50 protein-coding genes and 4 pseudogenes are annotated in these 57,024 nt (G+C 68.8%); 37 read left to right on the plus strand and 17 right to left on the minus strand.

Translation table 11 applies throughout. The features are described 5' to 3' along the window. On the plus strand, positions 1 to 412 hold a 412-nt coding region (locus tag DIZ27_RS32170), incomplete at its 5' end, for a transposase (RefSeq protein ID WP_181383782.1). Between the two features lie 109 nt (positions 413 to 521). Here the strand turns inward: DIZ27_RS32170 and DIZ27_RS32175 are convergent. Continuing rightward, positions 522 to 839 (minus strand): LLM class flavin-dependent oxidoreductase, encoded by a 318-nt coding sequence (locus DIZ27_RS32175; protein WP_109381949.1) that lies wholly within the window; start codon positions 837 to 839, stop codon positions 522 to 524. A gap of 220 nt (positions 840 to 1,059) precedes the next feature. Between DIZ27_RS32175 and DIZ27_RS32180 the strand changes: the two genes are divergently transcribed. Next, positions 1,060 to 1,248 (plus strand): ferredoxin, encoded by a 189-nt coding sequence (locus DIZ27_RS32180; protein WP_109381950.1) that lies wholly within the window; start codon positions 1,060 to 1,062, stop codon positions 1,246 to 1,248. A gap of 171 nt (positions 1,249 to 1,419) precedes the next feature. On the opposite strand, the gene DIZ27_RS32185 is transcribed toward DIZ27_RS32180, so the two are convergent. Then, on the minus strand, positions 1,420 to 2,601 hold the full coding sequence (locus tag DIZ27_RS32185) for a sulfotransferase (RefSeq protein WP_109381951.1): 1,182 nt from the start codon (positions 2,599 to 2,601) through the stop codon (positions 1,420 to 1,422). 1,092 nt (positions 2,602 to 3,693) lie between these two features. Between DIZ27_RS32185 and cysD the strand changes: the two genes are divergently transcribed. The 14 genes from cysD (at position 3,694) to DIZ27_RS48885 (ending at position 20,211) form a co-directional block, all read left to right on the plus strand. Further along, a complete protein-coding gene (gene cysD, locus DIZ27_RS32190) occupies positions 3,694 to 4,644 on the plus strand; it encodes a sulfate adenylyltransferase subunit CysD (protein WP_109381952.1) in 951 nt (316 codons plus the stop codon). After that, positions 4,644 to 6,497, plus strand: a complete 1,854-nt coding sequence (gene cysC / locus DIZ27_RS32195) for an adenylyl-sulfate kinase (RefSeq protein WP_109381953.1) — start codon at positions 4,644 to 4,646, stop codon at positions 6,495 to 6,497. The genes cysD and cysC overlap by 1 nt, the downstream gene beginning before the upstream one ends. Continuing rightward, the gene (locus DIZ27_RS32200) at positions 6,494 to 7,225 is read left to right on the plus strand and encodes a 3'(2'),5'-bisphosphate nucleotidase CysQ (protein ID WP_109381954.1); all 732 of its coding nucleotides are present in this window, start codon (positions 6,494 to 6,496) and stop codon (positions 7,223 to 7,225) included. The genes cysC and DIZ27_RS32200 overlap by 4 nt, the downstream gene beginning before the upstream one ends. Positions 7,226 to 7,264: 39 nt before the next feature. After that, positions 7,265 to 7,468, plus strand: coding sequence for a hypothetical protein (locus DIZ27_RS32205; protein ID WP_109381955.1), 204 nt, complete (start codon positions 7,265 to 7,267; stop codon positions 7,466 to 7,468). Between the two features lie 42 nt (positions 7,469 to 7,510). Continuing rightward, positions 7,511 to 8,830, plus strand: coding sequence for a cytochrome P450 (locus DIZ27_RS32210; protein ID WP_109381956.1), 1,320 nt, complete (start codon positions 7,511 to 7,513; stop codon positions 8,828 to 8,830). Next, on the plus strand, positions 8,827 to 10,014 hold the full coding sequence (locus tag DIZ27_RS32215) for a cytochrome P450 (RefSeq protein ID WP_109381957.1): 1,188 nt from the start codon (positions 8,827 to 8,829) through the stop codon (positions 10,012 to 10,014). The genes DIZ27_RS32210 and DIZ27_RS32215 overlap by 4 nt, the downstream gene beginning before the upstream one ends. Before the next feature lie 53 nt (positions 10,015 to 10,067). Next, positions 10,068 to 10,499 carry a nuclear transport factor 2 family protein gene (locus tag DIZ27_RS32220; protein ID WP_109381958.1) on the plus strand — a complete coding sequence of 144 codons (432 nt, stop codon included), beginning with the start codon at positions 10,068 to 10,070 and terminating at the stop codon, positions 10,497 to 10,499. A gap of 502 nt (positions 10,500 to 11,001) precedes the next feature. Then, positions 11,002 to 12,654, plus strand: a complete 1,653-nt coding sequence (locus DIZ27_RS48525) for a PEP-utilizing enzyme (protein WP_309074935.1) — start codon at positions 11,002 to 11,004, stop codon at positions 12,652 to 12,654. A gap of 82 nt (positions 12,655 to 12,736) precedes the next feature. Next, entirely contained in the window at positions 12,737 to 14,377 is a 1,641-nt protein-coding gene (locus tag DIZ27_RS32230) for an FAD-dependent oxidoreductase (RefSeq protein ID WP_181383783.1), read from the plus strand. Between the two features lie 119 nt (positions 14,378 to 14,496). After that, the gene (locus DIZ27_RS32235) at positions 14,497 to 15,585 is read left to right on the plus strand and encodes a zinc-binding dehydrogenase (protein ID WP_109381961.1); all 1,089 of its coding nucleotides are present in this window, start codon (positions 14,497 to 14,499) and stop codon (positions 15,583 to 15,585) included. 67 nt (positions 15,586 to 15,652) lie between these two features. After that, the gene (locus DIZ27_RS32240; RefSeq protein WP_109381962.1) at positions 15,653 to 16,681 is read left to right on the plus strand and encodes an LLM class flavin-dependent oxidoreductase; all 1,029 of its coding nucleotides are present in this window, start codon (positions 15,653 to 15,655) and stop codon (positions 16,679 to 16,681) included. Positions 16,682 to 16,811: 130 nt separating this feature from the next. Then, entirely contained in the window at positions 16,812 to 18,032 is a 1,221-nt protein-coding gene (locus DIZ27_RS32245; RefSeq protein WP_219933671.1) for an MFS transporter, read from the plus strand. A 55-nt stretch (positions 18,033 to 18,087) separates the two neighbouring features. Next, positions 18,088 to 19,299 carry a DUF1214 domain-containing protein gene (locus DIZ27_RS32250; protein ID WP_109381964.1) on the plus strand — a complete coding sequence of 404 codons (1,212 nt, stop codon included), beginning with the start codon at positions 18,088 to 18,090 and terminating at the stop codon, positions 19,297 to 19,299. Positions 19,300 to 19,794: 495 nt separating this feature from the next. Continuing rightward, the gene (locus tag DIZ27_RS48885; protein WP_375232026.1) at positions 19,795 to 20,211 is read left to right on the plus strand and encodes a transposase; all 417 of its coding nucleotides are present in this window, start codon (positions 19,795 to 19,797) and stop codon (positions 20,209 to 20,211) included. Here DIZ27_RS48885 and DIZ27_RS32260 read toward each other — a convergent pair. Then, positions 20,114 to 20,932: a DeoR/GlpR family DNA-binding transcription regulator gene (locus DIZ27_RS32260; RefSeq protein ID WP_109381966.1), complete on the minus strand. Its 819-nt coding sequence runs from the start codon at positions 20,930 to 20,932 to the stop codon at positions 20,114 to 20,116. The genes DIZ27_RS48885 and DIZ27_RS32260 overlap by 98 nt on opposite strands. Before the next feature lie 287 nt (positions 20,933 to 21,219). On the opposite strand from DIZ27_RS32260, the gene DIZ27_RS32265 reads away from it, so the two are divergent. From DIZ27_RS32265 to DIZ27_RS32305, 9 genes are all read left to right on the plus strand, one after another. After that, the gene (locus tag DIZ27_RS32265) at positions 21,220 to 22,278 is read left to right on the plus strand and encodes a sugar ABC transporter substrate-binding protein (RefSeq protein ID WP_109381991.1); all 1,059 of its coding nucleotides are present in this window, start codon (positions 21,220 to 21,222) and stop codon (positions 22,276 to 22,278) included. A gap of 113 nt (positions 22,279 to 22,391) precedes the next feature. Next, positions 22,392 to 23,153 (plus strand): ATP-binding cassette domain-containing protein, encoded by a 762-nt coding sequence (locus DIZ27_RS32270; protein ID WP_258308638.1) that lies wholly within the window; start codon positions 22,392 to 22,394, stop codon positions 23,151 to 23,153. Then, positions 23,150 to 24,400, plus strand: a complete 1,251-nt coding sequence (locus tag DIZ27_RS32275) for a sugar ABC transporter permease (protein WP_109381968.1) — start codon at positions 23,150 to 23,152, stop codon at positions 24,398 to 24,400. Before DIZ27_RS32270 ends, DIZ27_RS32275 begins: the two co-directional genes overlap by 4 nt. 4 nt (positions 24,401 to 24,404) lie before the next feature. Beyond that, positions 24,405 to 25,916, plus strand: a complete 1,512-nt coding sequence (locus tag DIZ27_RS32280; RefSeq protein ID WP_109381969.1) for an FGGY-family carbohydrate kinase — start codon at positions 24,405 to 24,407, stop codon at positions 25,914 to 25,916. Beyond that, positions 25,913 to 27,409 carry an FGGY-family carbohydrate kinase gene (locus tag DIZ27_RS32285; RefSeq protein ID WP_109381970.1) on the plus strand — a complete coding sequence of 499 codons (1,497 nt, stop codon included), beginning with the start codon at positions 25,913 to 25,915 and terminating at the stop codon, positions 27,407 to 27,409. The genes DIZ27_RS32280 and DIZ27_RS32285 overlap by 4 nt, the downstream gene beginning before the upstream one ends. Continuing rightward, the gene (locus DIZ27_RS32290; RefSeq protein ID WP_109381971.1) at positions 27,406 to 28,029 is read left to right on the plus strand and encodes a histidine phosphatase family protein; all 624 of its coding nucleotides are present in this window, start codon (positions 27,406 to 27,408) and stop codon (positions 28,027 to 28,029) included. The genes DIZ27_RS32285 and DIZ27_RS32290 overlap by 4 nt, the downstream gene beginning before the upstream one ends. Beyond that, positions 28,026 to 29,060, plus strand: a complete 1,035-nt coding sequence (locus DIZ27_RS32295) for a 2-hydroxyacid dehydrogenase (RefSeq protein ID WP_109381972.1) — start codon at positions 28,026 to 28,028, stop codon at positions 29,058 to 29,060. Before DIZ27_RS32290 ends, DIZ27_RS32295 begins: the two co-directional genes overlap by 4 nt. 124 nt (positions 29,061 to 29,184) lie before the next feature. Continuing rightward, positions 29,185 to 30,354, plus strand: a complete 1,170-nt coding sequence (locus DIZ27_RS32300) for a hypothetical protein (protein WP_109381973.1) — start codon at positions 29,185 to 29,187, stop codon at positions 30,352 to 30,354. 419 nt (positions 30,355 to 30,773) lie between these two features. Further along, complete coding sequence (locus tag DIZ27_RS32305) at positions 30,774 to 31,577, plus strand: helix-turn-helix domain-containing protein (RefSeq protein WP_109381974.1); 804 nt, start codon at positions 30,774 to 30,776, stop codon at positions 31,575 to 31,577. Here DIZ27_RS32305 and DIZ27_RS32310 read toward each other — a convergent pair. The 4 genes and pseudogenes from DIZ27_RS32310 to DIZ27_RS32325 all read right to left on the minus strand — a co-directional run. Continuing rightward, positions 31,567 to 31,986, minus strand: a complete 420-nt coding sequence (locus DIZ27_RS32310; protein ID WP_109381975.1) for a hypothetical protein — start codon at positions 31,984 to 31,986, stop codon at positions 31,567 to 31,569. The two genes, DIZ27_RS32305 and DIZ27_RS32310, sit on opposite strands and share 11 nt — an antisense overlap. A 593-nt stretch (positions 31,987 to 32,579) precedes the next feature. Continuing rightward, positions 32,580 to 33,578 carry an IS110 family transposase gene (locus DIZ27_RS32315; protein WP_109381976.1) on the minus strand — a complete coding sequence of 333 codons (999 nt, stop codon included), beginning with the start codon at positions 33,576 to 33,578 and terminating at the stop codon, positions 32,580 to 32,582. A 327-nt stretch (positions 33,579 to 33,905) separates the two neighbouring features. After that, positions 33,906 to 34,747, minus strand: a protein-coding gene (locus DIZ27_RS32320; protein ID WP_109381977.1) for an IS5 family transposase whose coding sequence is annotated in 2 segments (ribosomal slippage) — positions 33,906 to 34,363 and positions 34,363 to 34,747 — 843 coding nt in all. Because the reading frame shifts where the segments join, the coding sequence is not laid out codon by codon here. A gap of 809 nt (positions 34,748 to 35,556) precedes the next feature. After that, positions 35,557 to 35,721: pseudogene (locus DIZ27_RS32325) on the minus strand (pirin family protein); the annotation flags it as partial. A 340-nt stretch (positions 35,722 to 36,061) separates the two neighbouring features. Here DIZ27_RS32325 and DIZ27_RS46050 point away from each other — a divergent pair. The 3 genes and pseudogenes from DIZ27_RS46050 to DIZ27_RS32335 form a co-directional block, all read left to right on the plus strand. Continuing rightward, complete coding sequence (locus DIZ27_RS46050) at positions 36,062 to 36,235, plus strand: hypothetical protein (protein WP_181383785.1); 174 nt, start codon at positions 36,062 to 36,064, stop codon at positions 36,233 to 36,235. 110 nt (positions 36,236 to 36,345) lie between these two features. Further along, the gene (locus DIZ27_RS32330) at positions 36,346 to 37,875 is read left to right on the plus strand and encodes an FAD-dependent monooxygenase (RefSeq protein WP_109381978.1); all 1,530 of its coding nucleotides are present in this window, start codon (positions 36,346 to 36,348) and stop codon (positions 37,873 to 37,875) included. Positions 37,876 to 38,097: 222 nt separating this feature from the next. Then, positions 38,098 to 38,343 (plus strand): annotated as a pseudogene (locus DIZ27_RS32335) (IS110 family transposase); the annotation flags it as partial. 2 nt (positions 38,344 to 38,345) lie between these two features. Here DIZ27_RS32335 and DIZ27_RS32340 read toward each other — a convergent pair. From DIZ27_RS32340 to DIZ27_RS47630, 7 genes and pseudogenes are all read right to left on the minus strand, one after another. Next, positions 38,346 to 38,868: pseudogene (locus DIZ27_RS32340) on the minus strand (IS6 family transposase); the annotation flags it as partial. 33 nt (positions 38,869 to 38,901) lie between these two features. Continuing rightward, the gene (locus DIZ27_RS32345) at positions 38,902 to 39,348 is read right to left on the minus strand and encodes an ATP-binding protein (protein ID WP_109381979.1); all 447 of its coding nucleotides are present in this window, start codon (positions 39,346 to 39,348) and stop codon (positions 38,902 to 38,904) included. A 148-nt stretch (positions 39,349 to 39,496) separates the two neighbouring features. Further along, on the minus strand, positions 39,497 to 40,072 hold the full coding sequence (locus DIZ27_RS32355) for an XRE family transcriptional regulator (RefSeq protein ID WP_258308639.1): 576 nt from the start codon (positions 40,070 to 40,072) through the stop codon (positions 39,497 to 39,499). A gap of 402 nt (positions 40,073 to 40,474) precedes the next feature. Further along, positions 40,475 to 40,675 carry a hypothetical protein gene (locus DIZ27_RS32360; protein WP_181383786.1) on the minus strand — a complete coding sequence of 67 codons (201 nt, stop codon included), beginning with the start codon at positions 40,673 to 40,675 and terminating at the stop codon, positions 40,475 to 40,477. Positions 40,676 to 41,061: 386 nt separating this feature from the next. Further along, positions 41,062 to 42,618: a GMC family oxidoreductase gene (locus tag DIZ27_RS32365; protein WP_109381980.1), complete on the minus strand. Its 1,557-nt coding sequence runs from the start codon at positions 42,616 to 42,618 to the stop codon at positions 41,062 to 41,064. A 237-nt stretch (positions 42,619 to 42,855) separates the two neighbouring features. Next, a complete protein-coding gene (locus DIZ27_RS32370; protein WP_109381981.1) occupies positions 42,856 to 43,086 on the minus strand; it encodes a hypothetical protein in 231 nt (76 codons plus the stop codon). 121 nt (positions 43,087 to 43,207) lie between these two features. Continuing rightward, positions 43,208 to 43,339, minus strand: coding sequence for a hypothetical protein (locus tag DIZ27_RS47630; RefSeq protein WP_258308640.1), 132 nt, complete (start codon positions 43,337 to 43,339; stop codon positions 43,208 to 43,210). A 196-nt stretch (positions 43,340 to 43,535) separates the two neighbouring features. Between DIZ27_RS47630 and DIZ27_RS48890 the strand changes: the two genes are divergently transcribed. The 5 genes from DIZ27_RS48890 to DIZ27_RS32395 all read left to right on the plus strand — a co-directional run bounded on the left by DIZ27_RS48890 (position 43,536) and on the right by DIZ27_RS32395 (position 49,239). Further along, positions 43,536 to 44,159: a transposase gene (locus DIZ27_RS48890; RefSeq protein ID WP_375232027.1), complete on the plus strand. Its 624-nt coding sequence runs from the start codon at positions 43,536 to 43,538 to the stop codon at positions 44,157 to 44,159. 429 nt (positions 44,160 to 44,588) lie between these two features. Beyond that, positions 44,589 to 45,086 (plus strand): transposase, encoded by a 498-nt coding sequence (locus DIZ27_RS48895; RefSeq protein WP_258308641.1) that lies wholly within the window; start codon positions 44,589 to 44,591, stop codon positions 45,084 to 45,086. Positions 45,087 to 45,119: 33 nt separating this feature from the next. Continuing rightward, on the plus strand, positions 45,120 to 45,365 hold the full coding sequence (locus DIZ27_RS48900) for a DUF2889 domain-containing protein (protein WP_375232028.1): 246 nt from the start codon (positions 45,120 to 45,122) through the stop codon (positions 45,363 to 45,365). A gap of 308 nt (positions 45,366 to 45,673) precedes the next feature. Then, on the plus strand, positions 45,674 to 46,840 hold the full coding sequence (locus DIZ27_RS32390) for an aromatic ring-hydroxylating dioxygenase subunit alpha (protein ID WP_181383787.1): 1,167 nt from the start codon (positions 45,674 to 45,676) through the stop codon (positions 46,838 to 46,840). Then, a complete protein-coding gene (locus DIZ27_RS32395; protein ID WP_109381984.1) occupies positions 46,837 to 49,239 on the plus strand; it encodes a CaiB/BaiF CoA-transferase family protein in 2,403 nt (800 codons plus the stop codon). The genes DIZ27_RS32390 and DIZ27_RS32395 overlap by 4 nt, the downstream gene beginning before the upstream one ends. A gap of 88 nt (positions 49,240 to 49,327) precedes the next feature. Here the strand turns inward: DIZ27_RS32395 and DIZ27_RS32400 are convergent. Further along, positions 49,328 to 49,624, minus strand: a pseudogene (locus DIZ27_RS32400) (transposase); the annotation flags it as partial. Positions 49,625 to 49,712: 88 nt separating this feature from the next. On the opposite strand from DIZ27_RS32400, the gene DIZ27_RS32405 reads away from it, so the two are divergent. From DIZ27_RS32405 to DIZ27_RS32415, 3 genes are all read left to right on the plus strand, one after another. Next, on the plus strand, positions 49,713 to 50,432 hold the full coding sequence (locus DIZ27_RS32405; protein ID WP_109381985.1) for an IS6 family transposase: 720 nt from the start codon (positions 49,713 to 49,715) through the stop codon (positions 50,430 to 50,432). A gap of 295 nt (positions 50,433 to 50,727) precedes the next feature. Further along, positions 50,728 to 51,837 carry an IS110 family transposase gene (locus DIZ27_RS32410; protein ID WP_109381986.1) on the plus strand — a complete coding sequence of 370 codons (1,110 nt, stop codon included), beginning with the start codon at positions 50,728 to 50,730 and terminating at the stop codon, positions 51,835 to 51,837. 56 nt (positions 51,838 to 51,893) lie between these two features. Continuing rightward, positions 51,894 to 52,634 carry a transposase family protein gene (locus DIZ27_RS32415; RefSeq protein WP_258308642.1) on the plus strand — a complete coding sequence of 247 codons (741 nt, stop codon included), beginning with the start codon at positions 51,894 to 51,896 and terminating at the stop codon, positions 52,632 to 52,634. A 177-nt stretch (positions 52,635 to 52,811) separates the two neighbouring features. Here the strand turns inward: DIZ27_RS32415 and DIZ27_RS32420 are convergent, their stop codons facing one another. Then, on the minus strand, positions 52,812 to 54,353 hold the full coding sequence (locus DIZ27_RS32420) for a class I adenylate-forming enzyme family protein (protein WP_109381988.1): 1,542 nt from the start codon (positions 54,351 to 54,353) through the stop codon (positions 52,812 to 52,814). Between the two features lie 197 nt (positions 54,354 to 54,550). Continuing rightward, a complete protein-coding gene (locus DIZ27_RS32425; protein WP_109381989.1) occupies positions 54,551 to 55,810 on the minus strand; it encodes a CaiB/BaiF CoA-transferase family protein in 1,260 nt (419 codons plus the stop codon). 501 nt (positions 55,811 to 56,311) lie between these two features. On the opposite strand from DIZ27_RS32425, the gene DIZ27_RS32430 reads away from it, so the two are divergent. Beyond that, positions 56,312 to 57,024 (plus strand): IS6 family transposase (locus tag DIZ27_RS32430; RefSeq protein WP_109381990.1); only part of this gene is annotated, 713 nt, incomplete at its 3' end.

The raw sequence follows: 57,024 nt of genomic DNA on the forward strand, positions 1-57,024 counted from the left end.
GCAGGGCGAGCTGTTTCCCGTCTGSCGCTACCACCCCTTCTTCACCGACCAGCCCGCCGCAACCCTGCAGGCCGAGCGGGAACACCGCCATCACGCCGTGGTCGAGCAGGTCATCGCGGACAGCAAGGCCGGGGCCCTGGCCCATCTGCCGTCCGGGCACTTCCACGCCAACGCGGCCTGGCTGACCCTGTGGGCGATGGCCTACAACCTGCTGCGGGCCGCAGGTTCCCTGGCCTCCGCGTTCCACGCCAAGGCCACCACGGCCACCCTCCGGGCCCACCTGGTCCAGGTCCCGGCCCGGATCGCGCGATCCGCACGACGCATCACCCTGCACCTGCCCTGCAACTGGCCCTGGGAGCAAGCCTGGACACACCTCTTCGACACCGTCCACGACCCACCCGCACTGGCCTGATCCCCCTGCCCACCCCGCCCGCCAGGGCTCGACCGGAACCGCACCGTGGAAAAGCTGGGCAGACCAGCAGAAACAACCTGCCCATCCACGATCACCGACCGAAACCAGCTCACAAAACGATCAAGAGATCACCTTCAGAGCACGTCGGTGGATCGAGGCTAAGGCCCAGTTGATAGATGAACGTGCCCAACCGGAGAGTCGTGGTGCCGGCGGCGATGGCAGCCAAGTACACCATCACGTCGAAGAGCGGAGTGCCCGGCCGGATGGGCAGCTTGCCGTCCGGGTAGTTCGACGGGTCCATGTCGATGGGCAGCACCAGGTGCTCCGACATCCACACGGACTCAAAACCCAACCGCTCCGCCTCCTGCGCCACTTCGATCCACTGACGAGGGGCGACGCGGAGCAGGGAGATTCCGAACGTGGTCACGATGTCGCTCCAGTCGTCGTCGTTGCACCCTTGACCGGCAGCGGACCGACTGCCGGTCCGCCCGGCCAGGTCGGCGCATCACAAGCCGCCGAACGGCGTGGACCCCCACCGGCGGCCGAGCCGTCCAGGGCGCCAACAGGTTAAAAAGTCTATCCATAGGCTATCTAGTGCGCGACTTGACAGCTAGGCTCGGGCAGCCACGAGGGCGAGGAGGCCGCCTGTGCGCGTCATCGTCAAAGACATCTGCGAAGGCTGTGGCCTTTGCGAGGCCAACGTTCCCGAGGTGTTCCGGATGGAGGGCGACGGGACCGTCCTGGTCATGGTCGACACGGTTCCGGAGCGACTTGAGCAGGACGTACGGGATGCCGTTGACGACTGCCCGACCGAGTCGATCGAAGTGGTCGATTAGCCTCCTCCCTTCACGGATCCGGACGGCAGCGACCGCCTCACCTCGCCGCGGTGGCTGTGCGGTTGCCCGCGCGCGAGTTGAGCAAGACCGACCTCGGAGCTCCGGAGCAACGAGTGGGGCGGTTCACCAGGACGACACCGGTGCCACGGTGCCATCCCGGCGGACCACGTCTCACACTTCGTCGGGAACCTGGAAGTACTCCTGATAACGCTTGAACGCAGCGCGTTCTCGGCTCACAAGCTCCTCCGAACCGAACTCGTACCGGTGGGCCGGCCGGTTGGACCGAACGTTCTCGCTGACATGCGTCTGCATCGCCTGCCGACCAGCCGGGGTCAGCTCGATGTCGAACGCACGGTAGATCTGCTCTGCGGTGCCGATCGGGTCCCTGACGAAGTCCTGGTACTGGATGTTGAACAGCTGTGATCGTGGCAGCGATCCGTTCTCCAGCCACTCGATCGGCAGGCCCAGCATCCCCGCCGAGAGCTCCGCATTGGTGAGCTGAGTCAGGGAGTCGGCGGTGAACGGGTGGTCGGTACGCATCCAGTAGAACGTTCCGATCAGATTCACCACGGAGGCGAGCGACCGGACGGGGTCGCGGTGCGTCCATATGAAGCATGCGTCCGGATAGACGCGCAGAACGTCGGGCATCTGCGTGAGGGTGTACGGGCTCTTGAGGACCCACTGCCTGCGGGGGTTCTTCCACTGCAGCAGCTTCAGAACCCGCTTCTCGTACTCGTAGGGCAGCGCGGCATCCTGCGTACGCATGTACTGGACGTAGCTCGGGATCTGGCCGAGCAGGGTCAGCCAGCCCGGCGACCGGAACGCGAGGCAGTGCAGGTGGATGTTCTCGGTCGGCAGGGGGCCCGCGAACTCGTGCATCGACTCGATCTCCGGGGTCACCCGGTTCCATTGCGTGATCAGGCGGTCGGCCTTCTGGATCCTGGGATCACCCTGGTACGTCGTCTTCTCGGGCGGCGGGCAGGGGAACATCACCTCCCAGTTCGTGATCGTGCCGTTGTTCGGATCTGCGGCGAGCATGTTCTGCAGGAAGGTGGTTCCGCTGCGCCCCTGCCCGACGATGATCAGGGGCTTCTCGATCTGCTCGTCCTCGATCTCCGGGTTTCGCTTGTACGTCTCCTCGAGGTTCAACCGGGCCTCAAGGAACAGCAGTAGGTCCGAACGGGTCATCAACCGACCCATGAGGTTGAGTTGCGCCTCCTCGTTCAGCGCCCGGACCAGGACCTTGAACGGCTCGTACCATGAGTCGTCTCCGAAGTCGTCCAGGCCCGTGTTGGCCTTGGCCGTGTTGATCAGCGAATGCTCATCAAGCGGCACAAGGCCCTTGATGTCCATGAAGGAGCCTTCTTCGTTGATCCGGCGGACCCACTCGGGTCTGGGCGGGGGGTTCCAAGCAGCACGGCGGTCTTGGGATCCGGGGGATGGCACGGTTGAACCTCCTCGATTACGTATCGCCTCAGGGGGAGGGGGCGAAAGACGGTTCCCTCCGTCTGCGTTGCCGACGCATCGCTCGGCAGCTCCGTCAGAAACCAGACACGGGAACGCCGCCAACCGATTTTTCGGTCGACGCGCTCGGGCGACGCAGATGAAGCTCACCACGGGAAGAGTCACGGAACTGCCCGGGGACCGGTCGCCACTCCGGGTTTTCGTCCTGCAAGGTGCCGGCGAACCCGCCTTCCACTCCGTCCAACGCCGTGATCCACCTATCCCTGTCTCCGATGACGGACTGGCGAACCGCTGCCCTAGCGGGGGCAAGGTGGGCTTACCTTAGCTATAGACAATAGGGAGGGCAATAGTCTTGACAGCGATCTCTTAGGGCAGCGCCAGCGCGGGACCTCAGGCACACCAGCGCTTCCGCGCGACCCAACCGCCATCCCCTAGCCCGGCAATCGCGAACAGCCAGGTCAACCCAATGTTGATCTTATGGAAGAGGTCTAGCGACACACAGAAGAGGTGCCGCAACACCCACACCGGCCCCCCAGAGCAGAACACCTTTTGCTCAAGGTCTTGCCTCAACTACTCTAACCTCCTACAGTCTGCCGCTAGATAAATGGCCTCTCATGGCCCAGCACCTGGGCACCGCATCGCCGCCGGCCGAGGAGGTTGTTCCCATGCCGCAAATCCGGGGCTGCCACAACGTCATTCACTTGGCACCCGCCGGTTCACATCTCCATGAGATGCCGCCACCCTCCGAAATTCCCTCAGAACTTGGGACAAGCGCCCCGCCTCGAAACCTTGACAAGGGGCTGCCTCGATGGCTCGCGCCACCTACATGGCCGTGCTCCGCCGAGCGGTGTAGGTGACCAACGAGAAAAGGGCCAGGTCGCACACTCGATATTCTGCGCGATTTTTACAGGAATTCTCACCCTTTGGGAGCCTTATGAACGTCGCATGGAAATTCTGCCTATGGGCATCGGGAGGCGGGAAATGACCTCAACCGGCGTATTCACCGGACTCGGGCGTTCTGACGAAGGGTCTGCCGCCCGCTACGAACTCAGTCACCTACGGGCCCTGGAGGCCGAGGCGATCCACATCATCCGCGAGGTCGCGGCCGAATTCGAACGTCCGGTGCTGCTGTTTTCCGGCGGCAAGGACTCCATCGTCATGCTTCATCTGGCGATCAAAGCGTTCCGGCCCAGCCGGCTGCCCTTCCCCGTGATGCATGTGGACACCGGGCACAACTTCGACGAGGTCATCGAGTTCCGCGACCGCCTGGTTGCCCAGGTCGGGGTCCGCCTGGCGGTCGCCTCGGTACAGGACGACATCGACGCCGGCCGCCTGGTGGAGACCGGACCCTCACGCAATCCCCTGCAGACGGTGACCCTGCTGCGCGGCATCCGGGAGAACCAGTTCGACGCGGCCTTCGGCGGCGGACGACGCGACGAAGAAAAGGCCCGGGCCAAGGAACGTGTGTTCAGCTTCCGTGACGAGTTCGGCCAGTGGAATCCCAAGAACCAGCGCCCAGAGTTGTGGGCGCTGTACAACGGGCGGCACCGCAAGGGTGAGCACATTCGGGTGTTTCCACTGTCGAACTGGACCGAGCTCGACATCTGGTCCTACATCGCGGATGAGGGAATCGAGCTGCCCTCGCTCTACTACGCGCACACGCGGCCGGTGTTCCGCCGCGACGGGATGTTGCTGGCGGTGCACCGGCACATGCAGCCGGCCCCTGATGAGGAGGTCTTCGAGGCGACGGTCCGCTTCCGCACCATCGGTGACGTCACGTGCACCGGGTGCGTGGAGTCCACCGCCGACTCCGTCGATGAGGTGATCAGGGAGACCGCGGCGACCCGGCTGACCGAACGGGGCGCCACCCGCGCGGACGATCGCATCTCCGAGGCCGGCATGGAAGACCGCAAGCGGGAGGGCTACTTCTGATGGCAACGTTTTTGCGCCTGGCGACCGCCGGCTCAGTGGACGACGGCAAGTCGACCCTGATCGGCCGGCTGCTGTATGACTCCAAGGGCGTGCTGGAAGATCAGTGGGCCTCAGTGGAACGCACCTCCGCCGAACGCGGTCACGACTACGTCGATCTCGCCCTGCTCACCGACGGGCTGCGCGCCGAGCGAGAACAGGGCATAACGATCGATGTGGCCTATCGCTACTTCGCCACCCCCAAGCGCAAGTTCATCATCGCCGACACCCCGGGACACGCCGAGTACACCCGCAACATGGTGACCGGCGCCTCTACTGCCCACCTGGCCATCGTGCTGGTCGACGCCCGCAACGGGCTGCTGGAGCAGTCCCGCCGGCACGCCTTCCTGTCGTCACTGCTGGGCATCCGCCACATCGTGCTCGCCATCAACAAGATGGACCTGATCGGCTGGGATCAGCAGCGATTCGAACAGATCCGCGCCGAGTTCCACGCCTTCGCCGCCCGGCTGAACCTTCCCGACGTGGCCACGATCCCGATCTCGGCGTTGCATGGCGACCACGTCGTCACGCGCTCTGACAATATGCCCTGGTATGACGGGCCCACGCTGCTGTCGCACCTGGAGGAGGTGTACATCGACAGCGATCGCAATCTGACCGACGTCCGCTTCCCGGTGCAGTACGTGATCCGGCCGTACACCGCCGAGCACCATGACCATCGCAGTTACGCCGGCACCGTGGCCAGCGGCGTCTTGCGTCCGGGTGATGAGCTCGTGGCCCTGCCGTCGGGCAAGCCCACCCGTATCACCGCCATTCATGGTCCCTCAAGGCCGGTGGAGGAGGCCTTTCCCCCGATGTCCGTGTCGATCAGCCTCGCTGACGACATCGACCTGTCCCGCGGCGACATGCTGGCCCGCCCAGGCAACAAGCCGCGCCTCACGCAGGACGTTGAAGCCATGGTCTGCTGGATGGCCGACGCCGCCACCCTGCGCGAGGGCGAGCAGTACCTGATCAAACACACCACGCGTACCACCCGCGCGCACATCAGCACGCTGGAGTATCGGCTCGACATCAACACCCTCCACCGCGAGCCCGGCGTGACCGCGCTGGAACTCAACGAGATCGGCCGCATCCGGTTGCGCACCCAGACACCGCTGCTGGTCGACGAATACCACCGCAACCCCACCACCGGCTCGTTCATCCTGATCGACCCGGTCACCAACAACACGGTCGCCGCCGGGATGGTGTTGCCGGAAACACCCGACCACGATCCTGTGGCCAAGACGGCCAGCCCCAACACTGTCCGCTCCCCCTCCCTGGTCAGCGCCCGGGACCGCCTCACCCGTGGGGCGGCCGTCTGGCTCACCGGCCTGTCCGGCTCGGGCAAGTCCACCATCTCGGTGCACGCCGAGCGCAAGCTGCTGGCCGACGGCCGGCCCGCCTACGTACTCGACGGTGACAACCTGCGCCACGGCCTGAACGCTGACCTGGGGTTCGATATGGCCGACCGGACGGAGAACATCCGCCGCCTCGCGCACGCCTCGGTGCTACTGGCGGACGCCGGGATCGTCGTGCTGGTTCCGGCGATCAGCCCGTTGCGGGAGCACCGCGAGCTGGCGCGGCGGGTGCACGCCGAGGCTGGGCTGGAGTTCTACGAGGTATTCGTCGACACCCCACTGACCACCTGCGAGGAACGCGACCCCAAGGGTCTGTACGCAAGAGCGCGGGCCGGCGAGATCGTCGGGTTCACCGGCGTCGACAGTCCTTACGAGGCGCCGCAGGATCCCGAACTGCGCCTGGTGCCCGGCTCCGGGCCCGAGGCCATGGCCGACCAGGTGATCGGGCTGGTGAGCCGATGACGAACGATCAGCATCTGGCCGCGGACCTCGCCACCCAGGCCGGGCATCTGCTGCTTGAGATCCGCCGTGAGCTGGCCGAGGCCACGGCGAACGAGCGGCGTGCCGCCGGCGACAAGCGTTCTCATGAGTTCCTCTTGTCGGCGCTGACGACGCATCGGCCTGGCGATGCGGTGCTCTCGGAGGAGGGCGTGGACGACCCGGCGCGGCTGGCGGCCGAGCGGGTGTGGATCGTCGACCCGCTCGACGGCACCCGGGAGTTCGCCGAGCCCGACCGCACCGACTGGGCGGTGCACGTGGCGCTGTGGCAGGCCGGCGAGCTCGTCGCCGGCGCGGTGGCGCTGCCCGCCCAAGGCCTCACGCCGGCCACCCCGTCGGTGTCCGCGCCGCCCCCCGCACCGCGTGCGCCCAGGGTGGTCGTGTCCCGCACGCGGCCACCCGCGATTGCCGTGAACGTCTGTGACCACCTCGGCGGCACCCTTATGGAGATGGGTTCAGCAGGTGCCAAAGCGATGGCGGTGGTGCAAGGACTTGCGGACGTGTACGTGCACGCGGGCGGACAGTACGAGTGGGATTCCGCCGCCCCCGTGGCGGTGGCGCGCGCCGCCGGCCTGCACACGTCACGCATCGATGGTTCACCGCTGAGCTACAACCGGCCCGATCCGCTCCTGCCCGACCTGCTCATCTGCCGCCCCGAACACGCCGACGCGGTCCTTGCCCTCACCCGCTGAGACATCGCCCGGCATCTGCGGACAGCAAGCTGTTCGCAGATGCCGCCGCAGCCCGGCGTCTTCGACACCCACATGCCGGGCGCCACGCCCGAGCTGATGGACCGTGCCCCCGTGGGTGAGAGCACCGCCGCACCCCCATACGTACCGCAGCCCGAGGGCGACACGCCCGAACACACCAAGCGCATCAGTAACGGCACGCTGATCACCGTCGGCGGCACCGCCGGGACCGTCACCGTCCACTGAGTCCGAACTCATCCGTGAGTTCACAAGACAGGGATCTCCCCTATGAAACAGGTAGCACAGCACGACGACATCTCCCCCGAGTCGCGGTTCGGCAGACTCCTGGCGATTGAACCCGACAGCGTCCGATGCCCGTTCGCAGCCTATTCCGACCTGCGCTCGGAACATCCAGTGACCTGGAGCAGCCGACTGAACGCATGGGTGGTCAGCCGGTACGCGGACATACGCGAGGTACTCCGCGATCCCGCCACCTTCTCCAGCAAGGCCGCCAGTGGCCCGAGTTCGGTCACCTCGCTGGCCAGACACATCGCAGAAAGCTCTGAGTTCCCCGAAAGGACCCGGCGGCAGGCCGAGCGGCGCCTGCGGCTCAGCCAGTCGCCAGTGCTGCTCAACAGCGACCCGCCGGCGCACAAGCGACAGCGGGGGCTGGTCAGCACCGCCTTCGCCCCCCGCCGGGTGGCCCAGATGGAGCCGCAGATCCAGCAGGTCACCGACGACCTCATCGACGCATTCGTGGCCGAGGGACAGGTGGAGTTCATCGGCGACTTCGCCCTGCCGCTGCCCATGACCGTCATCGCCACCATTCTGGGCGTTCCTCCGAGCCTGATGCACACCTTCAAGCGCTGGTCAGGCGCCTTCACCCAAGGCGTGGGGGCACTGAACCTGTCCAGGCAGGAGATCATCGATCTGTTCCAGTCGGTCGATGAGTTCTACGACTACTTCTCGGAGCAGTTGGACCGGCGGCGTGCCGAGCCGGCCGACGACCTGCTGACCCACCTGCTGGAGGCGCGCCTGGAAGGGGAACAGCCGCTCACCCAGGACGAGTTGCTGCAAATGCTCGTGCAGTTCCTGGTCGGGGGCAACGAGACAACGACCAACCTGATCGGCAGCACGATGCTCCACCTGCTTCGCGACCGGGAGCTCACGGCGCGTGCCAAGGCCGACCCGTCCCTGATCCCCACGCTCGTCGAGGAGTGCCTGCGGCTGGAGGCCCCGACCCAGGGCATGTTCCGCACCGCCACGGTCGACTGCAAGGTCGGTGGCCAGGCGATCCCTGCCGACAGCATGCTCTATCTGGTCTACGGGTCCGGCAACCATGATGCCTCGGTCTTCCCGGACCCGGAAAGGATCGAGCTGGACGACTCGCGTGGACACCACCTGGCGTTCGGCCGAGGGGAGCACGTCTGCCTGGGCGCCAACCTCGCACGCAAGGAAGCGAACATCGCGATCAGGACCCTGCTGAAGCGCCTGGACGACATCGCCTTGGCGACGGAGCCGGAAAACGTGTCCTACCACAACAGCTTCATCCTCCGCGGTCCGCGGTCCCTTCCCATGACCTTCCGGCCCGGGCAGGCGCGAAAGTGAAGGACACCAACGAGGACCTGGCCCAGCTGCTCCAGCACTTCGACATCTTCAACGACGAGCACTTCAGCAGAAGGTGGGAGGTGATGGAGTACGCCCGCGACAAATGCCCCGTGGCGCACAGCTCCGCCGATGGCGGCCTCCACCTCGTCACACGCTATGAACACGTCAAGAAGGTGCTCTCGGACCCGGACACCTTCTCGTCGGTGGAGTCGTCCCCGCGGCCGAGCCCGGTTCCGCTGCCTCCGCTGGATGTGGATCCCCCGCTTCACGGCCACTTCCGGAAGCTGCTGAATCGCTACTTCACACGCCCCTACCTGCGTAAGCACGAACCCGTGATGCGGGAGATCGCGCGCGAGGCGATAGCGGCCTTCGCAGACAGGGGCCGATGCGAATTCATCAGCGAGTTCGCCATCCCGTTCACCTCGGCGACCGCGGCGAAGATCGTGTTCGACGAGGACGACAAGGAGCGGATGGCGCGGGCGGTCGCCGCGGTGGAGAAGGTGGCCAGGGAGAACAGCCCGGAGGCGTACCAGGCCGTCGCGGCGCTCGCCGCCGAGTACATGACCGAACGGCAGGACCCGGCCGACGACCGCGACGACCTGATCTCCGCGATCGCGCGGGGTGAAGTGGACGGCCGTCCCCTGACGGTCGAGGAGCGCATCGGGGTGGTCACCGTGCTGTTCATCGGGGGCCTGGACACCACCCGCGGCGCGATCTCCAACATCGCCGCGAACGTGGCCCGGCATCCCGAGCTGGAAGGCAGGCTGCGCAACCCCGACTGGATCCGCAGTGACCTTGACGAGTTCCTGCGGTTCGAGTCCCCGGTGCTGGCGCTGCGGCGCCAGGTCACCAAGGACTGCACCTTGGGGGGAGCCTCCCTGAAGGCCGGGGACATCGTGATGCTGCTGTACGCCTCCGCCAACCGGGACAAGAGCAGGTTCCCGGACGCCGACCGGCTCGACTTCACTGGGAACGGGGGCGGACACCTGGCCTTCGGCTTCGGCATCCACCGTTGCGTCGGCGCCACGCTGGCCCGCATCCAGATCGAGATCGCCTTCGACGAACTGTTCAAGCACATCACCAATCTGCGTTGGGAAGGCCCCGACGCCGGTCCCGCGTACGAGGCCGGAGCAGTGCTCACCCCAACCAGGCTGGTGCTCGGATTCGACCCGGTCGCCGGGTAGGCCGGGCGGTTGTCGCGGGCTGGCCCACCGTCGAACAGGAAAGAGGCAGGAACATGAGCTCAAAGGACGCGGACATCATCAAGGCCAATCTGGGCCTGCTGGCCGATGAGGGCATGAAGGGAGAACTGGCAGACATGGGGCCGACCGAGCGGCCGGACATGTTCCAGGAGGACATCGTCGTCCGTGAGGCCGGCAGCCTGCCCTACGGCGGCGACTGGAACGGCAAGGAGGGACTGCGGCTGCTGATGGACACCATCGGCTCGATCACCGAGCTCTCCCCCAGTGACATCGAGGTGTTCGACGGCGGCAATGGCTACGTCCTCAGCAGGCAAACGGCCAACTTCACGTTGAAGTCGACCGGTGCGACCCTGAGCGTCCCGATGGTCGAGGTCTACCGGCTGGTGGACGGGAAGATCACGGAAATCGACGTCTACTACAAGGACACCAAGGCGATGGTGGACTTCTTCTCGACCGCCTCCGAGTGACCCCTTCCCACGCGACCGGGACCGGTTCGAGGCGGCGCCGGCCCCGGCCACAGCGCAGTGGTACGCCGTTCTCGCCATGAGGTCAGGAGAAGTTTACTCGCCGAGTTGACTATATCCATGACATCCATTCGATGGCGCGGTCCCACATCCCAACACCCGAACGGCACCCGCTATCAGCAGGGCTTTCACCGGTAAACGGGCTAACTGCACGCTCCCCTTCGCCCACCCTCGCCAGCGCATTGCTTCCGAGGAGCCGCCCAGCCACTGCGCTTCGAGCCCCAAATGCTCTATTGACAAATAATCGCGTCTAAAAATACATTGCGACCTGCGATACAGAGCGGCTTACCGGTTCGGCGCCCGCTCCTACAGCGCGGAAGCGTCGGCAGGTCGGCAAGGAAGAGGCCGGAAAATGGTTGATATCCGCCGTCCGTGGGTGGTCGACAACGGACTGAGCCCGCGTTTCCCGGTGTACACCCGCGGAAACGCGGGAGAGGTTGCCGGCATGGTTGCCTCACCGTTGCAGCAGACCGCCATCAGCGGCTGGCGATCGGAGATCGCGTGGCGCAAGGCATTGGTCGACTTCGGCGCCTTCGACGAGAGCGAGTTCCGTTCGGACGACCTCGACATCCTGGGCATCGTGCACGGGTACATCTACATGAATCTGTCGATCCAGCGGGTTTTCGGCGCACGGATGCCTGGCGCCAGCCCAGAGCTGATGGACCGGACGTACGTCGGCGACAGCAAGGGGGCGCCGCCCTACGAGGCGCAGCCCGGGGACGACGCGCCGCAGTACACCGAGCGCATTGTGAAAAGCATCGAGCGCGTCTTCAGCACGCAGTCGCGCCCTGACCTCGACGAGGATGCCGAGTCGACAACCGCGCTGCGGGCCCGGCGTCCGGACTACTCGGCGCTGAGCAACTCCGAACTGCTGGCGTACTCCTCGAAAGTCTGGGACGAGCACGCTGCGGAGCTACTGCGCAAGCACATGCTGATGATGTACGAGTCCTCCATGGTCACGGGCCTCCTGGAGGAGGCGCTCGCTCCCTTTGAGGACCCCACCCTGGCGGTGCGACTGATGGGCGGTTGGGGCGGGGTCGCATCGGCTGCCCCCGCGGTGGGCCTGTGGGAGCTCGGCCGGATCGTGGCGGGCTCTCCCGAGCTGACGGCAGATTTCGACAGCGGCGTGAACGGCCTCCATGAGCGGCTGCACGACAGGACGGACGAGGTTTCACAGCGGTTCGTCAAGGCGTTTGAGGACTTCCTGCTGGAGTTCGGTTCGCGTTCCACACAGGAGTGGGACGTGTTCCCGCCCACGTGGGAGACCCATCCGGAGATCGCGCTCGGTTTGACCGACCGGCTGCGCCTGCTACCGGAGGACAAGGACCCGCGGCGGACGGCCCCGCGGGTGCGTGAGGAGCGGGAGGCTCTCACCGCCCAGCTCCGCGAGCGTCTGGCCGACCGGCCTGAGCAACTCGAGAAACTCGAAGTCGCGCTGCGGACGATGTCGGTGTGGATGCCCGCACGCGAGCTGAGCAAGACCAACTTCATCCGCGCCCTGCACGAGTGCCGACTGCCGCTGCGGGAGCTCGGCCGCAGATTCACCGATTCGGGTCACCTGGAGTCGATCGAGGACCTGTCCCTGCTCCGCCTCGGCGAGGTCGAGGAGATGCTCGGCGACCCCGATGCCGTGATCAAGCGCATCCCTGAGCGTAAGGAGTGGATGAAGCAGCTGGAGAGCCTCGAGCCGCCCTTCGTGGTGGTCACCGATCAGGTCCCGCCGGCCGCCGAGTGGCCGCGTCGGTCGGCGCCCTCGGCGCTGCCGCCGGTGCAGCCGGGCGAGATCCTGACCGGCCTGGGGGCCTGCTCGGGGTCCGCGACGGGCATCGCGCGGGTGATCGACGATCCCTCGGAGGCAACCGAACTGGAACCGGGCGAGATCCTGGTCGCCCCCGAGACCGACCCCGGCTGGACCCCGCTGTTCACCTCCTGCTCGGCCGTCGTGGTCAACGTCGGCTCGCCGCTCAGCCACGCTGCGATCATCAGCCGCGAGCTGGGCATCCCCGCCGTGCTGGCCGTCGAGCAGGCCACCAAGCGGATCAAGACCGGAACCGTGATCACCGTGGACGGCACCGCCGGCACCGTGACGGTGCACTGAAGCCTTCCCTCAGGGACCGAGCACGGCTCGGCCAAAAGGCAGCCGAAGGCCACCGTGGGTTCGGCCAGAGAAAGGAATCGCTGTGCAATCCAGTGAGTCGGCGAAGTTGCACCCCTCGTTCGATCTCATCGCCGTCGGTTCGGGGGCCGGCGGGCTGACCGCCGCCATCACGGTCGCCGAACACGGGGGACGCGCCCTGGTGATCGAGAAGGACAGCTGCCTCGGCGGCGTCACGGCGCTGTCGCAAGGCCAGGTCTGGCTGGGCGCGACCCGGCTGGAGCAGGAGGCCGGGATCGACGACAGTATCGAGGACACCATCGCCTACCTGGGTTTCCTGTCGTCCGGGCTCGCGGACGAAAAACTGCAGCGCTCCTACGCCGAGCGGGGCAACGAGGTCATCGAGTTCCTCCGCGAGAAGGCCGGCGTCGAGTTCATGGTGGTGCGGAACTACCCCGACTACTTCTTCCCCAAGGCCCCGGGTTCCAAGGCGGAAGGCCGTTATGTGGAGGTCGCGCCCTTCAGGGCGTCCAGGTTGGGAGAGCTGCGCGAGCGTTTCGTGGGCCCTTCGCCGTTCGGTATGGACAGGGTGGGCACACCTGACCTCGTCGCGGCGGCCGGCGACCCCGCCAAGATCGCTGCCGCGGCGGAGGGGCGCATCGCCCGTGACGAGCTGTGCGCGGGAGCGGCGCTGTCTGCCAGCCTGGTGCTCGCGGCGGCCGAGCGCGGCATCGAGATGCGTACGCGGACCCGGGCCGTGCGATTGATCCGGGAGAACGGGCGGATCGCGGGCGTGGAGGTCGAGACCGCGGAAGGCACTCAGGTGCTGCGTACGCGGGCGGTGCTGCTGGCCACCGGCGGCTACGACTGGAACTTGGAATTCGTGCGCTCCTTCGAGCACCTTCCGCGCCTGGAGAGCATGGCGCCCACCACCGTCGAGGGCGATCACATCACGATGGCCACCGAAGTGGGGGCCATGGTTGCCTCGGCGCGGCCGGAGTCCACTCCGCTGAACCTGGGCTTCGCCATTCCCGGCCAGGAGCACAACGGGCTTCCCATGTTCCAGGGGCTTGCCGGTGCCAAGCCGGGCGGCATCATCGTCAACTCCGCGGGTCAGCGCTTCGCCGACGAGTCGTTCTACCACGACGTCAACGGGGCCTTCGCCCATTATGACGGCGTCGAGCAGCGCAGGCCGAACCAGCCGGCCTGGCTGGTGTTCGACAGCACCTACCTGCCCACCTATGGGCTGCAGACCCTGCCACCCGGTGAGCCTCTGCCAGAGGGGCTCGCCACGGTGGCCGACGACTTGGCGTCGCTCGCGAAGGCCGCCGGTATCGACTCCGACGGCCTGATGGCCACGGTCGAGAGATTCAACGGCTTCTGCGCGCGCGGGCGGGACGAGGACTTCGGGCGCGGTGAGCTGCCCTGGAGTCGGCGTTTCGTCGGCGACTCCCGTATTCAGCCCAACCCCTGCCTCGGCCCGTTGGCCAAGCCGCCTTTCTGGGCCATTCCCCTCACCCCGGTCGGCACGTCACTGGCCACCGCAGGCCTGAAGGTCGACGCCGGAGGGCGGGTGCAGAGCGCGCGGGGCGAGGCGATCCCGCGCCTCTACGCCGCCGGCAACGCCGCGGCCCGGACGGACGTCACCGGTTATCAGAGCGGTATCGGCAACGCCCGCGGGCTCCTGCTCGGTTATCTGGCAGCCCTCGACGTCATGGCGGCCTGAGGCACCCAGGGATCGGGGGCCGTGGAAGGCGCCTGGCGCACGTGGCAGGGAACGCCGGGAGGCTGACGTCGGAGGGCGGAGCGGCGGCGTTTCCCGCCGCAGGAACGAATGGAGGCAACATGTTCGACGACCATGATCCCGGGCAGGCGCCCACGGCCGCAGAAGGCGACGTCGTGCGGGCCGGGCTGGTTACGGGGCCTGGAGAATTCGAGCTGGTCGACTTCGAGGTCCGCGACCCGGGGCCACGGCAGGTCCGTGTCGACATCAGCCTGTGCGGCCTCTGTGTCGCCGAGGTCAAGGGATATCGCTCCGGCGGGGGACACGGGCCGAGCCTGTGCGGGCACGAGTGGGTGGGCCTCGTCTCGGCGGTGGGCGGCGAGACCCAGGGCCTGGTGCCCGGCCAGAAGGTCGTCATCGCCGTTCCCGAGCCCTGCGGGGATTGCGCGGCGTGTCGGGCCGGGCGGGCGCATTTCTGCGAGGCGGTCATGACGGTGGCCAGAGGCCGTGATCGGCTTGCGCCGCCGTACGGGGGCTTCGCCCGCTCCATCACCGTCGCGGACTACCGGGTGCTGCCGGTCCCGCCGGGTCTTTCGGACGTCGCGGCCGCGATGGTCGAGCCTGCGGCAGTCGCCCTGCACGGTGTCTCACGCGGTGGGGTCTCCCTTGGTGACACGGTGGTGGTGCTGGGCGCCGGCCCGATCGGGCTGTTCACGCTCCAGTGGGCTCGGGTGGCGGGGGCCGCCAGGACCATCGTGGTGGAACCGTTGGAAGAACGCCGCGCCATGGCGGAGAAGCTGCACGCGGACCTCGTCGCGGCCCCGGACGACTCGGACTTCCTCCGCGTCATCGACCAAGGCGGGGCCGACGTCGTGTTCGACTGCGTGGGCGAGGGCACCGCGGTCCAGCGAGCCGTCGACCTCATACGACCGGGCGGCACCGTCGTGATTCTCGGCGATGCGCCGGCGGCGACGATCGCCCCCAGGCTCTGGCTCGCCAAGGAAGTCTCGGTCGTCGCGGCGGCCGGTTACGCGCGCAGCGACATCGAGCGCACCGCGGAGTACATGGCGGCCGGTCGGCTGCTCGCCGAGCCCCTGCACACGCGCACGATCGCGCTCGACCAGCTGGGCGAGGTGTTGCAGGAGATGGTGGACGGCACGGCGCGCGACATCAAGGTGCTGGTCGATCCTCGTCTGCCCCCGCGGTCTTGACCGCGGTGTCCGCTCCCGCGTTCAACAAACGCGTATGCGTCATCAACCCAAGGAGGTTTGCCATCACATGAAAATCGGGCTGCGTTATGACATGCGTGCTCCGGATCTGGGACCCTCGTCCGCATCGCCCGGCGCCCTTTACGCGGCGGCGGTGGAGCAGTGCAGGTGGGCCGACGAGCGGGGCATCGAGACCGTCTACCTGGCCGAGCATCACGGCGCCGAGGACAACTACTGCCCCTCCCCCGTCGTTCTGGCGTCGGCGATCGCCGGCTGCACCAAGAACATCCAGCTGCATTTCTCGGCTCTGTGCATCACGATGCATCACCCGCTGCGGCTCGCAGAGGACTTGGCGGTGCTGGAGCTGATCGCCGGCCCAGGACGCATCCTGATCACAGCCGGCATCGGCTACCGACCCCATGAGTTCGAGATGTTCGGGGTGGACTACCCCAAGCGCGCCGAGGTCTTCGAAATGCACCTGGAGGTGCTGCGCCAGGCTTGGACGGGTGAGGAGTTCGAGTACGAGGGCAGGGCCGTCCGGGTGACGCCCAAGCCCGCCACCCCAGGCGGCCCGACCATCTACATCGGGGGCAACGCCAAGCCCTCGGCACGACGCGCCGCCCGGCTCGGCCTGGGATACCGGCCGGCCACCGAAGAGCTCTACCGCTACTTCGAGGGCGAGTGCGAGCGGCTCGGCCGCCCGGCTCCCGAGCGCTTCCCGCAGCACGGGCCCGCCTTTGTCCACATCACTGAAGACCCGGAGCGGTCCTGGGCTCAGCTGGCCCCCCACCTCATGCACGCGAGCAACCTCTACGCGCAGTGGGGCCGCGAGCGGGGCAACGTCCAGGTGAACGGCTACTGGCAGTCGATGGAGAGCATCGACGACCTCAAGGCCGACCCGAACATGTGGGTGATCACACCGGAGGAGTGCCTCAGGCGCTGCCGAGACCTGGATCCGGACTACGAGCTGCGGCTCCACCCACTGCTGGGCGGGCTGCCGCCGGAGCTTTCCTGGCAGAGCCTCGAACTCCTTGCCGACCGCGTCCTGCCGCAGGTGGAGGCGGAAGGCCTACGCAGACGGTTGGCCGTGACCGCGTGAGGTCGGTCGGCGAAACCTCCGCCTCATCGAAGGGATATGTGCAGTGTCCGTGAGCGATACGGCGATCCCCGGAACCCGGCAAGCGAAGGAATCGCGTGCCACGGCCTGGGGCTTCACAGGACTGCTGGTGGTGCTGACGATCGTCAACTGGGCGGACAAGGCCATCCTTGGCATCGTCGCCCAGCCCTTGTCCGAGGAATTCGGTCTGTCAGCGTCCCAGATCGGCATGGCCGGCAGCCTGTTCTTCCTGGCCTTCGCCATCGCCAGTTGGTTCTCCGGTTTTCTGAACAAGTGGCTGTCCCTGCGGTGGGGGCTCGGGCTGCTGGCCCTGTGCTGGGCCGTGTCCATGGTGCCCATGCTGGTCGTGCCCACGTTCGGCGTGTTGCTGGTGAGCCGTGTCCTGCTCGGGCTCTCCGAAGGACCGACTGGGGCGCTGGTCTTCAGCGCCCTCTACTCCTGGCACCCGCCCGAAAAGCGCGGGCTTCCGAGCGCCTCGCTCAACGTCGGCACTACGGTGGCCCAGGTCTCGGTGGCACCCGTGATGGTGCTCATGGTGGCAGCGTGGGGATGGCGCGCCGCGTTCCTCCTGCTGGCCGTCGTTGGCCTGGCATGGAGCATCCTGTGGCTGCTGGTGTGGCGCGGCGGGCCGTACTACAGGGAGAACCGGCCGGAGGCGGCCTCGGACCAGGCTGCGGACGCCGTCCCCACCGACAAGGCGACCTGGATCAAGATCTTCACCTCACGCACGTTCCTGGGTGCCACGGCGGCCGTCATCGCGATGTACGTCCTGCTGTCCGTCATCGTCACCTGGCTGCCGTCGTACTTCGAGGTCGGACTGGGCTATACGCGTAAGCAGGCCGGACTGATGATCGGCCTGCCGAGCCTGGCCAGCCTCATCTTCGCGCTTCTTTCGACGTTCGCAGGCGACCGCATGCTCGGTCGCGGTACCTCTTCACGTGTGGCCCGTGGCGTGATGCCCGGTGCGGGCCTGCTCGTAGCCGGGCTCGCCTTTGCCGTGCTGCCCTATGTCGGCGCGCCCGCGCTCGCGGTGGCCGTCGTCTCCATGGGGTACGGCCTGGCATCAATCGTGCTGCCGAACTACCTGGCGGCAATGTCCCAGCTGTGTCCCCCGCAGTACCTGGCGGGTGCCCTGGGGTGCTTCATGGGGGCCATGTACTTGGGCGGCCTCGTCGGGCCGCTCTTGACCGGGGCCATCGTCGACAGCTTCGGCGATCCCGCGGCCGGATACGCCTTCGCCTTCCAGATCTTCGGGGTGATGGCGCTGGTCGCGAGCATCGCCGCGCTGCTCATGGTGAACCCGGAACGGGACGCGGCGCACGTCACAGGCTGACAGAGAACCGATAGTCACTTCATCGCCCAACAATTTGAGATCCGAGGAGTTTGGTATGGGTACTGCTTCGCTGGCCGCCGCATGGGGGAAATGGCACGCCACGGCCGAGGAGATGAGAAAGGCGATAGAGGCCACCGAACGTTTCCGGTCCTGCCCCAAGTACCGGCCCGGCGCCTACACGAGCCTGCTCGAGGCTCAGGCGATGGCCTACAACTTCGCGGTCGCGCCGAGGCACCACATCGGGTCCCCGAGGTTCTTCTCGCACACCACGTGGCACGACCACGTCTTCGCCCTGGGCCAGCCGATCCAGGACTTCAAGTACGGCGGCTTCTGCCTGGACGGCCGGCAGACCTACCGTCTGCGGGGCGACGTCGGCCAGACCAAGCTGTTCCTGCTGCAGGTCCACAATCGGCTGCTGGGGACCCCGGACTCGGAGGAGATAGGCAACTACGACTTCCAGCAGCAGTTCGAACTCGGCGCCGACGGGTCGTTCGAGGTGACGATCAGCGCGCAAGAGCACCCGGGCAACTGGATCAGGCTGGACGGGGATTCGCCGTCCAACTTCCTGCTGGTGCGCCGGATCGTGGGCGACTGGAACGACGACCTGGGCGACCTGTCGATCGAGGCGGTGGGTCCGCACATCGAAGACGACGATCCCGAGCAACGGGCCGCCGAGTCCATCGTGGACGCCGCGAGCTATCTGAAATACCTGGTGCTGGTCTTCACCATCGGCCTGTACGACCTCTACATCCAGCGCGCGGACGGCAAGAAGAACGCCGCGGCCTCCATGCCGGGGGCCGAGGTGGCCACCTCACTGATCGGCAGCCGCTCGACGACCTATGTGCCCGGGGTGTACGAGATCGCCCCCGATGAGGCGCTGATCGTGGAGTGGGAAGTCCCGGACTCCTCCTATTGGTCGTTCCAGCTGGGCGACGTGTGGTCCCGCCCCCTGGACTACATCAACCGGCAGGTCGACCTCAACATGACCCGGGCGGCCGTCGACTCCGACGGCAAGGTCCGGGCGGTGGTCGCGCTGGAGGACCCCGGCCTGGCCAACTGGCTGGACCCTCAGGGCAACACCGAGGGGACCATCGTGACCCGCAACTACCGCAGCAAGAACGCCACCAAGCCGCCGGTGATGAAGCGGGTGAAGGTGTCCGAGCTCATGGACCACCTGCCCAAGGACACCACGGTGGTCACCCCGGAGGATCGCCGCAAGGCGCTGGAGTACCGCCGCGCCGCCACAAACTCGATCATCCTGCGCTGACATGACGCCGCAGGCCGACCGCTGAAAGCCTGAACGCCGCCCCAGTTGCGCCTCATTGGGGCGGCGTTCATGTGATGGACGGATTTCGAAAGGAAAACCGGCCGCGAACCAACGTCATGACCTCGAACAACCGGAAGGCTGCGCAGCCGGCTCGTCTGCACTTCGGTGAGACCGCGGCTGTCGTGGAGGATCAGCCAGGACGGCACCGTGAGTCCCTGGTCGCCGTCCTCGTCTTGGTCAATCGCCGCTGCGAGCCCCACGCTGTGGACCTATGAGGACCTGCTGGGTCTGCGCATCGGTGGTGCTGACGGTCGCGACCACCTCGGATTCGCGGCCCCCGCCTCGAACTTCAGGTCGGACGCCTTCAACCCCCGCCCAGGCTCGGTCTTCCGCTCTGCCCGTCTCACACGCGAGGGCCCGCCCCCTTCAACAGGGACGCCGTTGGCGAACGCGGGCTCTTGCGTCGCCCCGCCGAGTGCTGTCCGGCGGGGCGAAGTGCTGACAGGTGGCTGGTGCGGGTTGGGGCCCACCGTCCGCGCCTCGGACCTGGCCGTGCGGCACGGGCACATCTCCGAACAGGGCTCGGACTGGCTTCGGTGGATCTTGTGCGAGGCCGCGCAGACCGCGAAGCGGTCGCCGCCTGCTTACCCGCGCCCACCACCTGCTGCGCGCTGTCCAGGCCCGCCCAGACCGGCAGGGGATCCGATGACAGCAGCTGACGACAACCGCCACGAGCGGTCGCAGACCCCGGGTGAGCTCGCAAAATCGCATGAGGCAGTCCGGTGCCAGTACCGATGCCGGTGCCGGACGTCGGCTACGGCCGCGGCTGTTCCGGGCGGGCCACGAGGACCTCGACGCCGTCGGCCTGGAGGGCGTCGAGGTGGGAAGCCGGGATGCCGGAGTCGACGATGACGAGGTCGAAGGCGGTCACGGGGGCCAGCTGGTAGAGGCCGCGGCGGCGGAACTTCGTGTGGTCGACCAGAAGGACCTTGCGTGCACAGGCATCCATCAGGGCCCGCTTCACCGCCACCGTCTCCTGCGACTGGTGGTAGCAGTGGCCACGGGTGATGGCGGTCGTGGAGGCGAAGAGCGTGTCGGCGCTGAGACTGGTCACGGCGTCCACGGTGCGCAGGCCGAGGAAGGCGTCGTAGGCGGGGTAGTAGGTGCCGCCCAAGGAGATGAGCTCGATGCCCGGGTTGTCAGCCAGTGTCTGGGTGACGGGGCCGAAGTTGGTGATGACGGTCAACGGGGCGTGCCGGCCCAGGAGACGGGTGAGCGCCAGAGCCGTCGTACTGTCGTCGATGACGACCGCTTGCCCGGGCTTGACCAGAGGCAGGGCAGCGCGGGCGATGGCGTCCTTCTCCGCCGTCATGGCACGGGCTCGGTGGCGGACGTCGCCGTGGAAGGCGGTCGAAGGCTGAGCGGTCGCGCCCCCGCGGACCTTTCTCAGCCAGCCCCGGTCCTGCAGGTAGTCGAGGTCCCGGCGGATGGTCATGGTGGTCACGCCCAGCTCGTCGGCCAGCTGATCGATCCGGACGAATCCCCTGTCCACTACGCGGCCTTTGATCCGCTCCCTCCGTTCGCGGGGTTTCCTGCCGCTCGTGTCGGCCGGCTGCCGGTCCTCTGCTCCCATGGAAGCTCCTGTTCATTTTCTGTGAAGTGAACATCTCCGGACCTGCCCCCTTTACCTCGTTCGTCACTCCTTCCGGAGAGGCCGCCCGCGCACCTGCCGACGCCGTCGCCGCGTTTCGGAACGATGCCCATCGGCCGGACTCCGCATCCCGGGCCCCGCACGCCGAGCGAACATCGAAAGGTGGAGAAACAGCCCGGCAATTGTTCAATTACTGCGGTCTGTTGACGCAAATGAAACATCTGAGTTTCCTGAACGTTGCCCTCGGTGTCCACGAGCAGGGAGTCGACATGAGAAGACCGGCACGTCTTGCTCTCATCGGGATCCTCGCCGTGGGCACGCTCGTATCGTGCGCGGAGGAACCCGCCACGACCGGCTCCGGCGGCGTGGGCAAGGTCGCCTTCCTGATGCCCGACCTCGCCTCCACCCGGTACGAGCAGTACGACGCCCCACTGTTCAAGAAGCGCATGCGTGCGCTCTGCCAGGAGTGCAAGGTCATCTACCAGAACGCCGACAGCGACGCGTCGTTGCAACAGCAGCAGGCCAACTCCGCGATGGCGCAGGGCGCCAAGGTCATCGTGCTGGACCCGGTCGACTCCGACTCGGCGTCCACCCTTGTGCAGACGGCACATTCCCAGGGCGTCAAGGTGATCGCCTATGACCGCCCGGTGTCCAAGAAGCCCGCGGACTTCTACATCTCGTTCGACAACGAGGCGATCGGCGAATCCATCGGCCGGTCGCTGGTCGACCATCTCAAGGAGACGGGAGCGAAGGGCGGGCTGCTCCAGGTCAACGGCTCTCCGACCGACGCCGCTGCCGGGCTGATCAAGAAGGGCATCCACAAGGCTGTCGACGACAGCGGGTTCGACCTGCTCGCCGAGTACGACACCCCGGACTGGTCACCGGAGAAGGCGCAGCAGTGGGTGAGCGGGCAGATCGCCCAGTACCCCGGTCGGATCGCCGGTGTGGTGGCCGCCAACGACGGTACCGGGGGCGGGGCGATCGCGGCCTTCAAGGGCGCCGAGGTGAAGGTCCCTCCGGTCACCGGCAACGACGCCGAGTTGGCGGCGGTCCAGCGCGTCGTCTCGGGCGACCAGTACAACACCATCTCCAAGCCCATCAAGACGGTCGCGGAGGCGGCGGCGGAGGCCGCCCACCAGCTGATGGAGGGTGAGACGCCCGAGGCGGACTCGACGCTCTTCGGCACGCCTTCGCAGCTGTTCGAACCGACGGTGGTGACGCGGGAGAACCTCAAGGAGGTCGTCTTCGGCCCCGATGGGGTGCTCAAGGCCGAGGACGTCTGCACCCGCCCGTACGTCGACGACTGCCGGCGTCTGGGCATCGAGTAGCGGTGTCCTGTCCCGAGTGAGAGAGGGTGCCCATGGCAGGCTCCGCGGTTCCCGGAACGGCCCCCGTCACGCCCTCCGGAGGCGACGGGACCGGCGTGCTGTCGCTGAGGGGTATGAGCAAGCAGTTCGGCGCGGTCGCCGCGCTCAGCGGGATCGACCTCGATGTCACGGCCGGTGAGGTGGTCGCCGTGGTCGGGGACAACGGCGCCGGCAAGTCCACCCTCGTGAAGATCCTGTCGGGGGTGTACGCCCCCGACGCGGGCACGGTCTCCTTCCACGGCAGGGAGGTCTCGTTCGATTCTCCGAGCGCCGCGCACGCGCTGGGCATCGCCACGGTCTACCAGGACCTGGCACTGTGCGAGAACCTCGACGTCAAGGCGAACCTCTTCCTCGGCCGGGAGCTCCGGCCCTGGATGCTGGACGACGTCGCCATGGAGAAGCGGTCCCGGGAACTGCTGCGTGAGCTGCGGGCCAGGATTCCCACGCTCGACGTCCCGGTGGCCGCTCTCTCGGGCGGCCAACGGCAGACGGTGGCGATCGCCCGGGCTCTGCTCGGCCGGCCGGAGGTCGTCCTGCTCGACGAACCGACGGCCGCCCTCGGTGTCGCGCAGACCGCCGAGGTGCTCAACCTCATCGAGCGGCTGAAGAGCAACGGGCTCGGCGTCGTCATGATCAGCCACAACATGGAGGACGTCCGGGCGGTCGCCGACCGGGTCGCCGTGCTCCGGCTCGGCCGCAACAACGGTGTGTTCGACGCCCGGGAGGTCTCCTCCGAAGAGGTCGTCGCCGCGATCACCGGCGCCGCCGACAACGCCGTTTCGCAGCGTGCCGCGCGCCGCGCGACCGTCTCTCGGGAAGAGGAGGAACAACCGTGACCTCGCTCGGTTCTCCGGTGGCGGCGGCCCACGACCGGCAGGACGAGCCTCCGGCGGCACGGCACGGTTTCCGCGACAGCGTCCGCGGTGCGGTCCGCCGGGCCCGGCACGGCGACCTGGGCATGCTGCCGGTCGTCGCCGGTGTCGTGGTGATCTGGACGATCTTCCAGTCGCTGAACCGGACCTTCCTGTCCAGCACCAACCTGGTGAACCTGGCCTTCGACATGGTGTCCCTGGGGGTGATCGCGCTCGGCATCGTGTGCGTCCTGCTGGTCGGCCAGATCGACCTGTCGGTCGGCTCCATGAGCGGTGTCGCCGCCGCGACCACGGGCGTGGTGATGGTCCGTCACGAGCAGTCGGTGTGGCTGGCGGTCCTGGTGGCGGCCGGCGTCGGCGCGCTGAGCGGCTGGCTCTACGGACAGGTGCTCAACCGCTTCGGTGTGCCCAGCTTCGTCGCCACCCTGGGCGGCCTGCTGGCTTTCCTCGGCGCCCAACTCTGGCTCCTGCGCGGCCAGAACGCCATCAACCTGCCGTACGACTCCGCCCTGGTGAAGTTCGCCCAGGTGTGGTTCGTCCCTGATGCGCTGGCCTACGCCTTCATGCTCCTGGCGGCCGGCGGCTTCCTCGCCGTCGGTCTGGCCCGTGCCCGCAGTCGCCGCCGTGCCGGGCTGTCGTCCGTCTCGCCGCGGTGGCTGACGGCGCAGTCCCTCGCACTGGCGGCGGCGCTGCTGTTCGCGGTGCACTACCTGAACCGCACCCGCGGTGTGCCGTGGATGTTCGTGCTCTTCGTCGCCCTGGTCCTGGTCCTGCACTACGTCCTCACCCGGACCCGACTCGGCCGGTCCCTGTACGCGGTGGGCGGCAACGCGGAGGCGGCCCGCAGGGCCGGGATCGACGTACGCGCCGTGTACACCACGGCCTTCGTCATGTGTTCCACACTCGCCGCGACCGGTGGGGTCCTGGCCGCCGCCCGTCTCGCGGCGGCCAACCAGAGCACCGGCACCGCGGACGTGAACCTCAACGCCATCGCCGCCGCGGTGATCGGCGGGACCAGCCTCTTCGGTGGCCGTGGTTCCGCCTTCGCCGCCCTGCTCGGCGTCCTCGTCATCCAGTCGATCTCCAGCGGGCTCACCCTGCTCAATCTCGATTCCTCGTACCGCTTCGTCATCACGGGCTGCGTGCTGCTGGTCGCCGTCGCCCTGGACTCCGCCGCCCGCCGCTCCCGGCAGGCACACGGAAGGGGCTGAGGGCATGACGTCGCTGGCCATCGACGCCGGCACCACCATGGTCAAGGTCGTCGGATACGGCTCGGACGGAACGGAACTGACCGTCAGTCACCGACCGACCCAGGTGCTCAGGACCCGGCCGGGCTGGGCGGAGCAGGACATGGGCCACGTCTGGGGGGCGGTCGCCTCCGCCACCCGCGAAGTCGTGGCCGCGCTACCCGAGCCGCCCGAACTGGTCGCCGTCACCGGGCAGGGCGACGGAGCATGGCTCGTCGACGACCGGGGCCGCCCCACCGGGCCCGCCGTGCTGTGGAACGACGGACGGGCCGCCGACCTGGTCACCGGGTGGGAGCGCGACGGCACCCTGGAGCAGGCCTTCAGGATCTGCGGCTCCCGGCTGTCCACCGGCATGCCCAACGCCGTACTGGCCTGGATGCGGAAGCACGCCCCGGACCGGACGCGCCGCTCCCGCCACCTGCTGACCTGCGGCGGCTGGCTCTTCCTGAAGCTCACCGGGGAAGCGGCCGTGGACGAGTCCGAGGCATCGGCACCCTTCCTGGACATCGGGCGACGCACTTGGTCCGAGCGGCTGTTCGAGCTGTACGGCGTGGAGTGGGCCCGTGACCTGCTTCCCCCGCTCCGGGACGACGACCACCGGGTGACCGCGCTCAGCGCCACCGCCACCGCCGAGACGGGGCTGCCCGCGGGCATACCGGTGGTGCTGGCGCCCTACGACATCTGCGCCACCGCCATCGGCTCCGGCGCGGTCAGCACCGGCCGGGCCTGCACCGTGCTCGGCACCACGCTGTCCACCGAGGTCGTCACCGACTCCGCCGACTGTGTGCTCACCGACGAGCCGGTGGGCATCACCGTCGCCCTGGGCGTCCCCGGGCACTATCTGCGCGCCTTCCCCACCATGAGCGGCGGCGACATGCTGCACTGGGGCGCACGGCTTCTCGGGCTCGCCTCGGTCACCGACCTGATGGCCCTGGCCGAGCGCGGCACCGACGACACGGCCGGAGTGCGGTTCCTGCCCTATGTCTCCTCAGCCGGGGAACGCGCCCCGTTCTTCGATCCGGCGGCCCGCGGTTCCCTGTCCGGTCTGTCCCTGGACAGCGGCCGGGAGGACGTGGCCCGCGCGGTCGTGGAGGGCGTCACCATGGCCATCCGCGACTGCCTCGCCGCCTCCGCGGCCACCCCGGAGCTGTTGACCCTCAGCGGCGGCGGCGCCCGGAGCGCGTACTGGACGCGACTGATCGCGGATGTCGTCGGCCTGCCGGTGGCGATTCCCGCCGACACGGAGACCGGAGCCCGCGGTGCCTGGCTGACCGGCATGGTCGCGACCGGCCGCGAGCCGGACTTCGCCACCGCGGTGGCCCGGCACGTGCGGATCTCCGCCACCCTCGAGCCGGATCCCGCCAAGGGCCGGGCCCTGGGCGAGCGCTATGCGGAGTTCCTGCGGCTGCGGGAGCTGCACCGCCCGATCTGGGCGCTCGGCCGCGGCGGCGCGGGCCTCGACGGCGGAGCCGGCGCATGACCGGCGCCGGCCCGGACGTGTGGCTGGGCATCGACCTGGGCACGCAGGGAGTCCGCGCGGTCGCCGTGACCTCGGACGGCCGGCTGCTCGGCACAGGGTCGTCGCCGCTGACCAGTCACCGGCGGGGCGAACGCCATGAACAGGACCCGGGACAGTGGTGGCGTGCGGTCTGCTCGGCCGTCGGGCAGACCTGCGCCACGGGCGCCGACCCGCGTCGTATCCGGGCCGTGGCCGTCGACGCGACTTCCGGAACCCTCACACTGACCGACCGGCACGGCAGGTGTGTCGTCCCCGGCCTCATGTACGACGACGGCCGCGCCACCGTGGAGGCGGAGCAGGTCAACGCGCTCGGCGAACAGCAGTGGACCAAGGCCGGCTACCGGCGGATGCAGCGTTCCTGGGGGCTTCCCAAGCTCCGCTGGCTGCTCGACCGGTACCCGAACGCGCTGACGGACGGCTGGCGCCTCGCCCACCAGAACGACGTGATCAACCGCAGGCTCGTCGGGCACGAGGTACCCACCGACACCAGCAACGCCCTCAAGTCCGGGGCTGACGCCGCGGCGGTGGCCTGGCCCGGACACGTCTTCGCCGCGCTGGGGATCCCCACCGGGATCCTGCCCGGCCTGGTGGTGCCCGGCACCGTGATCGGCGAGGTCTGCGCCGGTGCCGCGGCGGAGTGCGGGCTCGTCCCGGGAATTCCCGTGGTCGCCGGAATGACCGACGGCTGTGCGGCCCAACTGGGCTCCGGGGCGACCGCGGTCGGCAGCTGGAACTCGGTCCTCGGCACCACGCTCGTCCTCAAGGGGGTCACCGAGGACCTGCTGCACGACCCGAACGGTGTCGTCTACTCCCACCGTTCCCCCTCCGGCCACTGGCTGCCCGGAGGTGCCTCCAGCACCGGTGCGGGCCTGGTCGCCCGAGAGTTCGCCGGCTCGGCCCTGGACCGGCTGACCGACGAGGCGGCTCCCCTGCTGCCCACCGGGCTGCTGCGTTATCCGCTGGTCTCGCCCGGGGAGCGGTTCCCCTTCGTCGCCCCGGAAGCCGTCGCGTTCAGCAGCCGGGAACCGGCGGGCCGCGCCGAGGACTTCGCCGCACTGATGCAGGGCGTCGCGTACCTCGAACGCCTCTGCTTCGACTATCTGGACCTGCTCGGCGCCCCCACCGACGGGGCCGTCGTCCTCACCGGCGGCGCGACCCGCAACCCGGTGTGGAACCAGCTCCGCGCCGATGTGCTGCGCCGGCCCCTGTCCCTGCCCCGCCGTGCCCAGCCCGCACTCGGCATGGCCGTACTCGCCGCCTCTGCCTGCGGGGCTCCGGGCTCTCTGGACGGTGCCGCCGCCGCGATGGTGCGGCCCGACCGGGTTCTGGAGCCGCGGTCCGCGCATCGATCCGCCCATGACGAGGGCTACGCCCGGCTGCTCGATCTGCTGGTCCAGCGTGGCTGGCTGCCCGAGACCGTCTCGGCCCACGCACGAGAAAGGACCGCACCATGAGCCTCCATGTTTTCCTCGTCCGGCACGGAGAGAGCGTCTGGCACGACGAGAACCGCTATGCCGGGGTCACCGACATCGATCTCTCCGAGCACGGCCACGCCCAGGCCGCCCGGCTCGCTTCCTGGGCGGGGCGGACGGATCTCACGGCGGTCTGGTCCTCCCCGTTGCGACGCTGCCGGCAGACCGCGGAGGGGAGCGCGGCCCGCGCCGGTCTGCCACTGATGGTCGAACCCCGGCTGCGCGAACTCGATTTCGGCATCGCCGAGGGGATGACCCGCGCCGAGATGCGGGAGCGCCTGCCCGGCGTGCTCAAGGCCTTCGAGGCCGACCCGGTCGGCAGCCACTTCCCGGAGGGAGAGGATCCCGTCGCCGTCGGCGAACGCTACGCCGACTTCCTCGCCGGCCTGCGTGCCGGTCACCGGGAAGGACGCATTCTCGTCGTGGCCCACTCCACCGCGATCCGGCTCACCCTCTGCCGACTGCTCGGTCTCCCGCTGCGGGACTACCGCTGCGTCTTCCCCTACCTGGCCAACTGCGCGTTGAACGAACTGATCCTCCACGACGGCACACCCTCGCTGCTGGCGCTGAACCAGCACGTGACCCCAGGAGTACCCGATTGACCACGATCCTCGCGGCAGGCGACCACTTCGTCCGCAGCTCCCTGTTCATCGACCACCTGCGGCCGGTCGCACCCGACGCCACCTTCCGTGAACTCACCCTGCCCTGGCCCGTCGAGCCCTTCGGCGCGGTGGCCGAGGTCCACGAGGCCTCCGGTACCGAGGATCAGCTCATCGAGGCGCTGGACGGTGTGGAGATCTGCGTCACCCAGATGGCACCGCTGACGGAACGGGTCCTCGGTGCGAGCCCCGGGCTCCGCCTGTTCTGCGTCGGCCGGGGCGGCCCGGTCAACGCCAACCTCGCGGCGGCCACCCGGCACGGTGTCGCGGTCACCTTCGCCCCCGGCCGCAACGCCGCCGCCACCGCCGAGCACACGGTCGCCCTGATGCTGGCGGCCGCCCGCCGTGTCCCCGCCGCCCACCAGGACCTCGCCGCAGGCGTCTGGCGGGGCGACTACTACCGCTACGACAGCGTCGGCCCCGAACTGGAGGGCAGTACGGTCGGCATCGTGGGACACGGCGCCGTCGGCTCCCGGGTGGCCCGTATCGTCCGCGGATTCGGCGCCCGTGTCCTGGTCGCCGACCCGTACGCCGACGAGGCCGGCCTGGCCCCGGCGGACCGGGTGGACCTCCCCGAACTCATGCGCCGCTCCTCCTTCGTCACCGTGCACGCCCGGGCCACGCCGAAGACCGAAGGGCTGCTCTCCCGCGAGCTGATCGGGCTCATGCCTCCCGGCGGCGTACTCGTCAACTGCGCCCGCGGCTCCCTGCTCGACTACGACGCCGTCTGCGACGCCCTGGACGAGGGCCGGCTCTTCGGCGCCGCCTTCGACGTCTTCCCCGAGGAACCGCTCCCGGCCGGCTCCCGGCTGCGGCGCACCCCCAACATCGTGATGACCCCGCATCTGGCCGGCGCCGGCAAGCAGACCGCCCACAACGCGTCAGCCCTCGTGGCCGGTGAGGTCGCCCGGTTCCTGGCCGGCCGCGCCCCGGCCCACTGCGCCAACCCGGAGGTGTTGCGGACCCGGTCCTGACCGGCACACGATGAGTTACCCGGCTCCGCCACCACCGGTCCGCCCCGTGCTCGCCCCTCACCCGTCGGACGTCGCGGGGCGCTCCGGTGAAGCCCGACTCACTGTCTCGTGGAAAGGACATCGCGTGCGCGGCAAGCTCCGGACGTTCCGATCCGTTCTCCTCGCCGGAATCAGTGTCCCTGCCCTCCTCCTCGCCTCCCCTTCCCCCGGCATCGCCGCCGCGGGCGCCCCCGGCGGCCGACATCCCGAACTGCCCTCCTCCGTGTACGGCGGCGCCTGGCCGACCAGCCACGTGCAAGGCGTGACCGTGGACCGCAGACGCGGTTTCGTCTACTGGTCCTTCACCCAGAAGCTGGTCAAGACCGACCTCGCCGGCAAGGTCGTCGGGACCGTCGAGGGCCTCACCGGCCACCTCGGTGACATCGACGTCGACGACCGGAGCGGCAGGGTCTACGGATCGCTCGAGTACAAGGCGGCGGAATCGTTCTACATCGCCGTCTTCGACGGCCGCGAGATCGACCGGGTCGGAATGAACGCCGAACGGGACGGCGTCATGACCGCGGTCCATCTCCACGAGGTGACCGCGGACTTCACTGCCGACATGGACGGCGACGGAGTCTTCGACGGCGACACCGCCGACACCCCCGACCACCGCTACGGATGCAGCGGCATCGACGGCGTGTCGTTCGGTCCCGGGTTCGGCAAGCGGGGCGGCAAGCAGACGCTGAAGGTCGCGTACGGCATCTACTCCCACACCGGCCGGACCGACAACGACCACCAGGTGATCCTGGAGTACGACATCGGCTCCTGGGGCAGGTACGCGCGACCGCTCTCCCAGGACGCCCCGCACCACAGCGGCCCCGAGCACCACGACGGCAAGTTCTTCGTCCACACCGGCAACACCACCTACGGCGTGCAGAACCTCCAGTACGACCCGTACACCAGGAACTGGATCATGGCGGTCTACAAGGGCAAGAAGGAAGGCTTCCCCAACTACTCCTTCTTCACCGTCGACGGCTCCGCCGAGCCGGTGCGCGGCGAGATCAAGGGACAGCCCGTGCCGGAGACCGGTAGCCTCCTCACCCTCCGCGAGGCCGGCCTGCGCGACGACGCGACCGGCATCCGCGGCTGGGAGTTCCACGGAAGCTACGGGTTCGACGCGTTGGGCGACGGACGTTACTACGTGGCGGAGGGCCGGGCCGTGGAGGAGGACGGCGTCCTCAAGCAGGAGGGCGAGATCCGTCTGCACCGCTGGACGGGCGAGACTCCGGGGCCGTTCGAACCCCTCGGCTGACGGTACTCCGCCGGGCCGGACCACGGGACATCACGCGGTTCGTCCATCTGCTGTCGGTCGGCGTCCGGCGAACGGGCAGGAAGTCCCGTGGCTGTCGTCGACGCCGAGGGGGCGCTGTGGCCTGAGGTCAGCATCGACGGGACACAGCCCGGTCGCATGCCGACCACTTGCCGGCCTGGGCCCACACAGCATCTTCTTGACCTGCGCACATGTCCAGATGCCAGACGTTGGACTTCACAGCATGGTGTGCAGCACCAAGCTACTCCTGAAGTCAGGCTCCCTGCCTGCGTTTTTGCAGGTCAAGGGCTGTTTCGACGCCTTCTCGCGCAACCGTTCCTCGATGTCCTTCTGCGACAGCGTCTCTACGGGTATGGCGGGACTTCCTCGGGTCTTCCGTGCGGTGAGGGTAACGTCATGGCATGTCAACTGCCGTTCTGGGCACCTCAATAGGTCCGCTGCTCCGTGGCTGGCGGGAGCAGCGGAGGCTCAGCCAGCTGGAGCTGGCGCTGCGTGCCGACTCCTCCGCCCGGCACATCAGCTTCATCGAGACGGGCCGGTCCCGTCCGAGCGAGGAGATGATCCTGCGGCTGGCCGAACACCTCGATGTACCGGTCCGGGAGCGCAACGTCCTGCTGCTGGCGGCCGGTTACGCCCCGCGTTACGCCGAGACCCCGCTGCACGATCCGGCGCTCGGCTCACTGCGCAGGGGCATCGAGCGGCTGCTGCAGGGCTACGAACCGTATCCGGCGCTGGTCGTCGACGGAACGTACAACGTCGTCGCCGCCAACCGAGGAATCATGATGATGCTGGACGGGGTGGCGGAGCATCTGCTCGCCCCACCGCTGAACGCCATGCGGCTCACACTGCACCCGCAGGGAATGGCGCCGCACATCCGCAATCTGCGGGAATGGCGCGGACATCTGCTGGCCCAGATGGAGCGTCAGATCGCACTGGCCAGATCCGAGGCGCTGCGCGCGCTGTACGACGAGGTGGCCGCTTATCCGCTGCCGGGGACCGGGGACCGCAGCAGCCACCCGAAGGAGTCCACTCCGTACTTCGCACTGCCGCTCCGGCTCGAGCACAACGGCCGGACCCTGTCCTTCATCTCGTCCATCTCGACCTTCAACACTCCGATGGACGTGACGGTCGCCGAACTGGCCATCGAGGCGTTCCTCCCGGCCGACTCGGCGACAGTCGAGTATCTGCAATCCCTCAAGCCGTAGTGGCACGCAGCGAGAGGAACTGGAGCACACCGAAACCGGCGACGGTCATGGCCTGCACGGGAATCCAGACGGCACCCGCGGTCGTCGGCGAGAACCAGGCGACCATCGCGACGATGCTGAGCACGGCCCACAGCACATTGGCGTCGATGACCGCCTTCACGGCGAGAGCCGGCGGCTGCTTCCGCGTGGCGAGGAAGCCGACCCCTGCGGCGTACAGCACCAGGAAGACGCCGAGTTCGAACAGCAGACCGGATCCGATGCCGAGCAGGTTGCCTACCGGCTTCGAGTCGATCAGGTAGACCAGTCCGTTGGCACCGGTGACGACGGCGTCGAGGGCGAGGAAGCGGCGCAGCATGGTCTGCGGGCGGTCGGTGCGGGAGAGCGTGCCGAGCAGGGTGGTGGCGGACATGCCGATCAGCCTCCGTCGAGGTCGAAAACGCTGGTCAGGGGGCCGTGCCCGGGCGGAGTGCGCCGCCCGGGCCACGGTGACTCCCACCTTGCCCGGTTCCGCACGAAGGGTCGATTACCACTGAGGTAATGAAGCACCCATGAGGGCCGGGCCTGTCAAGGGGCGCAGACGGTCCCCGCCTGCGGCTTTCGGTGGGATGCCGGGGCGTTTTCCTCGTGGCTCTTCCTCGTGTCTGTCTGCGGGGCCGCCGCGTGGGAGGGGTCCAGTTGGAGCGCCCGGAGCCCCGCGAGGAACGAGCGGGGCGAGGACGAACGAGCTGGAGGCCGACGAGCGGCGGCCGACAATGGGGCCGAGGAAGCGTCACGGATGTTCGCGGATACGGTCGTTGCGATCCCCGGAGTCCGTGCTGGTCGGCGGAGTGGTCTCACAAACACCCATTCGGCATCCGGCCGCACAGGCCGGCGCCATGACCATGGTGCGGGGATCCGGGCTGCTCAGTCAGGTCATCGAGCGCGGCCATCGGGCCGTCTCATGCAGCTTTGCGAGCTCACCCGGGGTCTGCGACCGCCCCTGGCGGTTGTCATCGGCTGCTGTCATCGCACCCCCTGTTGATCCTGCACGGCGCGCAGTAGGTGATAGGCACGCGTGAGCAGTCGGCGAGCCACCGCCGTTGTGGCGATCTTCTTGCCGCGGCGGTGGGCGAGGCTCTGGTAGGCGGCGGCGAATTCCGGCGACCGCTTCGCACTCTGCGCGGCCTCGCACAAGATCCACCGCAGCCAGGGCGMGCCCTGCTTGGAGATGTGGCCGTGCCGCACGGTTCGATCGGATCCGCGGACGGTGGGCGTCAGCCCGGCCCAGGCGGCGAGCTTGCGCGCGGAGGGGAAGCGGGTGATGTCCCCGACCTCGGCCACGATCATCAAGGCGGTGAGCGTGCCGACCCCCGGCAGCCGGGTGAGCGCCTTGACCTGGGGGTCGCCCCGCGCCTGCGCGAGCAGCTGCCGGTCGAGGGCGTCGATCGGCTCTTTGAGGACGTCCATCAGGCCCAGCAGATCGTCGATCACGCGACGGGAAACGTCCGGCAGTTCCAGGCCGCCCAGCCAGGCCCGCCCCGGGGCGGTGAAGCAGCTGCCGGGCCGGTCGCAGCCGTGGTCCGCCAGAACGGCGTGGACGCGGTTGCGCAGCCGGGTCCGCAGCCGCACCAGCYGGCAGCGGTGCCGCAACAACGCGCGTTGCTGCCGTACGTCCAGCGGCGCGATCCATGCCTCCGGCAGCAGATCCGCCCGCAGCAGCTGAGCYAGGGTCGCGGCGTCCACCTTGTCGTTCTTCAACCGCGCCGAGGCGATCGCCTTGCACCGCAGCGGATGCACCAGGTGCGGCTCAAAGCCGTAGTCCTCCAGCAGCTCCACCAGCCACCCCCACCCGTAGGCGGCCTCGAAGGCCACCGGCGCACCGATCGGCAGATCTCCGATCACCGACAGCACCGTCTTGACCCCGTTCGGCACATTCCGGTTGACCTGCACCGCACCGTCGTCCTCGACCACGGCGATCTGCGAACGCTTGCGGTGCACGTCGATACCGACGTAGACAGACATTGAGGGCCTCCTTCCCGAGCCCGTACATACCCGGACAGTAGGTACCGCCGGGCTGAGCAGGGAAGGGGGCCCGGCCCTTATAGGGTCAGGTCAAAGGCGTAGTGAGACTGTTCAGGTCAGCAAATGGTCAGCATCGGGCGCGGGAGCGTCCCGGCTTGCTGACCGGGTGACTGCCACCGCGGTCGTGGCGGGGCGGAACGTGTAAGTCATCCACCCGCACGGCACCGCCACCGGCCCGGCGTGCCCTGTGACCCTGGACCAGGTCCGAGGGCGCCGGCATGGTCGGCCGAAGGCTGTCCTGTCGTGGTCCGAGCGGCCTTAGAGGTCCTAACAGAGTGCTCGGACGCGCCGGTACAGGATGAGGCAGACCGCCAACTGCAGGAAGCCGTCGTGGATGTCGTCCCGGCGCTCCCAACGGATCCTCAGATGCCGGAAACCGTGCAGCCACGACAGGCCGCGTTCGACCACCCACCGGTGGACGCCCAGGCCCGAGCCGTGGGACTGCCCCCGGCGGGCGATGACCGGGGTGATGCGCAGGGTGCGGACCATGCTGCGGTAGCGGTCGTGGTCGTAGCCGCGGTCGGCGTACAGCCGCCGCGGCCGGAACCGGGGACGCCCGCGGCGGCCGCGGACCGCGGGAATCGCCTTGAGCAGCGGCATGAGCTGGGTGACGTCGTTGCGATTGCCGCCGGTGAGCGAGACCGCGAGCGGAGTGCCGCGCGCATCGGTGATCAGGTGGTGCTTCGAGCCCGGCCGGGCGCGGTCGACCGGGCTCGGGCCGGTTTTGGGCCGCCCCGCAGGGCACGCACGTGGGTGGGGGTGCCCCCGGCGAAGCCAGGGGGAGCGTCGATGGCGGCGCGGGAGAAGTCCAGCTGGTTCGCGCCGCGCAGCTTGGCCGGCAGGATGGCCTGCAACTGCTGCCAGACGCCGGCCTGGTTCCAGTCCCGCAGCCGGCGCCAGCAGGTCATGCCCGAGCCGAAGCCCAGTTCCTGTGGCAGCCACTCCCACTGGATGTCGGTGGCCGGCACGAACAGGATGCCCTGCAGGGCCTTGCGGTCGTCCAGTCGCTTGCGGCCCGGATGGTCGGGCCGGCGCTCGACCACTGGCAGCAGCGGCTCGATCAGGGCCCACAGGTCGTCGTCGATTTCCCAGGGCTTGGGGCGGGACATCGCGCACCTCCTGGTCAGAGCGGATCCGCACCGACATCTCCAGATTAGCGCAAACGTTCTATTTTGTTAGGTCCTCTTAGACGCCCGCGGACAGTGTTTACCACCTGTGCCATGTGGTACTGGCACGCGCCAAAGGCATATCTCATTGAGCGCCGTCCTTCCCGCCGCACCACAGGGCCCCAAGCACGCGGAGGTGTCTCCCCGCCCCCCATCGGCTGTAGCTGGGCCCGGAGTTCTCGCCCTCATCGGCGGATGCGAGAAGCCAAGATCCGGACCATTGATGGGCCAACGAAGCCGCATCAGGAGCAACTTACGGCATCGACACAGGTCAGAGACACACAAGCGCCGTGCTACCAGCAGACGAAGAACCTGCTGGGAGCACTCCACCACGACACCCCCTCCAAGGGGCAGCGCCAAGAGCGCTCACCCCTACGGCCGCTCACACCTTGTCGAATTCCCACAAGCCGACAGGCCGAGTACCGAGTTCCCGCACCGGAGTGTGACTCAGCCACCCGCCAGGTCAGCATCCGTGCGGTGGCCGCCCAACCGGCGATGGCCACTACACCGCCGCGGAGGTACGACACGAACCTCCGCCGACACCTGACGACTCGTCAGTAAAGTGAGCAAAGGGTCAGCAAGAGTCCTGCCACAGCTGCCCACAGACGGACACACCGTGGAATCGCCCAGCACCGCGCAGGGGGCCTGCAGCACGTCCAGCGTCCCTCCCCCACGCGGTGGAGGGACGGGAGACAACACACGACGGCGAGTCGCCCACCCGTCACCAACCAGTCAGCCGTTTCCGCAGGTCGGCGCACCCTTCCGCGCGGCTTCAGCGGCACCGGCGGCAGCTCGGGGGCGGGCAGCGGGGCGCCGTCGTAGCCCTTCACCTCGCCGAAGCGGGTGCCCTCCATCCAGTCCCGGCGGGCCTGTTCGATCTCCTCCTGGGTCCGGCCGATCCAGTTCCAGGACATAACGAACCCTGCGCACATCAGCGCAGGTCAGCGGCGTTCCGGACCTCCGACGGTCAGCAAACTGTCAGCATCGGTCCCGGAGGAGTCAGCACCGTGAGTGCCACTGTCCTGGTTTGTGGGGTGGGGTCGTTCTTCAAGGAGTGTGAGCATCCGCGGTCGCGGTGCTCGAAGTGCCCTCACCCGTACAAGCTCCGGTATCGGTCTGCGGCCGGGAAACAGGTGAAGGAGTCCGGGTTCGCGACCCAGGACAAGGCGATTGCGCGGTTGACGGAGGTCTACAACGCGAAGAAGGCGGCACCACGGGGGCAGCGGATGAACACCTTCGACCACAAGGTGGTCGAAGGTGTTCATTCAGACCATGGAGGGCAACGGCGCCAGTCTGGCCGCGCAGTCCAAGACGGCAACAACCACCCCATCGTACCGAGATTACCGTTATCTGCCGGAGGTCATCAGGTCACTGCGCGGCGTCGGACGCGACGCCACGCACGTCCTGTCCCTGCTCAGCCGCTCCCGCTGACCGCAGCAGCGACGCTCGCCGGTCCCCCTTCTCGTCGTAGCGGGGCACAGGCTCGACGTAGTACGCGCCGAACGATCTCGTGCGCGTCTCGTCTGCACTACCGTGGACTCATGACGGCACCGCTGGACGTGCTGGTGGTGGGAGCGGGGCCGACCGGTCTCGCCCTCGCCGCGCAGCTGCGCGCGTACGGGGCCCGGTTCAGGATCGTCGACCGTTGCCTCGACCGGGTGCGGGAGTCACGGGCGCTTGCCGTCCAGCCCCGCACCCTGGAGGCGCTGGCAGGCTTCGGGGTGACGGACGAGCTGGTTGCCCGGGGCAACCCGGCGATGCGGCTGCGGCTCCACCTGCCCCGCCACGTGGTGGCGCTGCGCTTGTTCGACATCGGACTGACCGACACGGCGTACCCGTTCCTGCTGTTCCTCTCGCAAGCCGAGACGGAGCGCGTCCTCTCCGAGTACCTGGCCGCGCGGAACGTGACGATCGAGCGCGGCACCGAACTGGTCCGGCTGGAGGCGGCGGACTCGTCCGTCGCCTGCCGGCTGCGCCGCGGTGACGGCTCGCAGGAGGCCGTGGAGGCGCGCTACGTCGTGGGCTGCGACGGCGCCCACAGCACCGTGCGCAGCCAGACCGGCATCGGATTCGGGGGATACGCCTACCCGCAGACGTTCCTGCTCGCCGACCTGGAGGTCGACGGGCTGGAGTCGGACTCCGTGCATTCGTACATGAGCGGGGCGGGGATGGTGTTCTTCTTCCCGCTCGGCGCGCCAGCCGGCTGGCGCATGCTCGCGATGCGCCCGCCCGACACCCCGGAGGCCGAGGTGGACCTGCCGCTGTTGCAGGAGATCGCCGACCGCTACACCGGCGAGCGGCTGACGCTGCGTGACCCGGTCTGGATGACCGACTTCCGCCTCCACAACCGCGGCGCCGCCCGCTACCGCTCCGGCCCCTGCTTCCTCGCGGGCGACGCGGCCCACATCCACAGCCCGGCCGGCGGGCAGGGGATGAACACCGGCATCCAGGACGCGCTCAACCTCGGCTGGAAGCTCGCCCTCGTCCGCCGGGGCGCGGCGCCCGAGGAACTGCTGGCAACGTATGAGGCCGAGCGGGCCCCCGTCGGCCACAGCGTGCTGCGCTTCACCGACCGCGCCTTCACCATCGCCACCAGCAGTAACCCCGCCCTCCGCGTCGGCCGTACCCACATCGCCCCGCGCCTGGCGCCACTGGCGCTACGCGCGGCCAAGATCCGCGGACGGCTCTTTCGAACCGTCTCCGAACTGGGCGTCCACTACCGGCGCAGCCCCGCCTCCACGGCCGGCTCACGGCCGCCCGGGGGCGGGCCGAGAGCCGGGGACCGGCTGCCCGACCTGCCCCGCGGACTGCAGGCACGCACGGCGGCGCCGGGCTGGCACCTGCTGCTGTCCGGACCATCCCCCCTCTGGCCGGACGAACGGCTCTGCCCGATCCTGGAAGGGCGGGGCGGCCTGGTCTCCGTCCACCGGCTCGGCGGGCAGAGCCCGTGGCCGGGCACCGCGCAGGGACTCGTTCGCCCCGACGGCTACCTGGGCTATGTCGCACGGGGTGCCGGCACGGACGGCCTGCGGACCTACCTGGACCGCTGGTTGCCGATCGGCCGCCGTTGATTCCACCCGCCGCAATGCGGCCGGTGGCCTCTCCAACCGCAGACCCTGTGCCGGAGTACCGGCTGCACGTCCGGTTGCGGCCGGCTCCGAGCGACTGTGCGGGTGCCTCCACCACTGCCTGACCAAACGAACCCACTATGAGGAAGCCACCACATTCCCCATGGCCCAAGCCCCTCAACTCCCTGTTGCTGCTTGACAGATCAACCGCATCGGATGTCTCCTTCCAAGGTCCTGACCTCGATGCCGGGCATCGGCGTCAGGACCGGAGCACGGGTCCTCATCGACGTCGGCGACGGCAGCGGCTTTCCGTCCGCTGCCCACCTCGCCGCCTATGCGGGTCTAGCCCCGGCGACCCGCAGTTCGGGTTCGTCGATCCGCGGCGAGCAACCCTCGCGGAGAGGGGGTGAGCAGCTCAAACGGGCCTTCTTCCTCTCCGCGTTCGCCGCCCTGGCCGACCCGGCAACCCGGACCTTGCGGGTGCCGATAAAGGCGTTGTCGGCCCGGTTGTTCAGGCCCTGGTGGGCACGGTCTTCCACGGAGGGCATGACCTCTCGGTGGGCCGCGCCGTAGAGGCGGAGCTTGTCCGTAACGATCACCCGTGGCACCGAGCAGGTCCTCTTCAGCAGGCGGCGGAAGAACCGCCTGGCCGCAGCGGTGTCCCGCCGGTCCTGTACGAGGATGTCCAGCACCATGCCGTCCTGGTCGACAGCCCGCCACAGGTACTCCAACTACCGTTGACCCTCACGAAGACCTCGTCCAGGTGCCACGTGTCCCCGGGCCGAGGCCGCCGACAGTGCAGCGCGTTGGCGTAGGTCTGCCCGAACGTGGCGCACCAGCGGCGGACCGTCTCGTAGGAGACGGTCACACCGCGCTCGAGCATGACCTCCCCCCCTCGCGGAAGCTGAGCGGGAAGCGGAAGTACAGCCATACCGCGTGCGCGATCACCTCCGCCGGGTACCGATGCCCCTGGTACGACGGTGACGCACTCTCCACGGGCGACTCCCTCCAGCATGACCAACCCGAAAATCATCCCGCGCCATCAGCCAACGTGACAGTGCCCTCCTGAGTCTCGGTCGGCGGGCGGAAACAAGCGGTGACCGTCTTGCCGTGGGGACAGGGGTGAGCTTCCCAGCCGTCGGTCAGGGCGTCGACCAGCAGCATCCCCCGCCCTCCGATGCGGTCGCTGCTCGCGGCGCGCTGGCTGGGCAGCGCCGTGGAGGAGTCGTGGACGGCGACGTGCAAGCACTCCCCGTCCCAGGTCATCGCCATCTGGGCAGGCGAATGAGCGTGCACGTGAGCGTTGGTGACCAGTTCCGAGACGGTCAGCAGAACAGCGTCCACCGTCTCCGGTGCCCTGTCGGTCCACGCCAGCGACCGCATGTGACGACGGGCCCAATCACGTGCCGCCTTGGGGCTGGTGTTGATCGGCAGTGACCGCGCCCAGCCCACCGCACGAAGCGATGATTCTTCCACTGCGTTCTCCTTCCGCCTGCTCCACTTCGTTGCGTTTACCCTTCACAGGGCGCGCGACGCCGCCCGCGTGGCGGCATGCGCATCGAAAGCTGGGGTATRCGGCGTCTCATCGGCTGACGAGTAGGCCGCTGGGACAGGCAGGGCGCCATCACGACGGTGACGACCGCGCGGGCTGACGAGACAGCCATCGGCGTGCCGGAGATAGCGGACCCCTCGAAGGTGGCGCCCAGGGACGCGCGGGGGCGATGTCACACAGCCGCCGCTCACTGGCGCCGGTCTCCTGAGCGGCGAAGAGGCGGGCCGCGTGCTGTGGGGGCAGGGCGAGGGTGAGGTGACGGACGCGGGCGTCGTCGGTGGTGCCGGGCGCGACGGTGAAACCGAACCGGGCGCGGGTGTCGACGACCAGGCCGGTGCTGGTGGCGGCCTGCTTCCGGGCCTGGGCGCGGATGCGGGGCTGCCGGCGGGCGCGGACCGCGTCCTGAAGGCGTTGTGCGAGGTCGGCGCGGGGCCGGCGGATCTGGTCTTTGATGTACCGCTCGACGGTGCGCTGGGTGATGCCCAGGGCGTCGGCCACGGCTCGGGTTCCCTTGAGCTGCTTGACCAGGTAACGCATCTGCGCACCGGCCGACTTCGGTATGGGGCGGGTGAACGCCTGCTGTACGGCCCGCTCGAGGCCGTGCGAATCTGCACCGGAAGGACACGCCGCGACCTGCAGCAACTTCACGAGCCGTCACCGCAAAAACCGCACCCCGATGTCACCACCACCCCACACCGCACGGCGAACCTCCCAGCTCACCGCCCGGACACCAGCGCTGGAGGGCACTGGTGTCGCCATTACAGAAACCGGTGACATTGAGATGCAGATTCGCACCCCGGAGGACGACCACCAGCACACCCCTCTCGTCGTCTGCGACGCCCGGGACAGGTTGCGCTCCTCGGTCGCCCCGGAGGGTGACCGCCAGAGCGTCCGGGCCCTGTTGGCGTACTCCTGGTACACGTTGCGACCCTCGGTCGTCCCAGAGGGCGACCGCCAGAGAGACGATGGCGAGGCCGAGGCCCGCTTTTTTCGGCGTTGCGATCCTCGGTCACCCCGGAGGGCGACCGCCGCCCTGTCGGGAGGCGACGGTCATCCGGTCAGGGTGGTGAGCGAAACGCCCTCGGACAGGTCGGCCTGGTGGACGTCCACCTGGTAGTCGCTGAAGGCGCGGGCGGTGGCGTCGCCGGGTCCCTTGACGGTGACGCGGTTGAGGAGCTGGCAGGCGGGGGCCTTGCCGAACTTGTCGTCGTGGAGGGCCTCCTGGGCGTCGGTGCGGACTTCGCAATCCACACCGAAACCAGAGGCCCCCTCGCCCCGTTCGAGGACCATTCAAGGCGTGTCGTCTGTCACCAACGTCCCGGGACAGCACACCCAGACGCTCTCGGTATGCGCTGGTGATCAGTGGCCGAAGCCGCGGCCGACGCCCGCCTCCTCGCTTTGGTGCTGTCCTCCCCGCTCCGCCGCCCGGCCAGAGAACCGATGCCCCGCCCGCCCGGCAGGCATCGCGCCGGTGCGGCCGGTACACGCCGTGGCTGCACCGCCGACGACCGGCCATGCCCGAGCTTGACGGACTTCCGTGAAGTGAGCAATCCGCAGTCAGCCTTCAAGAGATGCTCACTGCCAGGAACTACGCCACAGGGGCGCAGTCCGCCCGCTGCCCCAGTCCGGTGTCAGGGTCACGCCCGCGCGGGGAGACCGCGGATCATGTCCGCCGCCTTTTCCGCGATCATGATCGTGGGTGCGTTGGTGTTACCCCGCACCACGGTGGGCATCACCGAGGCGTCCACCACCCGCAGGCCCCTCACGCCGTGCACGCTGAGCCGGGAGTCCACAACGGGGCCGATGGAGCAGCTGCCCGCCGGGTGGTAGAGGGTCTGCAACTCGCGCCGGGCGAAGTCGAGCAGGCCGACGTCGTCCGTGGAACGCGGTACGCGGAAGTCGGCGCGGCGGTGCTTGCGCAGGCCGGGCCGGTCGGCGATGTCAAGCAGTATCCGGAGGGCCCGGATCATCGTGGCGCGGTCCTCTTCGGTGGTCAGGTAGTTATGCAGGATGCGCGGTTTGGCACTGGGGAGCGCCGACCGCAGGGAGATCTTGCCCCGGCTCGTGGGGGCGAGCAGGACCGCGCCGACCATGAAGGCGTGGTCGGTCACGGGGCTGATGCCCTCCTCGTAGAACATCACCGGCGCGGCGTTCACCTGGATGTCGGGAGCGTCGAGTCCCTCGCGGGTGCGGTGGAAACCGCCGGCCTCGCCGACGTTGGAGGTGAGCGGGCCGCGGCCCTCGGTCTCCAGCAGGCGCGCGTTGTCCGGTGTCCCGGCGGTGAACAGCGACTCCGTGTCGGTGAGGTAGCACAGACCGACATGCGGATGATCCTGCAGATTCTCCCCCACTGGAAGATCGACGCGGGGCGTGATGCCGTGGGCCGCCAGCTCACCGGCCGGGCCGATACCGGAGAGCATGAGCAGGTGCGGCGAGTTGTAGGCGCCGGCCGACAGCACGACCTCCCCTTCGGCGTGCAGGCACAGCAGTTCGCCGTCCCGGTCCACCTCGACGCCGGTCGCACGCTCGCCGTCGAGCAGCACGCGGGTGCACTCAACACCGGTCAGCACCTCGAGGTTCGGCCGGGACAGGGCCGGCCGCAGATACGCGTCCGCCGTGCTGCAGCGCAGACCATCGCGCTGAGTGAGGTGGTAATAGCCGACGCCGTCCTGTTCGAGGCCGTTGAAATCGCTGGTGTAGGGGTGTCCGGCCTCCTGAGCGGCCGCCACGTATGCGTCCATCAAGGGATGCCGGGAACGACCCTCGCTCACCGTGAGCGGTCCGCCGGTGGAATGCCACGGGGACGCGGCTCCCGTGAAGTCCTCGGCGCAAAGGAAATACGGCAGGACATCCTGCCAGCTCCACCCGTCGGCGCCGGCCGCCGCCCAGGCGTCGTAGTCGCGGCGATTGCCGCGGATGTAGATCATCGCGTTCATCGACGAACAGCCGCCGAGCATCCGGCCGCGGGGCAGGTAGCGGCGGCGGCCGTCCAACCCGGGCTCGCACTCGCTGAGGTAATTCCAGTCGTACTTCGTCTGGAAGAGTTTGCTGAACGCGGCCGGAACGTGGATGTCCGGGGCATCGTCCACCGGGCCGGCCTCTATGAGAAGAACGCGCGTCCTCTCGTCCTCGGTCAGACGGCCGGCCAGCACGCACCCCGCCGACCCGGCACCCACGATGATGTAGTCGTACACCTGTCCCCCCTCGCCCGATGTGGCTGCTCGACTCCCTCAACTCAAGCCGCATCGGCGGGCGGACGACACCCTGCTGTCGGCCATTGTCGACGCCGTACTCCTGCGGTGTGGCTGTGCCACGGACCACCGATCGCAGCGCCGCCCGGTGACGCACTGGTCGCTGCGCATCAATCGGCTCCCTCGGCCTCGTGCAGGAAGACGATGGCCTCCACCAGGGCATGGGATCTTCCCAGTTGATCATGTGCCCGGCGTCCGGCACGGTGACCGGTCGCGCGCCCGGTATCCCTGCGGCCGGGCGCCGGAGTGGTTCGGCGGTGTGCTGCGATCAGCTGTGCCGACCGTGACGACGGTGGGCACCGTGATCTCGCCCAGGCGTGGGTAACGGTCCTCGCGGGCGAAGGCCCGCACGACCGGCAGGAGCAAAGTGTGAGCCTGGCGAAGGAAGACGTCGAGGAAGACGGTGATCATCGCTGGGGAGGGTCGCTTGCCGCACTGGAGTGCGCCGAAGAGGATTCCGTCGGTGCGGGTGCGTGCCAGCCGTTGGAGGATTGAGCTTGCTCCGCTTTGGCGGGCACCGTCGGTGTGGTGGTCAGGCCAGCAAGGCGGCCTCGTAGTCGGCGGGACTGCGGTAGCCGAGGCTACTGTGCAGCCGGTGCAAGTTGTACCAGCCCTCGATGACCCTGTTGCCCAATTGGGCGAAGTCGTCGTGATCATGCAGCATATGCCGTCCGGAGCCACGAGTGTGGGGAGCGGTGACTCACGGGCGTGCACGGGGCGTCCGGCCGTGGAACGGGGGTGGCGCAGTGTCCATGGGGACGGACTCGGGAGCGGAGGTCCCCGCCGGGACGCGGGACGTGGCTCGGGCGGCGTTCCCCAAGGGCTGCCTGGCGCTGAGGATCCGGGACAGTCTCGGTCCGTTGTTCCAGGACGAGGAGTTCAAGGCGGCTTTCGGAGTTCGGGGGCGTCCCGGTATCTCCCCTGACCGGCTGGCCTTGGTCAGCATCCTGCAGTTCGCCGAGAACCTGACCGATCGCCAGGCCGCGCACGCGGTGCGGGCCAGGATCGACGTGAAGTACCTGCTCGGGCTGGAGCTGACTGACCCCGGCTTCGACCACACGGTGCTGACCGGGTTCCGGGACCGACTGCTGGCGCACAGTCTGGAGGAGAGGATCTTGGACCTGCTCCTGGAACAGCTGGCCGGGATGGGCCTGGTCGCCTCCGGAGGGCGGCAGCGCACCGACTCCACGCTGCGCTTGCCGATAACCTCATCCGCCCTGGTCGGAGCCGGCGTGCGGGGTGTACGGGAGGTCGAGTGCGGCCGGTCGAGTCCGTGCCGTCGCGCGGCTGTCGATCAACGCGGCATGATGACCAACCGTGCTGCTGCGACCGGCCTACCTGGGCAGGGCGAACGCATTCGCCCTGCCGCGCCTGCTGTCGATGAGCGATCGGGACAAGGACATGGAGATCCTCGCCCTGCGCCACCAACTGTCGGTGCCGGAGCGCCCACTCGGCAAGGAGAAGGTGCGCTTCAGCCCGAGTGACCGGGCTTTGCCGGCGGCGCTGCCGTACCGGCTGCCGCGGGACGTGCCGCGCAGGCTGCGGCTGCCGGTGCGGCCGGACCCGGTGCTCCGTGGGCACCGCGACCCGGTCGCCCGCCGCCACGCCGCCCAGTCCAGGCCGAAGCGCCCGGGCCCGCACCGTGCGCTCCCTCCGCGCCGTGGTRCTGCGCCCGGCACGGGAGAATCCCACGTGGGGCTGCCGGCGCCTGCACGGCGAGCTGCCGGTGCCGGGCGTGACGGTCGCCGCCTCCCCGGTCTGGGAGATCCCGCGGGAGGCCGGGAGCGGCCCGGCGCCCGAGCGGACCTCCGGCACGTGGGCCGGCTTCCTGCGCCCCCCCGGCCGACGCGCTGCCGGCCTGCGACTTCTTCGAGACGGTCACCCTGACCGGGGCACGCCGGTACGTGTTCGCCGTGCTCGAGCAGGCCGGCCGGCGGATCCGGATCCTGGGCGCGACCGCGCACCCGACGGCCTCGTGGGTGGCGCCGGCCACGAGGAGTCTCGTCATGGAACTGGGGGACGACGGCTGCCGGGCGCGGTTCCTGATCCGGGACCGGGACGGGAAGTTCCCCGCCCTGTCCGGCGCGGTCCTCGCCGATGCGGGGCTCGAGGTCGTGCCCGGCGGTGTCCGGATGCCGCGGATGAATGCGGTCATGGAACGCTGGGTGCAGACCTGCCGGCGCGAGCTGCTGGACCGGACCTTGATCTGGGATCAGCGGCATCTGCTCCACGCCCTGCGGGAATTCGAGCGTTTCCACCATGTGCACCGGCCCCATCGGGGCATCGCGAACGCCCGCCCGTTGAMCCCGTTGTCCGCGTCGATCGTCGATCCGGACCAGATCGCCTGCCTCGGGGTACGACGATGCGATCGCCTCGGCGGCCTTCTCCACGCGTACGGGCATGCCGCCTGACCTGCCCGGACGAGGATTTCGGCAAGGGCAGCGCTGCCGATCCCGGAGTGCCCGCTCGCGGCCGACAATCTGCACCGACGGGTGGGCGTACCTCTTGCGAACCTGCGCCGGACTGCCCCCGGCATCCTGCGCCGCGAGGACGGCTGCACGCATCTCACTGACGCGGCCAGGGCCCTGCGCGAGGTGCCGGAGATGCTTCTCGTCGGTCGGCCGAAAACTTATTACTGTAGATTATTGACCATGACGGCATGGCCGCCCTGGGGACGACTCTCCTGCTGACCGTTGCGGCGCACCGGCACCGAACTGGTGCCCGTCCGCCCGGCCACCTGCTGATCACTCACCAGCCGAACCGCCAGGCGACCTGCCAAGTCGTAAGGGAGCCTGGGGGGTGACTGACATCCATCGTCACCGAGGCGCCGACCGCCCCCGACTTCGCGGCGGGGATGGCGGCCGCGGCCACCAACAACTCCGACCTCGTCCACTGCACACCTGTCCATCTAGTAAAACTTCTGGTCGTAGGTTTAAGATGGTCTGGCCGACATGGCCGTCACCGTTTCTCTCGAGCGAGTTCGTTCCTAGGAGGACCTTTGTCCAACCACCAGCAGGTGCTCGGGACGCTGATCCGGTACTTCAAAGAGAACACGACGCACCTGGCGGACAGCGAGCTTCGGGTCCCGACGTCCCATTTCACCGACGACGAGCATGCGGCCCGGGAGCTGGCGCTGATGCGGACCGTCCCCGTGGTCGTCGCGCACCACTCAGAGCTGCCTGATCCGGGCAGCTTCGTCACCCGGGATGTCCTGGGCACTCCACTGCTGATCGTGCGTCAGCGCGATGGCAGCGTGGGCGCCAGCATCAACATCTGCAAGCACCGCGGTGGACGGGTCGAGGTTTGCGAGGCGGGAAAGAAGCGGGCCTTCACCTGCTCTTACCACGGCTGGACCTATGACCGTGACGGCTCTCTGCGGCACATCCCGTATGCCCAGTTCTTCGAGCCGCTGGACCGCCTCGAACACGGCCTGGCCCAGGTGCATACCGAGGAGCGACACGGCCTGGTGTGGGTCACGCTGGACCCTGGGGAGAAGCCGCAGACCGTGGCGGAGTACCTGGGCGCGGACATGGAGGAACGCTTCCGGGAGTTCAACTACGAGAAGTCGCTGCTGGTGCTGGACAAGCAGTTCACGGTCCCGGTGAACTGGAAGCTCGTTGTCGACGGTGCCGTGGACAGCCTGCACCCGAAGTTCCTGCACCCGTACGGCGTCGGAAAGCTGATCTCGACCAACACCTGCGTGGTGGAGTCCAGCGGCCTGCACATGCAGTCGTTCACCCCGCGGATGCGCCTGGAGAAGGCGGTCGAGGCCGGGGAGGAGGACCAGGTCGAGGGCTTCTACAAGCACGTCGGTTCGAGCATGTTCGTCTTCCCCAACGTCAACGCCGCGATCACCCCGCACCACATCGAGTTCTGGACGACGTGGCCATCGTCCCACTCGCCGTCGGAATGCACGATCCACATCCGGTTCCTCGCCGATCCCGACACCTACGACGAGAAGATGGCCGAGCGGATCGCGAAGAGCTGGGAGATCCTCGAGGAGGCCGCCACCAAGGAGGACTGGCCGATGGAGGAGACCATCCAGGCCAACGCCCTCGCGGTCAGCGGCGTGTACATCTACGGCCGCAACGAGGCCGGGCCGCAGCACCTGCACCGCCAGCTCGCGCGGAAGCTCGCCGAGTCCGAGGCAGGGCAGCCCGCATGAGCGCAGCCGCCAAGCTCCCGCTCGCCGGTCTACGAGTCGTGGAGCTCGCGGGCGAGCTCGCGGACTCCGGCACCCGGCTTCTCACCGACCTGGGCGCCGAGGTCGTGAAGGTCGAGCCGCCCGGGGGGGCGGCCGGGCGACGTCGCACGCCCATGGGTGACATCAGCCGGTGGGCGTGGCACCTGAACAACGCGAACAAGCTGGGTGTGGTGCTGGACGCCGCGGACGTTTGCGACATGACGAAGCTGCGCGACCTCGTCGATGCAGCAGACATCCTGGTCGACTGCTGGGGTCCGGGACGGCTCGCCGATGCGGGTCTAGAGCCCGGTCGACTGACCGCCGAGGTGCCGGGCCTGGTCGTGGTCCAGGTGAGCGCCTTTGGACAGACCGGTCCCTACCGCGACCTCCAGGCGACCGAGCACGTCCTATACGCGATGGGCGGCGTGTTGTCGCGGTCCGGGTTCCCGGGTGCCGAGCCGCTGCTGCCCCCGGTGGGTCTGGTCGAGGGGCACACCGGCGCGCACGTCGCCTGGGCCGCGCTGCTGGCGCACTACCAGGCCCGTCGAACGCACCGTGGTGAGTCCGTGGACGTCTCCGTCTACGAGGCCGTGGTGCACGGTCTCGACCCGGTCTTCGGGACCCAGGGATCCGCGGCCGCGGCGCGACCAGACACCTTCCCGCGTGGCCGGCCCGACTCGCGCAACTACTACCCGGTCTACCGCTGCGCCGACGGACACGTGCGTACCTGCCTGCTCTCCCGGCGGCAGTGGCGGGCGATGTTCGAGTGGTTGGGTTCGCCCGAGGAGTTCGCCGACCCGAAGTTCGACGCCATCCCGGCACGTTTCCACGCCGCCGAGCGACTCAATGCCGTGATCCAGGAGTTCTTCGACCGGCACACCCGCGCCGAGCTCGTCGAGGAGGGTGCGGAGCGAGGCATCCCGATCGCTGAGGTGCTCGATGTCGCCGACGTGCTCACCGTGCCGCACTTCGTCACCTCCGGCGTCCTCGCGGACGTCGAGATCGCGCCCGGGGTGACCGCACGGGCCCCCTCCGGCCAGGTACGCGTCGACGGCGTCCGCGCCGGGCACCGGTCCCGGTCCCCAGAGCTCGGTGAGCACGACGACGTGGTGCTCGGTGCCGACGACTTCTGGCCCCCGCGCGTGTTGCCGGCCGGACCGGAGCTCGCGGACGGCGATCGGCCCTTCGCGGGTCTGCGGGTGCTCGACCTCGGTGTCAACGTGTTCGGCGCCGAGCTCGGTCGCCAGTTCGCCGACAACGGCGCCGACGTCATCAAGGTGGAAAACGCCGCCTACCCGGACGGACTGCGGCAATCGCGACGAGAGGGCGCCTTCGCGGCGTCGTTCGCCTGGGGCAACCGCAACAAGCGCGGACTCGGTCTGAACCTGCGTAGCCCCCGGGGCGTCGAGATCTTCCGCTCGCTGGTAGCCACTGCGGACGTGGTCGTCGCCAACTTCAAGCCCGGCACACTGGCCGGCCTCGGCCTCACCCACGAGATTCTGGCCGAGATCAACCCGCGGATCGTCATCTGCGACGCGAGCGCGTTCGGCAACGTGGGGGAGTGGCGCAAGCGTCTCGGCTACGGCCCGCTGGTTCGTGCGTCGTGTGGTGTTTCGGCGCTCTGGGCCTACCCGGACGTCGAGTACGGCTCGGCCGACGGCTCGACCGTCTACCCCGACCACGTCGCCTCCCAGGTCGCTGCGGTCTCGGTGCTGGCTGGGCTGATCGCCCGGTTGGAGTCCGGCCGGGGCTGCCTCATCGAGCTCGCCCAGTCCGACGTCGCACTCACCCACCTCGGTGGCCACCTAGCCGCCGAGTCGCTGCAGCCAGGCTCGGTCGGCCCCGAGGGCAACATCGCGCTGGCCGAGGCGCCGTCGGGTGTCTTCCCGTGCGCCGGTGACGACGAGTGGTGCGTGGTCTCGGTGCGAGACGACGACGACTGGGCACGGCTGTGCCGGGTCGTGGGCCGGCCGGAACTCGCCGACCATCCCCTCCTCGGGAACGCGGCCGGTCGGCTCAGGAACCGGGCCGCGGCCGCCGGGGTGCTCACCCAGTGGCTGATCCGCCGCGACCGGGAGGAGTCGATCGCCGCTTTGCAGCAGGCCGGCGTCCCGGCTGGGCTGATGGCCCGCGGCCCCGACCAGCTCGACGATGCCCAGCTCACCGCCCGCGGTGCCTTCGCGGACCTCGAGCACCCCGCTCTGCCGATGACCCTGCGGGCCAACCTCCAGGTCGCGACGTACACATCGGTCCCAGTCGCCCCGCTGCTGCCGGCTCCGGTGCGGGGCGAACACACCCGGGAGATCGCGGCCTCGCTGCTCGGTCTGGCCGATCAGGAGGTCGAGGCCCTGGTGGCGGAGGGCATCCTGCAGCCCGAGTAGTGATGTCCGGACTCAGCGGGCCGCGGCTGCCACGGGGTTCCACCGCCCGGCGGCGGGCGCCCCTGCCGCGTCGGGGTAACAAGTCATCTCATTTGGTGAGTCGGCGGTAGCAGATGAGGGTGCAGGCGATACTGGTGAAGGCCAGGAAGTGGGTGGCTTTGCGTTCGTAGTGACGGTGGAGGCGTCGGCAGCCAGCGAGCCAGGCCATGGTGCGTTCGATGGTCCAGCGGTGCCGGCCCAGCCGCCGACTGGAGTCGGTTCCCTTACGTGTGATCCGGGGTGTGATGCGGCGGCCGCGCAACCATCGCCGCAGGTGGTTGTAGTCGTATCCCTTGTCGCCGTGGAGCTTGCCCGGTCTGCGGTGTCGTCGGCCGCGCCGGGAGCGGATCGGCGGTATGCCCTGCACGAGTGGGCTCAGAGGTGCTGTCACGTTGGCTGACCTTCGGGTTGGTCATGGTGGAGGGGGACCGTTCGTGGACAGCGCGTCGCCGTCGTACCAGGGTCATCGGTACCCGGCCGAGGTGATCTCCCACTGTGTGTGGCGGTACTTCCACTTCCCGCTGTCGTTCCGCGAGGTGGAGGAGCCGATGCCCGAGCGCGGTGTGATCGTCTCCTATGAGACGGTCCGCCGCTGGTGCGCCACGTCCGGCCAGGCCTACGCCGCCGGGCTGCGCCGCCGCCGACCCTGGCCCGGGGATACAGGGCACCTGGACGAGGTGTTCGTCAGGATCGATGGGGAGCTGACGTACCGGTGGCGGGCCGTCGACGCCGACGGCACCGTCCTGGACATCCTCGTGCAGGACCGGCGGGACACCGCTGCGGTCCGGCGGTTCTTCCGCCGCCTGCTGAAGAAGACGCGTGCGGTGCCGCGGGTGGTCGTCACCGACAAGCTGCGCTCCTACGGCGCCGCCCACCGTGAGGTCATGCCGTCGGTGGAGCACCGGCAGTCGAAGTACCTCAACAAGCGGGCGGAGAACAGCCACCAGCCCACCCGGCAGCGCGAACGCGTCATGAAGGGCTTCCGCTCCGTCGGCGCAGCCCAGCGCTTCCTGTCCGCGTTCAGCGGCATCTCACCGCACTTCCGCCCCCACCGCCACCTGATGACAGCCTCCGGCCACCGAGCCGAGATGACCGTCCGTTTCGCCCTCTGGGACCAGATCACCGGCGCTGCCAACCTGCCCACCACGGCCTGAGCACAGGTCCGGGCCGCGGGCTCACCACGCCCCGACGCGCCATCAGACAGTCACGCACCCAACAACGTGACTGTGAGGATGATCGGGTGCCGCTCCGGGCGGCGGCTTGACTCGCAACGTGACTGGCCGTGTGCCTTGGCATTGATCTGTCGGCTACCTGCTCGGTGCGGTGCGTGCTGCCGCCGGGCAGGGGACGTGTTCCGATAGGGGCCTTCGCGACAGGCACCGTCACAGTCTTGACCGCCCCGGCCCGGCGACGGCCACCAGCACCCAAGGCGATCAGGAGAAGGCGACCTTGCCCAGCATCACGCAATCCGCTGCCCCGTGTCACATCCCGGCCGACGCCGCTGAGGAGGTCCTGCTCGGCGTGGACACCCACAAGGACGTTCACGCCGCGGCCGTCATCACCATGCTCGGTGCCGCCCTGGACGGCCGGAGCTTCCCGGCGACCGCGCAGGGATACCGTCAACTCGTCGCCTGGGCCCGCTCGTTCAAAGTGGTGCGACGTGCCGGCGTCGAGTGCACCGGCTCCTACGGGGCGGCCTTGGCCCGCCACCTGCACGCCGAGGGAATCGAGGTCACGGAGGTCAACCAGCCGGACAAGGCCGCCCGCCGGCGCCACGGCAAGACCGACGCCGTCGACGCCGAGGCCGCCGCCCGCGCCGTGCTGTCCGGGCGCGCCACCACCACGGCCAAGACGAGCGACGGCCCGGTGGAGATGCTGCGGCTGTCCAAACTCGCCAAGGGATCCGCGATCAAGTCCCGCACCCAGGCCATCAACCAGCTCAAGAGCGTCCTGGTCTGCGCCGACTCCGCCCTGCGCGAGGCCCTGGCCGGCCTGACCAACCCGCACCTGATCAAGCGGTGCGCCGCACTGGAAGCTCTGGACGCGACCGGGCCTGCTACAGCTGCCCGGCACCTCCTGCGTCTGCCGGCCCGCCGAATCCAGCACCTGACCGAAGAGATCGACGACCTGAACCAGCGGATGGCCGAGGCCGTCAAGGCGAGTTCGCCCGGTCTGCTCGACGTCTACGGCGTCGGCCCGGACAGCGCAGCAGCCCTGCTCATCGCCACAGGTGACAACCCCGAACGCCTCACCGGTGAGGCGTCCTTCGCCGCCCTGTGCGGCACCAGCCCGGTCGAAGCATCCTCCGGCAAGACCCGGCGCCGCAGACTCAACCGCGGCGGCGACCGCCAGGCCAACGCCGCCCTCTACCGGATCGTCCTCAGCCGCCTGCGCTGGGACGACCGCACCCGGAACTACCTGCAGCGACGCCTTGCCGAGGGCAAGACGCGCCGAGAAGTCATCCGCTGCCTCAAGCGCTACATCGCACGGGAGGTCTACCGGCTCATCGCCACTCCGAGCCCCGCAGCCAGCCGCGCGCGTGCCGCAACCGCTACTTGACATCCATAGGGGCATCAACGCCGTGTCGCCTGCCGCTGTCGAGCGCGACCCTGGACATGGTCGCGGGCCTGGTCCGCGCCCACCTGAAGAAGATCGGTTCGCGGTGGCGCAAGCTCCCGCCGGGCCGCATCGCCCTGATCGTTCTCGCCGTGCTCCGTCATGACCAGCGACTCGCGGACATAGCCGGCGCCTACCAGGTCTCCGTCTCGACCGTGCGCCGCTGGCTGCTGGAGGTGATCCACCTGCTGGCCACCCGCGCCGAACGGCTGGACCGCGCACTGAAGAAGATCGTCAAACGGGGCGGGGCTGTCGTGCTGATCGACGGCACGCTGATACTCACCCGGCGCCGCACCGGCGCCGACGACCACCCCAACTGCTCCGGCAAACGCAAGATGCACGGCCTGCACGTCCTTGCCCTCACCGACGAGAAGGGCAACCTGATCTGGGTCTCGGCCGCCCGCCGCGGCCGCACCCACGACGTCACCGCTGCCCGGCACGACCACCTCACCACCCGCCTGCGCGAAGCCGGCCTTGGCGCCATCGCCGACCTCGGCCTGGACGACGACCCGGACAACCCGGTGATCATCACCGGCTACCGCGCCGCTCGCGGCCGGCGCCTGACCGCCGCGCAGAAAGAGGCGAACAGGCTCGTCGCCCGCGAACGCGCCGCGAATCAACACGGCTTTGCCGACCTGAAGAACTGGCGGATCCTCACCAAGCTCCGTCTGGCCGCTCGTCACGCCACCGTACTGCTGCGGGACCTGCTCGTCCTCACCCGTGCCGAAGTCTCCCGGTGACAGATGATCACCTGCTACCAATCACGCCACCGACCAGTACGAGAACTCCCGCTACCGGTCACACCAGCCCCGTGACCAGCAACTTCAGGATGAAACGTTCTCAGTGAGTAATCGCCGGACTTTTGAGGGACTTGTGGCAGGGCAGCCCCGGCATTTCGGGGCCGTCCTGCCTGCCTGTCACGAGCTGGACGGAGACAGCGCAATCGCGTCGGAAGGCGTGCGCGTGAACTGCTCCCGTAGGACCGGCTTGGCGAGCTTGCCCGAGAAGGTGCGGGGGAGCGGTTGCGCCAGGGCGACCGCGTGCTTGGGCTGCTTGTAGCGGGCGAGGGAGGCTTGTGCGGTCGATGTGAGGCGGCGGGCGACGACCGACGGGTCCTGGTCGGTATGGAAGACGATCATCGGGACCTCGCCCCACCTGTCGTCCGCCACGCCGATGACGGCAAGATCCACCACCCCCTCCACGGAGCTGAGAACCTTCTCGATCTCGGCGGGGTAGATGTTCAGGCCTCCGGAGATGACTACGTCCTTCCTCCGGTCGACAACCTTGAGGAAGCCGCCGTCGTCCTGCAGGCCCAGGTCGCCGGTGCGCAGCCATCCGTCGACGAGGGTTTCGGCGGTCTCCTGGGGCCGGTTCCAGTAGCCGTGCATGGTGTGCGAGCCGCGGACCAGAATCTCCCCGACCTCGCCGGCCGGGACCGTCTTGCCTTCGGAATCGGCGATGCGGATGGCGGTGCCCACGAGCGGTAGCCCGGCGAAACCGGGACGCGTGAGCGCATCCTCGTACCGCATGGTGGAGACCAGTCCCGATGCCTCGGTCAGCCCATAGACCTGCGTCACCGGGATACCGCGTGCCTGGTAGACCTTGAGTAGCTCCGGATTCACCGGGGCGCCGCCCGCTCCTGCGAACTTGAAGTCGGCCAGCCTGCGCCGTCCGAAGCCGGGCAGCGCCGCCATGCGCTCCCAGACCACCGGGACCGTCGTCGTCGCCGTGACCTGGTGCCGCTCCAATGCGTCGAGGCAGCGCTCGGCGTCGAAGTCGCCGGGCAGCACCATCGTCGCGCCTGGGTACACCACCAGTTGCATGAAGACCGAGATGACTGAGCCCGTGTAGACCAGAGGCGCGGCCAGCAATACGCGGTCGCGCCACGAGATTCCGTGGGTGATCACTTGGGCCTGGCCGGGGGCCAGTACAGAGCGGTGCGTCAGCAGCGCGCCCTTTTGCACTCCCGTGGTGCCGGAGGTGTAGCAGATGAACGCGCCGTCGTCCTCGTCGACCTCGGTGATCGGCACCGTCCCGGACTCCGCCATGAGCAGGTTGTATCCCGGCAGGTCGGACGAGTCGGTGGCGAAGATCTCAAAGCCGAGCGCCTTGTGCCCTGGCTCCAGCAGGGGGGCGAGTTCGCCCTCGGTCACCACGACGCGGGGGTCGGCGTCCTGGAGGAGGGGAGCGAGCTCCGAGGCCAGCAGCCGGAAGTTAAGCGGAACGCTGATCGCGCCCAGCTTCAGAGTGGCCAGGATGACATGGGCGAGCTCCGGGCGGTTGCGCATGAGCACGCCCACCCGGTCGCCCTTGCGGACCCCGCGAGCCGCCAGGCCACGGGCGAGGGCGTCGGAGACCGCGTCGAGTTCTGCCCAGCTCTGTACGTCGTCACCGAAGATGATCGCCGCGTGGTCGGGACGACTTTTCCCCCAGTAGCGAACGAGATCATTGATGTTCATGCCAGCTTCCCATGTCCCTTGTTCGGTTGCTGTTTTCATGCGCAAGACGGCAGAGCGCGGTGTTGATCCGTCAGCCCCCGGCTGACCGCGCCGAGCCTGTGGTTCGCCCTGATGAGCGGAAGCTGCTCGGAAGAGGCACGGGTGACCGACGGATACGGGATGCCGGGCCGTGTTCTCTGTTGGCTGTGTGACGCTCGTCAGGACGCGTCAGCGTTGCGTCCGGCAGCCTGTGAGGGTGCTCCCTTGAGGCCCAGCTCGGACAGGACCGCTTCGTCGTAGCCCGCCACGTCCCGCAGCACCTCCCACGTGTGCGCGCCGAGTTCCGGGGCGAGATCGGCTGCGAAGTCCTCTCCGGCGACACGGACCGGACTCACCATCAGCTCCAGCTCGCCCACGCCGTCGTAGGTGACCGTGTAGGTGTTCCGCCGGGCCTTGAAATGGGGATCCTGGATGAGCTCGTGGACGCTGTTCACCGGTCCGCCGGCGATGTCGTGCGTGAGGAAGAGCTCAGTCCACTCCTCGCGCGTGCGCTCCAGGAAGATGGTGCGCAGTTCGCGCCAGACCGTCTCGGCGCGCCGAGCGGATCCCTCGTCGACGGTGGTCAGGTCGATCTCCAGGAGGTCCGGACGGTCGACGGCATGGCAGAAGTTCCGCCAGAACTTCTCCACGTGGGCGCCGAACAGCATGGCGCCGCCGTCCTGTGTCCGGTACGCCTCCAACCGGGGCCAGTCGGGCAGCCGCCCGTCGGGCAGCCAGGCGGAGCGCTGCGTCGTCCGGCCCTCGTTGAGGGCCGCGTCGGTCTCGTCCGGAATCCAGCTGGCTGCCACGTCGATGCCGGCCACCTCGAGCCGTGTCCCTGCCCCGGTGCGGCGGGCGTGGAGAATCCCCGCGAGTATGCCCATCGCTCCGTAGGCGCCCAGTCCGTACATCGCGATCCCTGGTGTGGTCGAGCCCGCGATGCCCTTGTCCGGGGGCGTGCTCGGAGTCGCCACCTCGCGCAGGCCCGCGTAGGCGTCGAAGACAGGTCCGCCACTGCCCAGCCGCCGGTAGGGCCCGTCGCTGCCGAGGCCGGAGACCGTGCAGAAGACGAGCGCCGGGTTGGTCTCCTTCAGTACGTCGTATCCCAGGCCCAGCCATTCGAGATAGCCGGCACGTGTTCCCTCGATCACCGCGTCGCTGACCTTGGCCAGCTCCAGGAAAGCAGCCTTGCCTGCGTCGCTCCGCAAATCGAGCGCCACGCTCTTCTTGCCGCGGTTCCAGCGCAGGTGCATGAAGGCCGGACCGTCGGGTCCGCCCACCGCCAGGGAGCCACCGGTGCGCACGGGATCGCCCACAGGCCCGGTTTCGACCTTGATCACCTCGGCGCCGAGATCAGCAAGATGGCCACCGACAGACGAGGGCGCCAGGTGGGCGACCTCCAGGATGCGCATCCCTGCCAACAACGAGTAGCCGCTCATGGGAACCTCCGGGTCGTGATCCGAGTCATTGTGTTTCCCACGCACAGCGCTGGCCCTGATTTCTGGTGAGGTGTGCAGGGGAGAGCCGGACGCCCACGGCATGCTGTCCGGTGCGTCACGGGGGGCTGGGTTGCAAAGCGTTCGAGAGGGCGGAAGCACGGGATGTGGCGTCCACCGCAGCGCCGTAAACCTAATGGCATTCGCCAAGTCGGGCAAGGCCTTGCGGGCGCCCGGCCGCGCCCCGTCGGTCCCGGCCCTTGTGGTCGGCTGGTCGACTGTGTGGAGTTTCTGGGGAATCGCCTGGCGACGGCCATCCCGTGCTCACGAGGAGAGGTCCGGGGTCTTAACCGGTATTAACCGACAGCAATAAGTTTAAGGCGCTTGTCTTCTGCGGGTCCCTGTCACAGGCTTATCGGTCCGGCGGGCATGGTCGGGGTGCTGTCACGTTGGCTGACCGGGTGGGATGACCTTCGGGTTGGTCATGGTGGAGGGGGACCGTTCGTGGACAGCGCGTCGCCGTCGTACCAGGGTCATCGGTACCCGGCCGAGGTGATCTCCCACTGTGTGTGGCGGTACTTCCACTTCCCGCTGTCGTTCCGCGAGGCCGAGGAGCCGATGCCCGAGCGCGGTGTGATCGTCTCCTATGAGACGGTCCGCCGCTGGTGCGCCACGTCCGGCCAGGCCTACGCCGCCGGGCTGCGCCGCCGCCGACCCTGGCCCGGGGATACAGGGCACCTGGACGAGGTGTTCGTCAGGATCGATGGGGAGCTGACGTACCGGTGGCGGGCCGTCGACGCCGACGGCACCGTCCTGGACATCCTCGTGCAGGACCGGCGGGACACCGCTGCGGTCCGGCGGTTCTTCCGCCGCCTGCTGAAGAAGACGCGTGCGGTGCCGCGGGTGGTCGTCACCGACAAGCTGCGCTCCTACGGCGCCGCCCACCGTGAGGTCATGCCGTCGGTGGAGCACCGGCAGTCGAAGTACCTCAACAAGCGGGCGGAGAACAGCCACCAGCCCACCCGGCAGCGCGAACGCGTCATGAAGGGCTTCCGCTCCGTCGGCGCAGCCCAGCGCTTCCTGTCCGCGTTCAGCGGCATCTCACCGCACTTCCGCCCCCACCGCCACCTGATGACAGCCTCCGGCCACCGAGCCGAGATGACCGTCCGTTTCGCCCTCTGGGACCAGATCACCGGCGCTGCCAACCTGCCCACCAC

It is taken from the genome of Streptomyces sp. NWU339 (assembly GCF_003143855.1).
GTDB lineage: Bacteria > Actinomycetota > Actinomycetes > Streptomycetales > Streptomycetaceae > Streptomyces.

What these genes read in the sequence shown, in the direction of transcription:
- DIZ27_RS32185 (WP_109381951.1), bottom strand. Translation starts at nt 2,601, where the DNA reads ATGGACATCAAGGGCCTTGTGCCGCTTGATGAGCATTCGCTGATCAAC.
- cysD (WP_109381952.1), top strand. Translation starts at nt 3,694, where the DNA reads ATGACCTCAACCGGCGTATTCACCGGACTCGGGCGTTCTGACGAAGGG.
- cysC (WP_109381953.1), top strand. Translation starts at nt 4,644, where the DNA reads ATGGCAACGTTTTTGCGCCTGGCGACCGCCGGCTCAGTGGACGACGGC.
- DIZ27_RS32200 (WP_109381954.1), top strand. Translation starts at nt 6,494, where the DNA reads ATGACGAACGATCAGCATCTGGCCGCGGACCTCGCCACCCAGGCCGGG.
- DIZ27_RS32205 (WP_109381955.1), top strand. Translation starts at nt 7,265, where the DNA reads ATGCCGCCGCAGCCCGGCGTCTTCGACACCCACATGCCGGGCGCCACG.
- DIZ27_RS32210 (WP_109381956.1), top strand. Translation starts at nt 7,511, where the DNA reads ATGAAACAGGTAGCACAGCACGACGACATCTCCCCCGAGTCGCGGTTC.
- DIZ27_RS32220 (WP_109381958.1), top strand. Translation starts at nt 10,068, where the DNA reads ATGAGCTCAAAGGACGCGGACATCATCAAGGCCAATCTGGGCCTGCTG.
- DIZ27_RS48525 (WP_309074935.1), top strand. Translation starts at nt 11,002, where the DNA reads ATGGTTGCCTCACCGTTGCAGCAGACCGCCATCAGCGGCTGGCGATCG.
- DIZ27_RS32235 (WP_109381961.1), top strand. Translation starts at nt 14,497, where the DNA reads ATGTTCGACGACCATGATCCCGGGCAGGCGCCCACGGCCGCAGAAGGC.
- DIZ27_RS32240 (WP_109381962.1), top strand. Translation starts at nt 15,653, where the DNA reads ATGAAAATCGGGCTGCGTTATGACATGCGTGCTCCGGATCTGGGACCC.
- DIZ27_RS32250 (WP_109381964.1), top strand. Translation starts at nt 18,088, where the DNA reads ATGGGTACTGCTTCGCTGGCCGCCGCATGGGGGAAATGGCACGCCACG.
- DIZ27_RS32260 (WP_109381966.1), bottom strand. Translation starts at nt 20,932, where the DNA reads ATGGGAGCAGAGGACCGGCAGCCGGCCGACACGAGCGGCAGGAAACCC.
- DIZ27_RS32265 (WP_109381991.1), top strand. Translation starts at nt 21,220, where the DNA reads ATGAGAAGACCGGCACGTCTTGCTCTCATCGGGATCCTCGCCGTGGGC.
- DIZ27_RS32270 (WP_258308638.1), top strand. Translation starts at nt 22,392, where the DNA reads ATGAGCAAGCAGTTCGGCGCGGTCGCCGCGCTCAGCGGGATCGACCTC.
- DIZ27_RS32280 (WP_109381969.1), top strand. Translation starts at nt 24,405, where the DNA reads ATGACGTCGCTGGCCATCGACGCCGGCACCACCATGGTCAAGGTCGTC.
- DIZ27_RS32285 (WP_109381970.1), top strand. Translation starts at nt 25,913, where the DNA reads ATGACCGGCGCCGGCCCGGACGTGTGGCTGGGCATCGACCTGGGCACG.
- DIZ27_RS32290 (WP_109381971.1), top strand. Translation starts at nt 27,406, where the DNA reads ATGAGCCTCCATGTTTTCCTCGTCCGGCACGGAGAGAGCGTCTGGCAC.
- DIZ27_RS32305 (WP_109381974.1), top strand. Translation starts at nt 30,774, where the DNA reads ATGTCAACTGCCGTTCTGGGCACCTCAATAGGTCCGCTGCTCCGTGGC.
- DIZ27_RS32310 (WP_109381975.1), bottom strand. Translation starts at nt 31,986, where the DNA reads ATGTCCGCCACCACCCTGCTCGGCACGCTCTCCCGCACCGACCGCCCG.
- DIZ27_RS32330 (WP_109381978.1), top strand. Translation starts at nt 36,346, where the DNA reads ATGACGGCACCGCTGGACGTGCTGGTGGTGGGAGCGGGGCCGACCGGT.
- DIZ27_RS32370 (WP_109381981.1), bottom strand. Translation starts at nt 43,086, where the DNA reads ATGATCACCGTCTTCCTCGACGTCTTCCTTCGCCAGGCTCACACTTTG.
- DIZ27_RS47630 (WP_258308640.1), bottom strand. Translation starts at nt 43,339, where the DNA reads ATGCTGCATGATCACGACGACTTCGCCCAATTGGGCAACAGGGTCATC.
- DIZ27_RS32395 (WP_109381984.1), top strand. Translation starts at nt 46,837, where the DNA reads ATGAGCGCAGCCGCCAAGCTCCCGCTCGCCGGTCTACGAGTCGTGGAG.
- DIZ27_RS32415 (WP_258308642.1), top strand. Translation starts at nt 51,894, where the DNA reads ATGGTCGCGGGCCTGGTCCGCGCCCACCTGAAGAAGATCGGTTCGCGG.
- DIZ27_RS32420 (WP_109381988.1), bottom strand. Translation starts at nt 54,353, where the DNA reads ATGAACATCAATGATCTCGTTCGCTACTGGGGGAAAAGTCGTCCCGAC.
- DIZ27_RS32425 (WP_109381989.1), bottom strand. Translation starts at nt 55,810, where the DNA reads ATGAGCGGCTACTCGTTGTTGGCAGGGATGCGCATCCTGGAGGTCGCC.